The organism is Streptomyces sp. NPDC059917 (genome assembly GCF_042730635.1).
In the GTDB taxonomy this organism is placed as follows: Bacteria; Actinomycetota; Actinomycetes; order Streptomycetales; family Streptomycetaceae; genus Streptomyces.
Genome location: NZ_JBHWLC010000013.1, coordinates 1 through 56,598, shown reverse-complemented (window position 1 = coordinate 56,598; position 56,598 = coordinate 1). Strand labels below are relative to the sequence as shown.

The 56,598-nt window shown below is 72.9% G+C and carries 53 protein-coding genes and 1 pseudogene (1 of these 54 only partly in view); 37 read left to right on the top strand and 17 right to left on the bottom strand.

Annotated features, from left to right (window positions below; translation table 11 throughout):
* The 3 genes in view from ACFWAR_RS10515 to ACFWAR_RS10505 are tightly spaced (at most 37 nt apart) and all read left to right on the top strand, a layout consistent with a single transcriptional unit that may run on beyond the window.
* Positions 1-622: the 3' portion of a ParB/RepB/Spo0J family partition protein gene (locus ACFWAR_RS10515; RefSeq protein ID WP_385775216.1), read on the top strand. It extends 518 nt beyond the left edge of the window; the window shows 622 of its 1,140 coding nt (coding positions 519-1,140); its start codon lies off the left edge, out of view; it ends in the stop codon at positions 620-622.
* Between the two features lie 30 nt (positions 623-652).
* On the top strand, positions 653-2,182 hold the full coding sequence (locus ACFWAR_RS10510; protein WP_385775214.1) for an MFS transporter: 1,530 nt from the start codon (positions 653-655) through the stop codon (positions 2,180-2,182).
* Between the two features lie 37 nt (positions 2,183-2,219).
* The gene (locus ACFWAR_RS10505; protein ID WP_385775212.1) at positions 2,220-3,602 is read left to right on the top strand and encodes an FAD-binding oxidoreductase; all 1,383 of its coding nucleotides are present in this window, start codon (positions 2,220-2,222) and stop codon (positions 3,600-3,602) included.
* Positions 3,603-3,677: 75 nt separating this feature from the next.
* Here the strand turns inward: ACFWAR_RS10505 and ACFWAR_RS10500 are convergent, their stop codons facing one another.
* On the bottom strand, positions 3,678-4,097 hold the full coding sequence (locus ACFWAR_RS10500; RefSeq protein ID WP_385775210.1) for a VOC family protein: 420 nt from the start codon (positions 4,095-4,097) through the stop codon (positions 3,678-3,680).
* Positions 4,094-4,807, bottom strand: a complete 714-nt coding sequence (locus ACFWAR_RS10495) for a class I SAM-dependent methyltransferase (protein WP_385775208.1) — start codon at positions 4,805-4,807, stop codon at positions 4,094-4,096. The genes ACFWAR_RS10500 and ACFWAR_RS10495 overlap by 4 nt, the downstream gene beginning before the upstream one ends.
* Before the next feature lie 246 nt (positions 4,808-5,053).
* On the opposite strand from ACFWAR_RS10495, the gene ACFWAR_RS10490 reads away from it, so the two are divergent.
* The 22 genes and pseudogenes from ACFWAR_RS10490 to ACFWAR_RS10385 form a co-directional block, all read left to right on the top strand.
* Positions 5,054-5,878: an SDR family NAD(P)-dependent oxidoreductase gene (locus ACFWAR_RS10490; RefSeq protein WP_385775206.1), complete on the top strand. Its 825-nt coding sequence runs from the start codon at positions 5,054-5,056 to the stop codon at positions 5,876-5,878.
* Between the two features lie 57 nt (positions 5,879-5,935).
* Complete coding sequence (locus ACFWAR_RS10485; RefSeq protein WP_385775204.1) at positions 5,936-7,138, top strand: acyl-CoA dehydrogenase family protein; 1,203 nt, start codon at positions 5,936-5,938, stop codon at positions 7,136-7,138.
* 35 nt (positions 7,139-7,173) lie between these two features.
* Positions 7,174-7,680, top strand: a complete 507-nt coding sequence (locus ACFWAR_RS10480; RefSeq protein ID WP_385775202.1) for a PhzA/PhzB family protein — start codon at positions 7,174-7,176, stop codon at positions 7,678-7,680.
* Between the two features lie 14 nt (positions 7,681-7,694).
* Positions 7,695-8,318 (top strand): isochorismatase family protein, encoded by a 624-nt coding sequence (locus ACFWAR_RS10475; RefSeq protein WP_385775200.1) that lies wholly within the window; start codon positions 7,695-7,697, stop codon positions 8,316-8,318.
* Complete coding sequence (locus tag ACFWAR_RS10470) at positions 8,315-10,189, top strand: anthranilate synthase family protein (protein WP_385775198.1); 1,875 nt, start codon at positions 8,315-8,317, stop codon at positions 10,187-10,189. Before ACFWAR_RS10475 ends, ACFWAR_RS10470 begins: the two co-directional genes overlap by 4 nt.
* The gene (locus ACFWAR_RS10465) at positions 10,186-10,554 is read left to right on the top strand and encodes a hypothetical protein (protein ID WP_354379812.1); all 369 of its coding nucleotides are present in this window, start codon (positions 10,186-10,188) and stop codon (positions 10,552-10,554) included. The genes ACFWAR_RS10470 and ACFWAR_RS10465 overlap by 4 nt, the downstream gene beginning before the upstream one ends.
* A complete protein-coding gene (locus ACFWAR_RS10460) occupies positions 10,547-11,410 on the top strand; it encodes a PhzF family phenazine biosynthesis protein (protein ID WP_385775196.1) in 864 nt (287 codons plus the stop codon). The genes ACFWAR_RS10465 and ACFWAR_RS10460 overlap by 8 nt, the downstream gene beginning before the upstream one ends.
* A 15-nt stretch (positions 11,411-11,425) precedes the next feature.
* The gene (gene phzG / locus ACFWAR_RS10455; RefSeq protein ID WP_385775193.1) at positions 11,426-12,100 is read left to right on the top strand and encodes a phenazine biosynthesis FMN-dependent oxidase PhzG; all 675 of its coding nucleotides are present in this window, start codon (positions 11,426-11,428) and stop codon (positions 12,098-12,100) included.
* A gap of 76 nt (positions 12,101-12,176) precedes the next feature.
* Positions 12,177-12,698, top strand: coding sequence for a flavin reductase family protein (locus ACFWAR_RS10450; RefSeq protein WP_354379809.1), 522 nt, complete (start codon positions 12,177-12,179; stop codon positions 12,696-12,698).
* Positions 12,699-12,787: 89 nt separating this feature from the next.
* Positions 12,788-13,387: an NAD(P)H:quinone oxidoreductase gene (gene wrbA / locus ACFWAR_RS10445; RefSeq protein ID WP_385775366.1), complete on the top strand. Its 600-nt coding sequence runs from the start codon at positions 12,788-12,790 to the stop codon at positions 13,385-13,387.
* A gap of 66 nt (positions 13,388-13,453) precedes the next feature.
* Entirely contained in the window at positions 13,454-15,031 is a 1,578-nt protein-coding gene (locus ACFWAR_RS10440) for an amino acid adenylation domain-containing protein (RefSeq protein ID WP_385775190.1), read from the top strand.
* Positions 15,028-15,321: a phosphopantetheine-binding protein gene (locus ACFWAR_RS10435; RefSeq protein ID WP_385775188.1), complete on the top strand. Its 294-nt coding sequence runs from the start codon at positions 15,028-15,030 to the stop codon at positions 15,319-15,321. The genes ACFWAR_RS10440 and ACFWAR_RS10435 overlap by 4 nt, the downstream gene beginning before the upstream one ends.
* A gap of 7 nt (positions 15,322-15,328) precedes the next feature.
* Positions 15,329-16,345, top strand: coding sequence for a 3-oxoacyl-ACP synthase III family protein (locus ACFWAR_RS10430; RefSeq protein WP_385775186.1), 1,017 nt, complete (start codon positions 15,329-15,331; stop codon positions 16,343-16,345).
* 159 nt (positions 16,346-16,504) lie between these two features.
* A complete protein-coding gene (locus ACFWAR_RS10425) occupies positions 16,505-17,605 on the top strand; it encodes a phenazine antibiotic biosynthesis protein (protein ID WP_385775184.1) in 1,101 nt (366 codons plus the stop codon).
* Positions 17,605-18,984, top strand: coding sequence for an aldehyde dehydrogenase family protein (locus ACFWAR_RS10420; protein ID WP_385775182.1), 1,380 nt, complete (start codon positions 17,605-17,607; stop codon positions 18,982-18,984). The genes ACFWAR_RS10425 and ACFWAR_RS10420 overlap by 1 nt, the downstream gene beginning before the upstream one ends.
* Positions 18,985-19,076: 92 nt before the next feature.
* A complete protein-coding gene (locus ACFWAR_RS10415; protein WP_385775180.1) occupies positions 19,077-21,059 on the top strand; it encodes an FAD/NAD(P)-binding protein in 1,983 nt (660 codons plus the stop codon).
* Positions 21,056-22,501 carry a lyase family protein gene (locus ACFWAR_RS10410; RefSeq protein ID WP_385775178.1) on the top strand — a complete coding sequence of 482 codons (1,446 nt, stop codon included), beginning with the start codon at positions 21,056-21,058 and terminating at the stop codon, positions 22,499-22,501. Before ACFWAR_RS10415 ends, ACFWAR_RS10410 begins: the two co-directional genes overlap by 4 nt.
* The gene (locus tag ACFWAR_RS10405) at positions 22,498-23,721 is read left to right on the top strand and encodes a 3-deoxy-7-phosphoheptulonate synthase class II (protein ID WP_385775176.1); all 1,224 of its coding nucleotides are present in this window, start codon (positions 22,498-22,500) and stop codon (positions 23,719-23,721) included. The genes ACFWAR_RS10410 and ACFWAR_RS10405 overlap by 4 nt, the downstream gene beginning before the upstream one ends.
* Complete coding sequence (locus ACFWAR_RS10400; protein WP_385775174.1) at positions 23,718-25,094, top strand: acetyl-CoA carboxylase biotin carboxylase subunit family protein; 1,377 nt, start codon at positions 23,718-23,720, stop codon at positions 25,092-25,094. Before ACFWAR_RS10405 ends, ACFWAR_RS10400 begins: the two co-directional genes overlap by 4 nt.
* On the top strand, positions 25,091-26,386 hold the full coding sequence (locus tag ACFWAR_RS10395; protein WP_385775172.1) for an MFS transporter: 1,296 nt from the start codon (positions 25,091-25,093) through the stop codon (positions 26,384-26,386). The genes ACFWAR_RS10400 and ACFWAR_RS10395 overlap by 4 nt, the downstream gene beginning before the upstream one ends.
* 109 nt (positions 26,387-26,495) lie before the next feature.
* Positions 26,496-27,299 (top strand): LuxR family transcriptional regulator, encoded by an 804-nt coding sequence (locus ACFWAR_RS10390; RefSeq protein WP_385775171.1) that lies wholly within the window; start codon positions 26,496-26,498, stop codon positions 27,297-27,299.
* 37 nt (positions 27,300-27,336) lie between these two features.
* A pseudogene (locus tag ACFWAR_RS10385) lies at positions 27,337-28,365 on the top strand (histidinol-phosphate transaminase); the annotation flags it as partial.
* 88 nt (positions 28,366-28,453) lie between these two features.
* On the opposite strand, the gene ACFWAR_RS10380 reads toward ACFWAR_RS10385, so the two are convergent.
* The 5 genes from ACFWAR_RS10380 to ACFWAR_RS10360 form a co-directional block, all read right to left on the bottom strand.
* A complete protein-coding gene (locus tag ACFWAR_RS10380) occupies positions 28,454-30,136 on the bottom strand; it encodes a class I adenylate-forming enzyme family protein (protein WP_385775168.1) in 1,683 nt (560 codons plus the stop codon).
* Between the two features lie 116 nt (positions 30,137-30,252).
* Positions 30,253-31,131, bottom strand: a complete 879-nt coding sequence (locus ACFWAR_RS10375; protein WP_354379796.1) for a prephenate dehydrogenase — start codon at positions 31,129-31,131, stop codon at positions 30,253-30,255.
* A complete protein-coding gene (gene pabB / locus ACFWAR_RS10370) occupies positions 31,128-33,335 on the bottom strand; it encodes an aminodeoxychorismate synthase component I (RefSeq protein ID WP_385775165.1) in 2,208 nt (735 codons plus the stop codon). Before pabB ends, ACFWAR_RS10375 begins: the two co-directional genes overlap by 4 nt.
* Positions 33,332-33,628: a chorismate mutase family protein gene (locus ACFWAR_RS10365; RefSeq protein ID WP_385775163.1), complete on the bottom strand. Its 297-nt coding sequence runs from the start codon at positions 33,626-33,628 to the stop codon at positions 33,332-33,334. Before ACFWAR_RS10365 ends, pabB begins: the two co-directional genes overlap by 4 nt.
* Before the next feature lie 235 nt (positions 33,629-33,863).
* Positions 33,864-35,147 (bottom strand): MFS transporter, encoded by a 1,284-nt coding sequence (locus tag ACFWAR_RS10360; protein ID WP_385775161.1) that lies wholly within the window; start codon positions 35,145-35,147, stop codon positions 33,864-33,866.
* A 98-nt stretch (positions 35,148-35,245) separates the two neighbouring features.
* Between ACFWAR_RS10360 and ACFWAR_RS10355 the strand changes: the two genes are divergently transcribed.
* On the top strand, positions 35,246-36,172 hold the full coding sequence (locus ACFWAR_RS10355) for a LysR family transcriptional regulator (protein ID WP_385775159.1): 927 nt from the start codon (positions 35,246-35,248) through the stop codon (positions 36,170-36,172).
* 16 nt (positions 36,173-36,188) lie between these two features.
* Here ACFWAR_RS10355 and ACFWAR_RS10350 read toward each other — a convergent pair whose 3' ends face one another.
* Positions 36,189-37,214 (bottom strand): LuxR C-terminal-related transcriptional regulator, encoded by a 1,026-nt coding sequence (locus ACFWAR_RS10350; RefSeq protein WP_385775157.1) that lies wholly within the window; start codon positions 37,212-37,214, stop codon positions 36,189-36,191.
* Between the two features lie 190 nt (positions 37,215-37,404).
* Between ACFWAR_RS10350 and ACFWAR_RS10345 the strand changes: the two genes are divergently transcribed.
* A complete protein-coding gene (locus ACFWAR_RS10345) occupies positions 37,405-38,514 on the top strand; it encodes an acetyl-CoA carboxylase biotin carboxylase subunit family protein (RefSeq protein ID WP_385775155.1) in 1,110 nt (369 codons plus the stop codon).
* Between the two features lie 130 nt (positions 38,515-38,644).
* Here ACFWAR_RS10345 and ACFWAR_RS10340 read toward each other — a convergent pair whose 3' ends face one another.
* Positions 38,645-39,364 (bottom strand): alpha/beta hydrolase, encoded by a 720-nt coding sequence (locus tag ACFWAR_RS10340; protein WP_385775153.1) that lies wholly within the window; start codon positions 39,362-39,364, stop codon positions 38,645-38,647.
* Between the two features lie 114 nt (positions 39,365-39,478).
* On the opposite strand from ACFWAR_RS10340, the gene ACFWAR_RS10335 reads away from it, so the two are divergent.
* From ACFWAR_RS10335 to ACFWAR_RS10325, 3 genes are all read left to right on the top strand, one after another.
* The gene (locus tag ACFWAR_RS10335) at positions 39,479-40,627 is read left to right on the top strand and encodes an adenosine deaminase (protein ID WP_385775151.1); all 1,149 of its coding nucleotides are present in this window, start codon (positions 39,479-39,481) and stop codon (positions 40,625-40,627) included.
* 139 nt (positions 40,628-40,766) lie between these two features.
* Positions 40,767-41,048, top strand: a complete 282-nt coding sequence (locus ACFWAR_RS10330; RefSeq protein ID WP_385775149.1) for a hypothetical protein — start codon at positions 40,767-40,769, stop codon at positions 41,046-41,048.
* A 148-nt stretch (positions 41,049-41,196) separates the two neighbouring features.
* A complete protein-coding gene (locus ACFWAR_RS10325; RefSeq protein WP_385775147.1) occupies positions 41,197-41,961 on the top strand; it encodes a hypothetical protein in 765 nt (254 codons plus the stop codon).
* A 6-nt stretch (positions 41,962-41,967) separates the two neighbouring features.
* Here ACFWAR_RS10325 and ACFWAR_RS10320 read toward each other — a convergent pair whose 3' ends face one another.
* The 4 genes from ACFWAR_RS10320 to ACFWAR_RS10305 all read right to left on the bottom strand — a co-directional run bounded on the left by ACFWAR_RS10320 (position 41,968) and on the right by ACFWAR_RS10305 (position 44,945).
* On the bottom strand, positions 41,968-42,174 hold the full coding sequence (locus ACFWAR_RS10320; protein ID WP_385775145.1) for a PspC domain-containing protein: 207 nt from the start codon (positions 42,172-42,174) through the stop codon (positions 41,968-41,970).
* Positions 42,175-42,211: 37 nt separating this feature from the next.
* Positions 42,212-42,820, bottom strand: coding sequence for a VanZ family protein (locus ACFWAR_RS10315; protein WP_385775143.1), 609 nt, complete (start codon positions 42,818-42,820; stop codon positions 42,212-42,214).
* 43 nt (positions 42,821-42,863) lie between these two features.
* Positions 42,864-43,472: a PH domain-containing protein gene (locus tag ACFWAR_RS10310; RefSeq protein WP_385775141.1), complete on the bottom strand. Its 609-nt coding sequence runs from the start codon at positions 43,470-43,472 to the stop codon at positions 42,864-42,866.
* A gap of 987 nt (positions 43,473-44,459) precedes the next feature.
* Positions 44,460-44,945, bottom strand: coding sequence for a hypothetical protein (locus tag ACFWAR_RS10305; protein ID WP_385775139.1), 486 nt, complete (start codon positions 44,943-44,945; stop codon positions 44,460-44,462).
* Positions 44,946-45,222: 277 nt separating this feature from the next.
* Between ACFWAR_RS10305 and deoC the strand changes: the two genes are divergently transcribed.
* Genes deoC through ACFWAR_RS10290 form a run of 3 tightly spaced genes read left to right on the top strand, consistent with a single transcriptional unit; the run spans position 45,223 to position 48,519 of the window.
* A complete protein-coding gene (gene deoC / locus ACFWAR_RS10300) occupies positions 45,223-46,185 on the top strand; it encodes a deoxyribose-phosphate aldolase (RefSeq protein ID WP_354379776.1) in 963 nt (320 codons plus the stop codon).
* A gap of 5 nt (positions 46,186-46,190) precedes the next feature.
* Positions 46,191-47,627 carry an aldehyde dehydrogenase family protein gene (locus ACFWAR_RS10295; RefSeq protein ID WP_385775137.1) on the top strand — a complete coding sequence of 479 codons (1,437 nt, stop codon included), beginning with the start codon at positions 46,191-46,193 and terminating at the stop codon, positions 47,625-47,627.
* Positions 47,620-48,519 (top strand): aldehyde dehydrogenase family protein, encoded by a 900-nt coding sequence (locus ACFWAR_RS10290; protein WP_385775135.1) that lies wholly within the window; start codon positions 47,620-47,622, stop codon positions 48,517-48,519. The genes ACFWAR_RS10295 and ACFWAR_RS10290 overlap by 8 nt, the downstream gene beginning before the upstream one ends.
* Positions 48,520-48,664: 145 nt before the next feature.
* On the opposite strand, the gene ACFWAR_RS10285 is transcribed toward ACFWAR_RS10290, so the two are convergent.
* Positions 48,665-49,015, bottom strand: a complete 351-nt coding sequence (locus ACFWAR_RS10285) for a hypothetical protein (RefSeq protein WP_385775133.1) — start codon at positions 49,013-49,015, stop codon at positions 48,665-48,667.
* Between the two features lie 65 nt (positions 49,016-49,080).
* Here ACFWAR_RS10285 and ACFWAR_RS10280 point away from each other — a divergent pair, with 65 nt between their 5' ends.
* On the top strand, positions 49,081-49,788 hold the full coding sequence (locus ACFWAR_RS10280) for a uridine kinase (RefSeq protein WP_385775364.1): 708 nt from the start codon (positions 49,081-49,083) through the stop codon (positions 49,786-49,788).
* Positions 49,789-50,000: 212 nt separating this feature from the next.
* On the opposite strand, the gene ACFWAR_RS10275 is transcribed toward ACFWAR_RS10280, so the two are convergent.
* Positions 50,001-50,708 (bottom strand): SigE family RNA polymerase sigma factor, encoded by a 708-nt coding sequence (locus ACFWAR_RS10275; RefSeq protein ID WP_385775131.1) that lies wholly within the window; start codon positions 50,706-50,708, stop codon positions 50,001-50,003.
* Between the two features lie 194 nt (positions 50,709-50,902).
* Between ACFWAR_RS10275 and afsQ1 the strand changes: the two genes are divergently transcribed.
* The 3 genes from afsQ1 to ACFWAR_RS10260 are packed head-to-tail and all read left to right on the top strand — an operon-like array spanning position 50,903 to position 53,768.
* A complete protein-coding gene (gene afsQ1 / locus ACFWAR_RS10270) occupies positions 50,903-51,580 on the top strand; it encodes a two-component system response regulator AfsQ1 (protein ID WP_283460500.1) in 678 nt (225 codons plus the stop codon).
* Complete coding sequence (locus ACFWAR_RS10265; RefSeq protein WP_385775130.1) at positions 51,577-53,085, top strand: sensor histidine kinase; 1,509 nt, start codon at positions 51,577-51,579, stop codon at positions 53,083-53,085. The genes afsQ1 and ACFWAR_RS10265 overlap by 4 nt, the downstream gene beginning before the upstream one ends.
* Positions 53,082-53,768 carry a hypothetical protein gene (locus ACFWAR_RS10260; RefSeq protein WP_385775129.1) on the top strand — a complete coding sequence of 229 codons (687 nt, stop codon included), beginning with the start codon at positions 53,082-53,084 and terminating at the stop codon, positions 53,766-53,768. Before ACFWAR_RS10265 ends, ACFWAR_RS10260 begins: the two co-directional genes overlap by 4 nt.
* Positions 53,769-53,882: 114 nt before the next feature.
* On the opposite strand, the gene ACFWAR_RS10255 is transcribed toward ACFWAR_RS10260, so the two are convergent.
* Positions 53,883-55,538 carry a phospho-sugar mutase gene (locus ACFWAR_RS10255; RefSeq protein WP_385775128.1) on the bottom strand — a complete coding sequence of 552 codons (1,656 nt, stop codon included), beginning with the start codon at positions 55,536-55,538 and terminating at the stop codon, positions 53,883-53,885.
* Between the two features lie 49 nt (positions 55,539-55,587).
* Positions 55,588-56,394, bottom strand: a complete 807-nt coding sequence (locus tag ACFWAR_RS10250) for a purine-nucleoside phosphorylase (RefSeq protein WP_330332264.1) — start codon at positions 56,392-56,394, stop codon at positions 55,588-55,590.
* Positions 56,395-56,598: the final 204 nt, after the last annotated feature.

The following is a 56,598-nucleotide window of genomic DNA, read 5'->3' as shown; positions in this document are numbered from 1 at the left end:
CGGCGTGCTGCGCCGCACCGCCGCCGAGAACGGCGAGGCCGCGGCCCCCGGGGAGCTGCCCGCCGCCCGGGTCGGCTGCGACGGCCGGGCCCGCCCGCTCAACGCCACCGAGGGCCGGCTGCGGGCCATGGACTACCTCGCGGTCCGCCCCGAGGCCTCCTTGCGCGAGATCGCCCGCTCCGCCGGGATATCGGTGGAGACCGCCCGGGACGTGCGCGACCGGCTCGGCCGCGGCGAGGGCCCCCTGCCCGGCAGCGGCGCGGGGGCGCGTACGGGCGCCGCGGGAGCGCGCGGCCCCGGCGGACGTACGGGCGTACGGGCCCCCGCGCCGGACGGCGAGGGCGCCGCCCGCCGCCCCGACCGCGCCGCCCTCGACCTCCCCCTCGTCCTGGACTCCCTCAAACGCGACCCCACGCTCAAGTACAGCGACGAGGGCCGCGCGATGATCCGCTGGCTGGAGGCCCGGATGATCCGCGAGGGCGAGAGCGGAGTGGTGCTGCGCGCCCCCGACCACCAGGCCCCCAAGATCGCCGCCATGGCCCGCGCCTGCGCCGCGCATTGGGCCGAGATAGCCGCGGAACTGGAACACCGCGGCGCGAGGTCGGCCACCGAAGAGAACTGAACAACCGCTGAGAGAAGATGAGTTGACACGATGACTACCACCGCGAACACCACCGCCGCGACGAACGCGAAGAATCCGTGGGCCGCGCTGGCGGCCCTCTGTGTCGGCTTCTTCCTGATCATGATGGACACGACGATCGTGACCGTCGCGATCCCCGGCATCATGAGCGGCCTGGACGCCGACCTGAACCAGATCACCTGGGTGCACAGCGTCTACCTGCTCACCTACGCCGTGCCCCTGCTCGTCGCCGGACGGCTCGGCGACCGCTTCGGCCGCAAGCCCGTCTTCCTCACCGGCATGGCCGTCTTCACCGCCGCCTCCCTCTGGTGCGGGCTCTCCACCAGCGCGGACATGCTGATGGCCGCCCGCGCCGTACAGGGCGTCGGGGCCGCGCTGATGGCCCCGCAGACCATGGCCTTCGTGACCACGCTCTTCCCGCCCAACCGGCGCGGCGCGGCCCTCGGCATCTGGGGCGCCGTCGCGGGCCTGGCCACCACGGTGGGCCCGCTGCTCGGCGGATTCCTCGTCGGCTCCGCGGGCTGGCAGTGGATCTTCCTGGTCAACGTGCCGATCGGCCTCGCCGGGCTCGCCATGACCGCCAGGCTCGTCCCCGGCGGGCAGCCCCGCAACCACCGCCGCTTCGACCTGCTCGGCACCCTGCTCTCCGGACTCGGCCTGTTCGCCCTCGTGTTCGGCCTCCAGAACGGCCAGCACTACGACTGGGGCACCGTCGCCGGACCGGTCACCGTGCCGATGGTCATCGCCGCCGGCGTGGCGCTGCTCGTCGTCTTCGTGCTCTGGCAGCGCTTCAACCCGCGCGAGCCGCTGATGCCGCTCTCCCTCTTCCGGCGCCGCCACTTCTCCACCGCCGCCTTCGCCGCGGCCGCCATCGGCTTCGCCGTCACCGGCCTCTACCTGCCGCTCACCCTCTACATGCAGGCGGTCATGGAACTCTCCCCGCAGCAGGCCGGGCTGCTCATGGTGCCCGTCGCCGTCTCCAGCGGGCTGGCCGGACCACTGGCCGGCACCCTCTCCGACCGGGTCCCCGGCAAATGGGTGGTCCTCGCCGGATTCCTGGTCTTCGCGGCGGGGCTGGGCATGATCGTGCTGGCGATGCGCCCCGAGGGCGGGGTCTGGCAGCTCGCCGGCGCGCTCTTCTTCGCCGGGATCGGTACGGGCGCCGCCTTCGCGCCCATGGCCAATGTGGCCACCGGCTCGCTGCCCGTCACGGAGATCGGTGCGGGGGCCGGGATGTACAACTCGATCCGCCAGGTCGGCTGCGTCATCGGCGCCGCCGCCGTCGGCGTGCTGATGCAGGCGCAGCTGTCCTCCCGCCTCGCCACCGAGACCCTCGCCGAGAACGCCACCGCCGCCGAACGCCACGCGTTCCACGAGGGGTTGGCGCAGGCGTCGGGAACGACCCTGCTGCTCCCCGTGGTAGTCCTGCTCGTGGGAGCGCTCGCCTGCCTGCTCATGCCGTCCGGAAAGTCCGCGCACGCGAACGAACCCGCCGCGAAGCCGCTGGACGCCCCGAATTCCGACCTCCAAAAGGTCGGCTGAACCACCGCAACGCGTGCCATCGAAAGGAATAGTCCTGATGTCCCATGACAACACCCCGATCGACTTCACCTCCCTTACGGATTCGGTGACCGGACCGGTATTCACCCCCGGGCAGGAGGGCTACGAGGAGGAACTCACCGGATTCCAGACCGGATACCGGCACGACCCCGCAGCCGTGCTCGGCGCGGCCGACGCCGAGGACGTCCGCCTCGCGGTCGCCTTCGCCGCCGAGCACGGGATCGCCGTCTCCGTCCAGGCCACCGGGCACGGCGTCACCGTCCTGGACCGCGGCGGCCTCGTCATCAGCACCCGGCGCCTGACGGAGGTCACCGTCGACCCCGCGGCGCGCACCGCCCGCATCGGGGCCGGCGCCCGCTGGGAGCAGGTCGTCGAGCGGACGGCCCCGCACGGGCTGGCCCCGCTCAGCGGTTCCGCCGGGCACGTCGGCGTGGTCGGGTACACCCTCGCGGGCGGACTCGGGCTGCTGGCACGCGAGTTCGGCTACGCCGCCGACCTGGTCGAGGCCGTCGAGGTGGTCACCGCCGACGGGCGGGCCCGCCGGGTCACCGCCGACAGCGACCCCGACCTCTTCTGGGCGCTGCGCGGGGGCCGGGACAACTTCGGCATCGTCACCGCCCTGGAGATCTCGCTGCTGCCGGTCGCCACGGTCTACGGCGGCGGCATGTACTTCGACGCCGCGCGGGCCGACCTGGTCCTGGAGCAGTTCCGGAGCTGGACCGCGACCGCCCCCGAGAGCGTCACCGCCTCCCTCGGCATGATCGAGTACCCGCCGATCCCGGTGTTCCCCGAGCCGCTGCGCGGCCGCCACGTCGTGCACGTCCGCTTCGCCACCACCGACCTGGCCGCGGGCCCCGAACTGGTCGCCCCCTGGCGCGCGTTCGGCGCCGAGATCATCCACGAGCACCTCGGTGAGCTGGCCTACCCCGAGGTCGGCTCGATCTATGCCGAGCCGACCTTCTCGCACGCCTACGACGGCAACAGCGTCCTGCTGAGCGAGCTGACCCCCGAGGTCCTGGAGGCCGTGCGCACCCTGGCCGGGCCCGGATCGCCGGTGGACTGCATCGTCGACCTGCGCCACATGGGCGGGGCCCTGGCGCGCCAGCCCGCCGTGCCCAACGCGGTGCCCTTCCGCGAGGCCGCCTACATCCTGCGCGTCCTGTCCGGCTCGGACGAGGCGCCGCTGGCGGAGATCCGCGCCGCGCACGCGGCCCTGGACGAGGCCGTCGCGCCCTGGACCCTGGGCCGCTCGCTGAACTTCGTCTACGGCGAGCGCACCGCCGACGCCTACGCGGGCGAGCTGTACGACCCGGCCACCCGGGCCCGGCTGGCCAAGCTCAAGGCCGTCTACGACCCGGCCAACCTCTTCCGCACCAACTTGAACATCGAGCCCGCCGCGTAGCGCGCGCCCGGCGCAGCGACAGCGCCCCGGGACCGGATCGATCCGGTCCCGGGGCGCTGTCGCGCGTGCGCGGGGTCAGGCGGCGGGGGAGCCGAGGCCCACGCGGTTGCCCGCGGGGTCGCGCACGTACGCCACGCGCTCGCCCCACGGGGTGTTCTCCGGCTCCTGGACCACCGGGGCGCCGGCGGCCCGCAGGGCGTCCACGGTGACGTCGACGGCCTCCACGAAGACGAACAGGTCCACCCCGCCCGCCGGCAGGTCGACGGCCTTGTCGTCCCGGCTCACCGCCAGCTCCGCGTCGTCACGGCGCAGGGCGACGAAGTCCGGTTCGCCCTGCGCCGGGTGGCGGTGCCCGGCCCGGAAGCCGAGCCGCTCGTAGAAGGCGGCGGTGGCCCCCACCCGGCGGGCGCGCAGCACGGGGAAGGCGCGCCGCACCACGGCGGGGGCGGCGGGGCGGGCGGGGGTGATGGGGAGCGAGGAGTGCGCCCCGCTCACGCCGCGGACCCGTCGGCGCCGCGGTCGGCGTACAGCTTCCACACCGGCAGCCGGGTGCGGCCCTTCTCGTCCAGCTCGGGGCGCCGGCCGGTGCGCTCGAAGAACTTCTCCATGCCGACCGCGACGCCCGCGTACTCCGACAGCTCCAGCAGGGTGATGGTCCAGCCCGCCGCCGTCAGCGTCGCGCGCAGCTCCTCCTCCGACACCGACAGCGGCGCGGGCATGCCACCGGGCACGTCGGCGAAGCACAGCACGCTCAGCCGCGCCCCGGGGCGGGTGACCCGGTGCAGGGCGGCCGCGTACAGGGGGCGGGCGGGCGCCGGCAGGGTGTGGAAGAGGGCGCTGTCCAGGACGGAGTCGAAGCGGCCCTCGTAGCCGGTCAGCGCGGTCGCGTCGGCGACGGCGAACTCGATGTCGAGGTCGCCGGCCCGGGCGCGGGCCTGCTCGATGGCGGCGGAGGCGGCGTCGACGGCGGTGACCTTGTAGCCGCGGCCGGCCAGGAAGACGGCGTTGTCGCCGGGGCCGCAGCCCACGTCGAGGACCTCGCCGCCGAAACGGCCCAGGCGCTCCAGCTCGACCACGTCGGGCTGGGCCTCGCCGATGTCCCACGGGACGACCTTGATGGCGGCCCCTTCGAGCAGTTCGCCGCCCGTGTAGACGGCGTTGAAGTCGGCGGCGGCGTAGTCGTAAGTCTGTTCCGTGGCGCTCACGCGAATCTCCTTGCGGTGAATTCGATCTCGGGGATCCGTAGGTGCGGGATTCACGGCAGTATCACCCGCCAACTCCCGTGTCCGAAACGGTGGTTGCCGTCCGAGTGGGGTGTCTGCGGATGTCCGTCCGCGTCCGTCCGAGGAAATTCCGCACTTGGACGGGGTGTCCGAATTCCTTTCATGGACAGGCCGCGGCGCGTCGGGATGAATGGAGCACAAGCCTCACCGACGGGTTAAGGAGCCGCAGTGACTTCCGCAGTGACAGGAAAGGTCTGGTTCATCACCGGGACGTCCCGGGGCTTCGGCCGGGTCTGGGCCGAGGCCGCCCTCGAACGGGGCGACAAGGTCGCCGCCACCGCCCGCGACCTCGCCTCCCTCGACCCCCTCGTCGAGGCGTACGGCGAGGCGGTCCTGCCCCTGCGGCTCGACATCCGCGACCGGGACGCGGCCTTCGCGGCCGTCGCCGCCGCCCACGCCCACTTCGGCCGGATCGACGTGGTCGTGAACAACGCGGGCTACGGACTCTTCGGCGCGGTCGAGGACATCACCGAGGAGCAGGCCCGCGAGCAGCTCGACACCAACCTCTTCGGCACGCTGTGGGTGACCCAGGCCGTCCTGCCGGTCCTGCGGGCCCAGGGCAGCGGCCACATCCTCCAGATGTCCAGCATCGCCGGACTCGCCTCCTGGCCGATGCTCGGCCTCTACCACGCCTCCAAGTGGGCGATCGAGGGCCTGAGCGACTCCCTCGCCCAGGAGGTGGGCCGCTTCGGCATCCACGTCACCCTGGTCGAGCCGGGCCCGTACAAGACCGACTGGCGCGGGAGTTCGGCCGTCTGGGCCGAGCCCTCCGAGGCGTACGCCGACTTCGCCAAGGCCCCTTCGGCGGGCTCCGCCCCCGGCGACCCGGCCGCCACGGCCGGCCCCGTCCTGGAGCTGGTCGACCACCCGGACCCGCCGCTGCGCGTCCTGCTCGGCGCGACCGTGCTGGACACGATCACCACCGCCTACGAGGAGCGCCTCTCCGGGTGGAAGCAGTGGGACGCCCTCGCCCGCGCCGCCCAGGGCAACTGAGCCCCCCCATACGACACAGCCCGACACCGAGCCAGAACCCTCGAAGGGAAGAAGACCGTGCAGAGTGAAGCCGTGAACGGCGTGGCCCCGGGCCGCGAGGAGCTGGTGGCCCGGGCGGCCGCACTGCGCGCGGGCCTGTGGGAGGACGCACCGCAGAGCGACGCCGCGCGGCGGCTGACCGGGCGCAGCATCGACGCGGTCACCGACGCGGGCCTGATGCGGCTCATGACCCCGCAGCGCCTGGGCGGCTACGAGGCCGACATCCGCACCCTGCTGGAGGTCGCCACCGAGGTGGGCCGCGGCTGCGGCTCCACCGCCTGGATCACCGGCGTGCTGAACGCGGGCAACTTCGTCGCCTCCCTCTTCCCCCGCCAGGTCCAGGACGAGGTGTGGAGCCTGAACCCGGACGCCCGCACCGCCCTCGTGCTCGGGATGCCCGCCCGCGGGATCGAGAGCGCCGACGGCGGGGTGCTGGTCACCGGCGAGTGGGCCTACGTCTCCGGTTCGCTGCACGCCGACTGGGTGGGCGTACTGATCGCCGTACCGGTCCCCGGGTCCGACCCGGTCGTCCACTTCGCGCTGATGCGGGCCGACGAGGTCGAGATCAAGGACACCTGGCACTTCGCCGGGATGCGCGGCACCGGCAGCAACACCGTCGTCGCCTCCGGGGTCTTCGTGCCCGAGCGCCGCCTGCTGCCCTACCTGCCGCTGCTCAACGGCGAGACCGACGGGCTGGTCGACCCCGCCCACCGCTACCGCAACAGCCTGGTCGGGCTCTTCTCCATCGGCCTGCTCGGCTCGCTCCTCGGCGGGGCCACCGCCGCCTTCGACTTCGTCCGCGAGTCGGCCCCCAAGCGGCCCGCCGCCGGGTCCCGCTACCCGAACCAGGCCGAGTCGCCCTCGCTCCAGCTGGACCTGGCCGAAGCCGCCACGAAGATCGAGACGGCGAAGCTGCTGGCCGCCAAGGTCGCCGACGCGGCCGACGCGGCGGCGTACGCGGGGGAGTTCGCGGACGTCCTGGTCCGGGCCGCCGCCCGGCAGTACTCCACGCAGGTCGCCCAGCTCTGTCGGGAGGCCGTGGACGTGCTGATGACGGCGTACGGCTCCTCCGCCTTCAACGAGGCCAACCCGCTCCAGCGGATCTGGCGCGACGTGAACGTCGGCAGCCGCCACGCGGGCTTCGGCATGGGCATCCCGCAGCAGCTCTACGGCCGGGCCCTGGTCGGCCGCGACCCGCGCGAGATCAGCCTGCTGGTCTGACCGCCGCCGCCCTCCTCCCACCGGAAAGGAACACCGTGTCTTTCGAGCAGACGGCAGACGAGCAGACGACGGACGAGCGGACGACGGACGAGCAGGCGGTCCGCGAGCACAACCGGAGCATCGTCGAGCAGTACATGAACACCCGCGGCGAGGACCGCCTGCGCCGCCACCTCCTCTTCACCGAGGACGGCGTCGGCGGCCTGTGGACCAACGAGACCGGCAACCCGATCACCATCACCGGCCGCGACCGGCTCGGCGAGCACGCGGTGTGGTCCCTGCGCTGCTTCCCCGACTGGGCCTGGACGGACGTCGAGATCTTCTCCACCCAGGACCCGAACCGCTTCTGGGTCGAATGCCGGGGCGAAGGAAAGATCGTCTACCCCGGATATCCCGTCGGTCACTACACCAATCACTTCATCCACTCCTTCCTCTTCGAGGACGGAAAGATCAAGCAGCAGCGCGAGTTCATGAACCCCTGCCAGCAGTTCCGCGCCCTCGGGATCGACGTCCCGCAGGTACGGCGCGAAGGAATCCCCACGTAGTAAGGAGATGCCCGATGCCCGGCCTGCCCCCCGTCGAGTCCTATCCGCTGCCCACCGCCGCGGAACTGCCCGCCAACACCGTTTCCTGGACCCCTGACCCCGGCCGGGCCGTGCTGCTCGTCCACGACATGCAGCGCTACTTCCTGGCCGCCCTGCCCGACCCGCTGCGCGCCGACCTCGTGCACAACGCCTCGCAGCTCCGCAAGCGCGCCGCCGCCCTGGACGTCCCCGTCGCCTACACGGCGCAGCCCGGCCGGATGTCCGACGAACAGCGCGGCCTGCTCAAGGACTTCTGGGGTCCGGGCATGCGGACCGGGGACGCGGACCGCGAGGTGGTCGCCGAGCTGGCGCCCGACACCGAGGACTGGGTCTTCACCAAGTGGCGCTACAGCGCCTTCTTCCGCTCCGGCCTGCTGGAGCGGATGCGCGCCGCGGGCCGCGACCAGCTGATCCTGTGCGGGGTCTACGCCCACATCGGGGTGCTCGCCACCGCCATGGACGCCTTCAGCAACGACATCCAGCCCTTCCTCGTCGCCGACGCCGTCGCCGACTTCTCCGCCCTCGAACACGCCCGCGCACTGGAGTACGTCGCCCAGCGCTGCGGCCGGGTCATATCCGCCGGGGAGGTCTTCGCGTGAACAGAGACCTGCTCGCCCGGATCCTGGCCGGAGACGTCCGCGACTTCGCCCTGCTGCACCGGCCCGAGCTCGCCCCCGACGCCGTCGAGGTGCTCGCCGGCGCCGTGCACACCCCGGCCGCGCTGGCCGACGTACCGCTGGACGCCGACCAGGTGCTCGTGGTCGTGCCCTACCGCCAGCTCGCCGAGCGCGGGTTCGCCGCGCCCGACGACGGCGCCCCGCTGCTCGCGATGACCGTCACCGAACGCCAGACGGTCCCGCTCGCCGCGCTGCCCGACCGGATCGCCGACCAGCCGGTGCGCCTGACCGGCGGCGGCTTCGACGTCGACGACGACCAGTACGCGCAGACCGTGCGGCGGATCATCGCCGACGAGATCGGCACCGGCGCCGGCTCCAACTTCGTCATCAAGCGCAGCTACACCGCGCGCATCGAGGACCACGCCCCGCGGCGCACCGCGCCCGCCCTCTTCCGCCGGCTGCTCGAACGCGAACAGGGCGCCTACTGGACCTTCGCCATCCACACCGGCGGCCGGACCTTCGTCGGCGCCACCCCCGAACGGCACGTCTCCCTCGCCGGCGGCACCGCCGTCATGAACCCCATCAGCGGCACCTACCGCTACCCGCCCACCGGGCCCACCCTCGACGGGGTCACCCGCTTCCTCGCCGACCGCAAGGAAGCCGACGAGCTGTACATGGTCGTCGACGAGGAACTGAAGATGATGGCCCGGATCTGCGCCGACGGCGGCCGGGTCACCGGGCCCCACCTCAAGGAGATGGCCCGCCTCGCGCACACCGAGTACTTCATCGAGGGCACCACGGAGCGCGACGTGCGGGAGATCCTGCACGAGACGATGTTCGCGCCGACCGTCACCGGCAGCCCCCTGGAGAGCGCGGCCCGGGTGATCCGGCGCCACGAGCCCGAGGGCCGCGGCTACTACGGCGGCATCGCCGCCCTCATCGGCCGCGACCCCGCGGGCGGGCGCACCCTGGACTCCGCGATCCTGATCCGCACCGCCGACATCGACGCGGACGGCCGGATGCGGATCGGCGTCGGCGCCACACTGGTGCGCCACTCCGACCCCGAGTCGGAGGTCGCCGAGACCCGCGCCAAGGCCGCCGGACTGCTCAGCGCCCTGGAATCCGGCACCTCCGTGCGCTTCGCCGCGCACCCCGAGGTGCGGGCGGCGCTGGCGGCCCGCAACACCGGGATCGCCTCCTTCTGGTTGCGCGGCTGCGCCGAGCGCGGCGACCGCGGGGCGTGGGAGCCGCGACTGGCCGGGCTGCGCGCGCTGGTCGTCGACGCGGAGGACACCTTCACCGCGATGATCGGCCAGCAGCTCGCCTCGCTCGGCCTGGAGGTGACCGTCCGCCGCTTCGACCAGCCCTACGACGCGGCCGCCCACGACCTGGTCGTCCTCGGCCCGGGCCCCGGCGACCCGCGCGACGGCGCCGACCCGCGGATCGTGCACCTGAACGCGCTCGCCGGACAACTCCTGGAGCAGGGGCGCCCGTTCATCGCGGTCTGCCTCAGCCACCAGGTGCTCAGCCTGCGCCTCGGCCTCCCCCTGGTCCGCCGCGCCACCCCCAACCAGGGCGTGCAGCGGCAGATCGACCTCTTCGGCACGACGGAGCGGGTCGGCTTCTACAACACGTACGCCGCCCAGAGCACCGAGGACGAGATCGACGCGGGTGACCTCGGCATCGTCGAGGTCAGCCGCGACCCGCACACCCGCGAGGTGCACGCCCTGCGCGGAGCGCGCTTCGCCTCCATGCAGTTCCACGCCGAATCGGTGCTCACCGTCGACGGCCCCCGGATCCTCGGGCAGGCCCTGCTGCGGTCCCTGGGGTCGCTGGAGGTGGCGGCCCGATGAGGGTGGACATCGCCTGGTGGGAGCTGGCCGGGACCGGCGCGAGCATCGACTCGCTGCGCGAGCACCTGCGCGAGGAGGCCGTGGACGCCTGGGTCGACGTGCCCGGGCTGGTCCTCAAGCTCTGGGTCGCCGACCGGCCCGGCAACCGGTGGGGGGCCGTGATGCTCTGGACCGAGCGTCCCCCCACCGACACCCTGCCCGCCAACCGGGCCGCCGAGCTGATCGGCGGCCCGCCCACGCACCGCTCGCGGTTCGAGGTCGAAGCCGCGGTGGAGGGCGTACACCCCCTCGTCACCCTCCACGGGCTCGGCGCCGCTTTCGCCGACGCCACCTCACTCAGTCAGGGAGCGCTTCCCCATGCATGACTACATGGTCGTGGATGCCTTCGCGCGCAACCCGCTCGAAGGCAACCCCGTGGCCGTCTTCTTCGGCAGCGAGGACCTCACCTCGGACCGGATGCAGGCCATCGCCCGGGAGATGAACCTCTCCGAGGTCACCTTCGTCCTGCCGCCCGAGGCCGACGAGGCCGACGCCCGGATCCGGATCTTCACCCCGGTCAACGAACTGCCCTTCGCGGGACACCCGATGCTCGGCACCGCCGTCGCGCTGGGCCTGTCCCGCAAGGCGCTCGGGGTCGGCCGCAAGGAGGAGAGGCTGCGGCTGGAGACCGGCATGGGAGTGATCCCCTTCGACGTCGGCATGGACAACGGGGACGGCTCGGTCATCGTCCAGATGCGCCAGCCGCACCCGAGCTGGGAAGCGTACGAGTACGCCGAGGAGCTGCTGGAAGCCCTCGGGATCGACAAGTCCATCGCCCCGGTGGAGATCTACCACAACGGCCCGCGGCACGTGTTCGTCGGCCTGGAGAGCATCGAGGCGCTGTCCGCCGTCCAGCCCGACCACCGGGCGCTGTCCCGCTTCCCCGACATGGCGGCGAACTGCTTCGCCGGCGCGGGGGAGGAGTGGCGCACCCGGATGTTCTCCCCGGCCTACGGGGTGGTGGAGGACGCGGCGACCGGTTCGGCCGCGGGCCCGCTGGCCATCCACCTGGCCCGGCACGGGCTGGCCCCGTACGGACAGCGCATCAAGATCACGCAGGGGGTCGAGATGGGCCGTCCGTCACGGATGTGCGCCACCGCGCACGGCATGGCGGACCGGGTCAACGGCGTGCGGGTGGGCGGCTACGGCACGGTCATCGCCCGCGGAACCATCTACGTCTAGGGAGCAGCAGCGGCCATGAGCACTTCGACGAGCCCCGCCGTCCGGGCGGGCCTGGACACCAGCAAGTACGAGTCCCTGACCGGCGCCACCGACCTGCCCTTCCCCGAGTACGACGCCCCGCCCGCCGAACCCCTCGCCCTGGCCCGCCAGTGGATCGCCGAAGCCGTCCGGCGCGGGGTCCGCGAACCCCGCTCGCTGGCCCTGGCCACCGCCACCCGGATGGGCCACGCCTCCAACCGGATCGTCACCATCGCCCGGGAGACCGAGCGCGGCTTCGTCTTCACCACCCACAGCACCAGCCGCAAGGGCCGCGAACTCGCCGACAACTGCTGGGCGTCCGGCGTCCTGTACTGGCGCGAGACCGGCCAGCAGCTCATCCTCTCCGGCCCGGTCACCGCCCTGTCGGCGGCCGAATCGGACGAGCTGTGGGCGGCCCGCCCCACCCCGCTGCACTCGATGACCACCGTCTCCCACCAGAGCGACCCGGCCGCCGACCTGGACGCCCTGCGCGAGCGGGCCTGGGAACTGGCCGAGGGCGGGGGGCCGCTGCCCCGCCCCGACCGGTTCACCGGCTACCTGCTGGAGCCCGCCGAGGTCGAGTTCTGGAACGCCGCCTCCGACCGGCTGCACCGCCGGCTCTCCTACACCCGCCTCGGCTGCGACTGGCACACCAGCCGCCTCCAGCCCTGACCGGCCCCGCACCGACCCGCACCGACCCGAAGAGACCCGACCCGAAGAGACCCGACCGGAAAGGAAGGACCGTGCGATGGAGCGCTCCCAGCTCACCGGCACGATGGCCCGCGTACCCGGCCCGGTGACGGTGGTGACCACGATCGACGGCGACGGCGAACGCTGGGGCTTCACCGCCAGCTCGTTCAGCTCCGTCTCCCTCGACCCGCCGCTCGTCTCGGTCTGTCTGGACAAGGGCGCCAGCACGCACGCCGCCTTCGCCACCGCGCGGCACTTCCTGATCAACGTCCTCACCGAGGAACAGCACGCGGTCGCCCGCCGCTTCGCCACCTCCGGCATCGACCGCTTCGCCGCCGGGGACATGGAGACCTGCGAGCTCGGCCTGCCCGGCCTGCAGACGGCCGGCGTCCGCGTCGCCTGCTCCATGCACTCGGCCGTCGACGCGGGGGACCACACCATCCTCCTCGGCTGCGTCGAGGAGACGTACACGAGCGACCGCACCCCGCTCGTCTACTACAACCGCGCCTTCGCCCGGCCCACGCCCAACGCGTCCCGGGCCGAGCAGGACTTCAGCGCCTGCCACATCGCCGACTGGTGAACCTTCGAGCCGAGGAGACGTACGCCGTGACCACCGCAGCGCCCACCACCGCACCCGCCGCCGCGCCCACCGACCAGGGCCGCCTCGCCGTGAACGTCGCCGTCATCTACTACTCGGCCACCGGACACGTCACCGAGATCGCCCGGGAGATCGCCGAGACCGCCGAGAAGGCGGGCGCCGAGGTCCGCCTGCGCAAGGTCGCCGAACTCGCCCAGCAGTCCGCGATCGACGCCAACCCGGTCTGGGCCCGGCACGCCGCCGAGACCGCGACCGTCCCGGTGGCCACCCCCGACGACCTGCTGTGGGCCGACGCGGTCCTCTTCGGCTCGCCCACCCGCTTCGGCAACGTCTCCGCCCAGCTCAAGCAGTTCCTCGACTCCCTCGGCCCGGCCTGGAGCAAGGGCCTGCTCGCCGACAAGGTCTACGGCGGCTTCACCTCCACCGCCAGCCCGCACGGCGGCCAGGAGTCCACCCTGCTGGCCCTGACCGCCTCCTTCCACCACTTCGGCGGCATCGTCGTCGCCCCCGGCTACACGCACCCCGACAAGTTCACCGACGGCAACCCCTACGGCACGGCCCACTGGTCCGGCGGCAAGGGATCCCGGCCCGTGGACGACACCACCCGCAACGCCGCCCGCGCCCAGGCCGAACGCGTCGTCCGCTTCGCCCGCGCCGTCAAGCACGCCTGACCGACCGCACCACCCGCCCCGTCCCACCCGCCCAGTCCGTCCGCACCCCGGAGCCCGGAGCCCGCCATGACCATCGCCACCATCGGCCCGCCGCACACCGAACGCGCCACCGACTACCGCACGCTCACCGACCTCCTCGCCGGGTCCGTCGCGCGCTTCCCGGAGCACACCGCGCTATCGGCCGACGGGATCTCGTACACCTACCGCCTCCTCGACGGCTGGGCGAACGCCATCGCCGACCTGCTCGTGCGCCGCGGCGTGGGCGGCGGGGACCGGGTGGCGCTGCGGCTGCCGCCGGGCGCCGCGGCCATCGCCGCGATGATCGGCGTGATGAAGGCGGGCGCCGCCTACGTGCCGCTCGACGTGCGCAACCCGCCCGCCCGCAACGAGTTCATCGTCTCCGACAGCGGGGTGGCCGCCTTCCTCGGCGACCCCGACGGCTGCCCCACCGGCGCCGTCCCCGTCATCTCCGAGGACGCCCTCACGGCCCTGCTCGACGGGCCCGTCGCGGCCCCGCCCGCCGGCCCCGGCCCGGACCCGCACGACATCGCCTACATCATCTACACCTCCGGGACCACCGGCCGGCCCAAGGGCGTCCTGGTCCCGCACGGCGCCGCGGCCGTCCTGCTGGCCAGCGCCGACGGGCCCTTCGCCTTCAACGAGCGCGACAGCTGGCTGCTCTTCCACTCCATCTCCTTCGACTTCTCCGTCTGGGAGATCTGGGGCCCGCTGTCCACCGGCGCCCGCGTCGTCGTGCTGCCCGCCGGGACCGCCCGCTCGCCCGAGGCGACCCTGCGCTTCATCCGTCAGGAGGGCATCACCGTCCTGAACCAGACGCCGACCGCCTTCGGCGCGCTCACCACCATCGTGCTGCGCGAGGACGCCACCCTGCCCGAACTGCGCTACGTCATCTTCGGCGGCGAGAAGCTGACCCCCGAGACCGTGCGCCCCTGGTCCAAGCGGTTCGGCCTCGCCCACCCGGCCCTGGTCAACATGTACGGGGTCACCGAGGCCGCCGTCCTCAGCACCTACCACCCGGTGACCGAGGAGGACCTCGACCGCGACGACCTCCCCGTCGGCATCCTGCTCTCCGGCAGCGCCCGCGTGGTCACCGAGGACGGCCGCGAAGCCGCCCCCGGCGAGGAGGGCGAGCTCTGGCTGGCCGGACCGCAGGTCGCCGACGGCTACCTCGGCCGCCCCGAACTGACCGCGGAACGCTTCCCGACCGTCGACGGCGTGCGCCACTACCGCAGCGGCGACCTCGTCAGCCGCCGCCACGACGGCCGCTTCGTCTACCGCGGCCGCGCCGACCTCCAGGTCAAGCTGCGCGGCCACCGCATCGAGCTCAGCGACATCGAACTCGCCGTCCAGGCCCACCCGCACGTCGCCGACGCCGTCGTCTGGGTGCACACCTTCAAGCCCGGCGACGACCGTCTCGCCTGCGCCTACGTCGTCGCCGAGGGCGCCGAGGACCCGCGCGCCCGCACCCTGCGGGCCCACGTCCGCGACCTCCTGCCGTCGTACATGCACCCGTCCGTCTACCAGGCGCTGCCGCTGGCCTACCTGCCGCGGACCGTCAACGGAAAGGTCAACCGGGCCGAGGTGGCCCGCATCTGGGAAGAGCAGAGGAGCCAATCCGCATGAGCATCCCCCAGCACCACACGACCACCGTCGCCCTGCCCGAAGAGGTCCGCGAGGCCACCCTCGCCTGGGTCGCCGAGCTCCTCGAGGAGCCCGACGTCACCCTGGAGGACACCTTCCTGGAGCTGGGCGGCCACTCCGCCCTCGCCCTCCAGCTCGGCCGCTACGCCCACGAGCGCTTCGGCATCGAGTACGACCTGCTGGTCCTCTTCGAGCGCCCGCTCGGCGAGGCCGCCGACGAACTGACCGAGCGGATCGTCCGGATCAGCGCCACCGACGCGGAAGCCGCCTGAGGCCGCCGTGGTCGACATCGGAATCGTCTCCTTCGGCTACGCGTTCGGGGAGGACCAGAGCGTCGCCGCCGCCGCGGCCGACTACGTCAGCGACCCCGAGCGCGTCGTCAAGTGGGGCTACCACACCTTCCACCGGGCCGCCGACGGGGTCACCGGCACCGACCTCTCGCGGGGCGCGGCCGAACAGGCCCTGTCCCGCGCCGGGATCACCGCCGACGCCCTCGACCTGGTCGTCGTGGCGATCACGGACATGCCCGAGTACTCCTACTGGGACAGCGCCTCCGCACTGGCCCGGGAGCTGAAGATCGGCCGCACCCAGACCCTGCTCCTGCAGGAAGGGTGCGGGTCCGGGGTCAACGGCCTCTTCTACGTCGCCTCCACCCTGGCCATGCAGCCCGAAGCCGAATACGCCCTCCTCGTCGTCGTCAACCGGGTCAGCGAGTTCCACCGCAACCGGATGAACGTCATCAACACCGTGCTGTCCGACGCGGCCGTGGCCGTCGTCGTCCGGCGCGGCCACGACGCCAACAAGTGGCTCGCCAGCGAGCAGTTCACCGACCCCGAGTACAGCGACCTGCTGCGCCTGGACTTCGGCGGCGCCGTCACCCCGCTGCCCCCCGTCGGCTGGACCAGCGCGGACGCGCCCTCCGCCTACGACCAGGTGCGCGAGCAGTTCGGCGGCAACCCCGCCGCGCTGCGCACCTTCATCGGCGAGCGCTACACCCGCCTCGTCGAGGTCATCGAGGGCGCCTGCCGCCGGGCCGGGGTCGAACGCACCGACCTGGACCACGTCATCTACCTGAACGACGTCCCCTCCAGCATCGCGGCCGTCGCCGGACCGCTCGGCATCCCGCTGGAACGCACCAACGCGGCCATCGCCCCCGGCCACGGCCACATGGGCGGCGCCGACCAGCTGATCTCGCTCGGCCTCCAGGTGGAGAGCGGCGAGCTGAACCCCGGCGACCTGGTGGCCCTGTGCGGGATCTCCACCGGCCGCTGGTGCGCCACCTTGATCCGCGTCTAGCCCGCATCCAGCCCGCACCCGGCCCGTGTCCTGACGGACACGCGCCCGGCGACCCGGGCCACCAGACCAGCGCGTACGCCGGCGGGGCCGTCCATTCCCCCGTGCCGGGCCCCGCCGGCGTACCCGCTGCACCACCCGTCTCGCCCGAAGGAGAGCACCGTGCCCTCGCCCGCCAACCCGATCCTGGACCTCCCGTACGACGTGCAGCCCGATCCGGACGAGTTCGTCCAGGCCGCGATGGAGTGGCACTTCAACCCGGAGACCGGTTCGCCGTTCTGGTTGCGCCGGGCGGAGACCCTCGACTTCGACCCCCGCACCGAGATCAAGTCCCACGCGGACCTGCGGCGCTTCCCCAACGTCACCGGCGAGCTGCGGTACGTGCGCGCCGAGGACCTCATCCCGCGCGGCTACGGCTCCGGCCCCGACGTCGTCGGCGTCTTCGAGAGCGGCGGCACCACCGGCGCCCCCAAGCGGGTCGTCCTCACCCGCGACTGGCTGGAGCGCATGGTGGCGTGGTCCAACGCCAACATCGACGCCCACGGCTTCCCGCGCGGCGCGAACTGGCTCGGCCTCGTGCCCACCGGCCCGCACATCGTCGGCGAGTTCTTCCACCGCTCCGCCACCACCCACGGAACCCGCGGCTTCACCATCGACCTCGACCCCCGCTGGGTGAAGAAGCTCATCGCCCAGGGCCGCGGCGCCGACGCCGGGGCCTACGCCCTGCACCTCCTGGAGCAGGCCGAGTTCGTGCTGCGCTCCCAGGACATCGGCGTCCTGACCATCACCCCGTCCGTCCTGGAGCGCCTCGCCGGCCGCGAGGACCTCGTCGAGCTGGTCAACCACAAGGTCAAGGCGATCCGCTGGGGCGGCACCCAGCTCGACCCCGACTCCCGCCACCTGTACAAGACGGAGATCTTCCCCGACGTCGCCTTCTGCGGGAACTACGGCAGCACGATGATCCTCGGCTTCGCCGGCGAGCGCGCCGGCCTGCCCGACGACGAACCCTGCGTCTTCGACCCGCTGAGCCCCTACGTCACCTTCTCCGTGGTCGACCCCGCCACCCGCGAACCGGTGGCCTTCGGCGAGCGCGGCCAGGTCCTGGTCAGCCACGTCAGCAAGGGCTTCCTGCTCCCCAACAACCTGGAGCGCGACCTCGCCACCCGGCTCCCCGCCAACGGCGCCCTCGTCGGGGACGCCGTCGCCGACATCGCCCCCGTCGCCACCTTCGAGGACGAGCCCGTCATCGAGGGGGTCTACTAGTGAGCACCGTCCCGCGACTCGACGCCCTCGGCCCGCGCGGCCCCTTCCGCGCCCGCAAGCGGCTCACCGTCACCGACGTCTCCGGCGCCCCGGCCGCCGAACTCAGCCTGGTCCCCTCCCTCTTCGTCGACCGCGCCGCCAAGGCCCTGCACCGGGCCCGGCCGCTGGACGCCGACGCCCGCGTCGCCGCCGTCCTGAGCGCCGCGCGGCTCTTCGCCACCGCCGAGCTCGACGGCCGCTCCATCGAGGTCCACGAGCGCGCCGTCAGCCGCGTCGGCGGCGTCCCGCTGTCCGTCGTACGGGCCACCACCACCAACATCGCCGCCCGCCTCACCCGCGTCTACGACAGCCTCACCCAGGCCCGCCCCGCCGGCACCGCCGAGCACTGGCGCTCCCCGCTCACCCGCACCGGCCGCGCCGTGTGGACCCGCCGCGGGGAGACCTTCGCGGTCCTCGCCGCCGGCAACCACCCCGGCACCCACAGCCTGTGGCCCGAAGCCCTGGCCCTGGGCTACCGGGTCGCCGTCCGCCCCTCCCGCCGCGAACCCTTCACCCCGCACCGGCTGGTCACCGCCCTGCGCACCGCTGGCTTCGGCGACGACCAGATCGTGCTGCTGCCCACCGAACACGCCGAAGCCGACACCCTCGTGCGCGCCGTGGACCGGGCCATGGTCTACGGCGGCGAGGACGTCATCCGCAAGTACGGCGGGAACCCGGCCGTCCACCTCCAGGGCCCCGGCCGCAGCAAGATCCTGATCACCGCCGACACCGACTGGCGCGCACACCTCGACACCGTCGTCGCCTCCGTCGCCGGACACGGCGGCACCGGCTGCGTGAACACCACCACCGTCCTGGTCGAAGGCGCCGAAGCCGCCACCGCCCTGGCCGAGCAGCTCGCCGAACGCCTCGCCGTGCTCCCCGCCCTGCGGCCCGAGGACGACAAGGCGGTCCTGCCCGTCCAACCCCTGGAGGGCGCCCTCGCCATCGAGCGCTACCTGCTCTCCCACACCGGGGGCGCCCGGGCCTGGCTCGGCGGCGACGGCATCGCCGAGGAACTGGGCGACGGCAGCGCCGCCCTGCGCCCCGCCGTCCACCAGCTGGACCGCGCCGACGCCCCCCAGGCGGACATCGAACTCCCCTTCCCCTGCGTGTGGGTGGCCCCCTGGGACCCCTCCGACGGGATCGGGCCGCTGCGCGGCTCCCTCGTCGTCACCGCCCTCACCCGGGACGAAGACCTCCTCGACGCCCTGGTCGCGGAGCCCTCCATCGGCAACGTCCACGCCGGCGACCACCCCACGTACTGGATGGGCCCCGGGCTCCCGCACGACGGCTACCTCGCCGAATTCCTCATGCGCAGCAAGACCGTCATCCGCGACTGAAAGGAGCGGCCATGTGCACCAGGTGCGGACTCTCCGACGTCGGCTGGAACATCCCCTCCGCGTGATCCGCGGCCCGAACAGAAGGATCAGCCATGCAGCACAGCCACGCCCAGATCTGCATTGTCGGGGCAGGCCCCCGGGGCTTGTCCGTCCTCGAACGGCTCTGCGCCCAGGAGCGCAAGTCCCCGGCCCACGACGCCCTGACCGTCCACATCGTCGACCCGGCCCCGCCCGGCGCCGGAAACGTGTGGCGCACCGCGCAGCCCCGCCACCTGCTGATGAACACCGTCGCCTCGCAGATCACCCTCTTCACCGACGACAGCGTCCGCATCGAAGGACCCATCGAGGAGGGCCCCAGCCTCTACGCCTGGGCCCGCCGCCTGGACCCCTCCGACCCCGGCCACGAGGAGCGCTACGGCGCCCAGACCCTCGCCGAGGCCCGCGAGCTGGGCCCCGACACCTACCCCACCCGCGCCTTCTACGGCCACTACCTCCAGTGGGCCTTCGAAGAGGCCCTCGACGCGGCCCCCGCCCACGTGGACATCCAGGTCCACCGCACCCGCGCCATCGCCCTGCACGACTCGGAGGTCCCCGGCGGCGCCCAGTCCGTCGAACTCGCCGACGGAGTGAGACTGTCGGGCCTGTCCGCGGTCGTCCTCGCCCAGGGCCACCTGCCCGCCAAGCTCACCCCCGAGGAGCAGCGGCTCGCCGACTTCGCCACCGAGTACGGGCTCTCGTACACCGGCCCGGCCAACCCCGCCGACACCGACCTCACCGCCATCACCCCCGGCCGCCCCGTCCTGCTGCGCGGCCTGGGCCTGAACTTCTTCGACTACATGGCGCTGTTCACCCTCGGCCGCGGCGGCTTCTTCGAGCGCCGGGCGGACGGCCGGCTCGTCTACCGGCCCTCCGGCCTGGAACCCAAGATGTACGCCGGGTCCCGCCGGGGCCTGCCCTACCAGGCGCGCGGCGAGAACGAGAAGGGCCCCGACGGGCGCTACGCCCCCCGCCTGCTCACCGTCGCCCGCGTCGACGCGATGCGCGCCGCCGCCAAGGACGGCGACTGGATCCACTTCGGCATCCACATCTGGCCGCTGATCCAGAAGGAGGTGCAGAGCGTCTACTACGAGCGCCTCCTCGCCGCCCGTGGCGAAGACCCCGCCGCCGTGGCCTCCTTCACCGACCGCTACCTCGCCGCCCCCGACGAGGACGCCGAGGACCTCCTGCTCCTCGAAGCGGGCGTCGAGGAGGGCCAGCGCTGGAACTGGGAGAGCCTCTCGCGCCCCTACGGCGACCTGCGCTTCACCGGCCGCGACGACTTCCGCCGCTGGATGCTCGCCTACCTGCTGCGCGACGCCCACGAGGCCCGCGCGGGCAATGTCAGCGGCCCCCTGAAGGCCGCCCTCGACGTCCTGCGCGACCTGCGCAACGAGATCCGGATAGCCGTCGACCACGGCGGCCTAGAAGCCACCTCGCACCGCGACGAACTCGAAGGCTGGTACACCCCGCTCAACGCCTTCCTCTCCATCGGCCCGCCGGTCTCGCGCATCGACGAACTGATCGCGCTCGCCTCCGCCGGCATCGTCGAGTTCACCGGCCCCGGCCTGCGCATCACGGCCGACCCGGACGGCCCGGACGGACCCGCCTTCGTCGCCACCGCCACCGGCGTCGACGCCCCCGACATCCGCACCACCGCCCTCATCGAAGCCCGACTGCCCCACCCCGACCTGCGCCGCACCACCGACGCGCTGCTCGTCCAGCTGCTGGAGAGCGGCCAGTGCCGCCCCTACAAGATCATGGGCGCCTGCGGCATCGAGTACGAGACCGGCGGCCTCGCCGTCTCCGAACGCCCCTACCGCCTCGTCGACGCCGAGGGCCGCGAGCACCCCCGCCGCTTCGCCTACGGCGTGCCCACCGAATCCGTCCACTGGGTCACCGCCGCCGGCATCCGCCCCGGCGTCGGCTCGGTCACCCTGGAGGACTCCGACGCCATCGCCCACGCCGCACTGGCCCTGTCCGCGGTCACCGCGCCCCTGGCCAACGCATCGGGCACCGCAGCGGAGCCCCGGCCGTGACCGCGCCCCGCCCCGGACCCGCCACCGGCGCCGACACCGACGTCGGACTGCTCTCCCCGGTACGGGCCGGCACCCCGGCCGAGGCCACGACCTCCGACACCGCCTGGCTCCAGGCGATGCTGGACGCCGAGGCCGCGCTCGCCCGGGCCCAGGCCCGCCTCGGCACGGTCCCCCCGGACGCCGCCGAGGCGATCACCGCCGCCGCCCGCGCCGAACACTTCGACGCACGGGCCCTGGCCCTCGCCGCCCGCGAGACCGCCAACCCCGTCGTCGGCCTGGTCGCCGCCCTCACCGCACACCTGGACGGCGAGGCCGCCGCCGAGTACGTCCACCGCGGCTCCACCAGCCAGGACATCCTCGACACCGCCATGATGCTGGTCGCCGCCCGCACCCTGGTCCCGCTCCGCGCCGACCTGCTGGCCACCGCCGACGCCCTGGCCCGCCTCGCCGCGGACCACCGGGACACCGCGATCGCCGGCCGCACCCTGGCCCTGCACGCCGTACCCACCACCTTCGGGCTCAAGGCGGCGGGCTGGCGGCACGGGCTGCTCGACTCCGTGCACCGCATCGACCTGCTCCTCGACGGCGGGCTGCCCGTCTCCCTCGGCGGAGCCGCCGGAACCCTCGGCGGCTACCTGGAGTACGCCCGCATCGCCGCCGCCTCGACGGGCGACGGCATCGACCCCGACACCTTCCACGACCGGCTCGCCGCCGCCTTCGCCACCGAGACCGGCCTCGCCGCGCCCCTGCTGCCCTGGCACGCGCTGCGCACCCCGGTCGCCGACCTGGGCGCCGTACTCGCCCACACCACCGGCACCCTCGGCAAGTTCGCCGCCGACGTCCTGCTCCTGGTCCGCACCGAGACCGCCGAGGCCGCCGAACCCGCCCCGGCGGGACGCGGCGCCTCCTCCGCCATGCCGCACAAGCGCAACCCCGTACTGGCCACCCTGATCCGCTCCGCCTCCCTCACCGTCCCCGCGCTGGCCGCCGTACTCGCCCAGGCACTCGTCACCGAGGAGGAACGCTCCGCCGGCGTCTGGCACAGCGAATGGCACGCCCTGCGCGAATGCCTGCGCCTGGCCGGCGGGGCCGCCCGCACCGCCGTCGAACTCGCCGAAGGCCTCACCCCCGACCCCGTCCGGATGCACGCCAACCTCTCCCTCACCGGCAGCGCCGTCGTCACCGAACGGATCGCCGCCGTCCTCGCCCCGCACCTGGGCAAGGCGACGGCCCGCCGCCTGCTCACCGAAGCCACGGGCGCCGCCCGCACCACCGGCGACCCGCTGTACACCACCCTGTCCGACCTCCTGTCCGAACACCTCTCGGGCACCACAGCCCTCACCCCGGAGCACCTGCGCGACCTGCTGGAACCCGCCCAATACACCGGGGTGGCCGGTCCGTTGACCGACCGGGCCCTGAAGCGAGGAGCGAGTACACGATGATCACTGCGCCCAGCGGGACCCTCCACTCGGCCCAACAGCCGGACTGGCCCGACCCGCACACCCTCACCACCGTCACCGACCGGCTCGCCGGACTACCACCCCTCGTCCCGCTCTCCGAGGCCGACGCCCTGCGCGAGCGGCTGGCCGCCGCCGCCCGCGGGGAAGCTCTCCTGCTCCAGGGCGGCCACTGCGCCGAGGAGTTCGGCCCGCGCGCGCTCGGCGAGGCCGAGAGCACGGTCACCACCCTGCGCCAGATGGCGGAGATCGTCTCCTACGGCGCCGCCGTGCCCGTCGTACCGCTGGGCCGGATGGCCGGGCAGTACGCCAAGCCGCGCTCCAGCCCCACCGAGACCCGCGGCGGCGTCGAACTCCCCGCCTACCGCGGCGATTCCGTCAACGGCCTCGGCTTCACCGCGGCCGACCGGGCCCCCGACCCCTGGCGGATGGAGACCGCCTACCGCACCGCCGCCCGCACCCTGGAACGCATCCGACTGCTGCCGGGCGCCGACGACGACCTCATCGGACCCGACGGCCTCGCCGACCCCGCCGCGGGGGCCCCCTTCCACGTCAGCCACGAGGCCCTGCTCCTCGACTACGAGAACCCGCTCGTGCGCACCGACCCCGCCACCGGCCGCCGCTACGCGGGCTCCGGCCACCTCGTGTGGATCGGCGAACGAACCCGCCAACTCGACGGCGGACACGTCGCCTTCGCCGCCTCCATCGCCAACCCCATCGGCGTCAAGGTCGGCCCCGGCGCCACCGCGGACGAACTCCTCACCCTCACCGACATCCTCGACCCCGACCGCGAGAGCGGCCGCCTCACCTTCATCACCCGCATGGGCGCCGACCGCATCCACGCCGTCCTGCCCGGCCTGGTCGAGAAGGTCACCGCCGCCGGCGCGAACGTGCTGTGGGTCTGCGACCCGATGCACGGCAACACCCAGGTCGCGCCCAACGGCTTCAAGACCCGCAGCCTCGGCGACATCACCGCCGAGATCCGGGCCTTCGTCGAGATCCACCGCTCGCTGGGCACCCACCCCGGCGGCCTGCACCTGGAACTCACCGGCAGCCACGTCACCGAATGCGTCGGCGGCACCGACCCGGTCACCCTCGACGACCTCGACCGCAACTACACCACCGCCTGCGACCCGCGCCTCAACCGCGGCCAGGCACTCGACATGGCCTTCCTGGCCGCCGACCTGTGGAGGCCCGCGCGATGAGCACCGCACCCGTGACCGAGACCCTGCCGCCGTTGTCGGGGAGACCCTCGGCCTTCCTCCTCACCGGATCCTTCCTGGCCATCTGCCGGGCCCCGCGCTACCTCACCGAACTCGCCGCGCGCGGACTGAAGATCCTCGTCATCACCCCGTCCGCGTGGCGGGAGCAGGCCCTGGCCGGGCTGAACGAGCCCGGCCACCCCGCCGCCGACATCGCCGACATCGCCTTCGTCGACGGCTCCGTCGACCGCGAGGGCTCCTTCACCCCCGGAGTCGTCGCGGCCGTCCGCGCCTGGGAGTCCTCGTACGAGATCATCGGCGCCTACGCGGCCGGCGAGACCCTCGTCGAGCCCACCGGCCTCATCGCCGACGCCCTCGGCCTGCCCGGCCCGGGCCTGCGCGCCAGCCGGGTCTGCCGCAGCAAGTACCTCCAGCGCCTGCACCTCGGCGAGTTCAACCCCGCCTCGGTGGTCCTGCCGCCCGGCGCCCGGGAAGGCTTCGACCCCTCGTCGGTGCCCTTCCCCGTCGTCGTCAAGCCCGCCACCCGGCACTCCAGCTCCGGCGTCGCGACCGCCACCGACGCGGCGCAGCTCACCGAACTGCTCGCCGGCTACCCCGCGCACGAGACGATCCTGGTCGAGGAGAAGGTCCCCGGGCAGGAGTTCTCCGTCGAGGCCCTGATCCAGCACGGCAAGGTCGTCTTCGAGTCCGTCACCGTCAAGGAGACCACCGACTCCCACGCCGACACCTTCGTCGAGCTGTCCCACACCGTCTCCGGCGCGGTCGGCCTGGAGCGCAAGACCCTGCTCGCCGCCAACCGCTGCACCCTGAAGCTGCTCGACTTCAAGGACGGCATGACCCACTCCGAGTGGCGCCTGGACGCCGGCGGCCACCCCCGCCTGATGGAGATCGCCGCCCGCACCCCCGGCGACGGCCTGACCGTCCTCTACCACCTGGCCACCGGCCGCCCGCTGGAGCCGGAGATCATCAAGATCGCCCTCGGCGAGCCCGCGGAGTACCCCAAGCCCGCCCGCCACGCCCGCCAGGTCTACCTCGAACACGACCCCGGAATCCTCGACGAGATCAGCGTCGACTGGCCCGGCGCCGTCGTCGAATGGGCCGGCGAGGGCGACCTGTGGCCCGAGGTCCCGGTCGGCCGCCCCAACGACCCGCCGACCCTGCGCGCCGTCTTCGCCCAGAAGGAGAAGGGCACCGAGGTCGGCCCGCTCCTCAGCTCCGAGGACCGGGTCGCGAACTTCTTCATCGACGCCCCCACCGGCATCGCCCTCGACGCACTGGAAGCCCGCGTCCGGGCCGCGATCACCATCCGCACCTCGCCCGCCGGGCCCGAGCCGGAGGCGGTGGCCGGGGCGTGACGCACACCGCACCACAGCCGGACGCCGAGGCCCACGAGGCCCCGGCTCCGGCCGACGGGACCCGCGCGGCCGCGCCCCCGGCCGCGCGGGCCACCGTACGCGCCACCTTCAGCGAAGCGCCGCTCGCCGTGAAGACCCTCCTCGCCGGGGTGTTCATCAACCGGCTCGGCGGCTTCCTCAACATCTTCCTCGTCCTCTACCTCACCTCCCTCGGGCACTCCGCGGGCAAGGCCACCCTCGCGCTCGGCGGCTACGGCGCGGGCACCGTCCTCGGCGTGCTCGTCGGCGGCTCGCTCTCCGCCCGACTGGGCGCCCGCAACACCACCGCCGTCAGCATGGCCGGGTCGGCCGCGCTCACCGCCGCCCTGCTCTACCTCAGCGACTACACCGCCCTGCTCGCCGTGATCGTCCTCGCCGGTCTCGCCGGCCAGATGTTCCGGCCCGCCTCGGCGGCCCTGCTCTCCGAACTCGCCGGCCCGCAGCGGCAGGTCATGGTCTTCGCCATGTACCGCTTCGGGCTCAACCTCGGCGCGATGGCCGCGCCGCTCGTCGGCTTCGGCCTCTTCCGGCTCGGCCACGACTCCTACCACCTGCTGTTCTGGGGCGAGGCGCTGATCGCCCTGGCCTTCGCCCTGCTGGCCTGGCGCACCCTGCCCGCGGGCCGGGCGGCCGCCGGACCCGACGAACCGGCCCCGACCGGCAGCTACCTGGCGGTCCTGCGCGACCGCCGCTTCACCCTCTACCTCGTCGCCACCGTCCTGCACACCGCCGTCTACGCCCAGTACCTCTCCACGCTGCCGCTCGACGTGGCCGCCGCCGGGCTGGGCCTCATCTGGTACACCGTCGCGGTGTCCCTCAACGGGCTGCTCGTCATCGCCTTCGAGCTGGTCCTCACCAAGGTCACCCAGGACTGGCCGGTACGGGTCACCATCGGCCTGGCCTTCGCCCTGCTGGGCGCAGGAGTCGCCCTGTACGGGCTGCCGATGGGCCCGGCCGTCATCGTCATCGGCACCCTCGTCTGGACCCTGGGCGAGATCATCGGCGGGCCGGCGATCTTCTCGTACCCGGCCGTGATCGCACCGACCCCGCTCAAGAGCCACTACCTCGGCAGCTTCCACTTCGCCTTCGGCCTGGGCTCCGCCCTCGGCCCGGTGGCGGGCGGATGGCTGTTCGCCGCCTTCGGCCACTCCTTCTGGTACGCCGTCGGCGCCGTCTCCCTCCTGGCCACCGTGCTCGCCCTGCTGGCGCTGCGCACGGCCCCGGCCGCACCCGCACCGGAGCCGGGGGAGTGAGCACAGACGCACCGAGGGCCGCGGAGGGATGCTGCATCCCCCCGCGGCCCTGCCCGTTGTCCGCCCCACCCCACCGGACCGTTCCTCCTCCGTCACGAGAGGCCACGCCATGAACACCACCCGGGGAGCCACCTCCACGATCGACCCGCTCGACACCCTCCTGCGGATGGCCGACACCCTCGGCACCCTCTCCCGGTACGCCGCCGAGAGCGCCGAGCACGCCACCACGGCGTTCCCGCCCGCCCCCGCACCGGCCGCCGGCATCGCCTACCTGCACGGCGGCCCCGAGATAACCGGGGCCATCCACGACGCACTGCGCGAGGCCCGGCACGAGATACTCACCGCCCAACCCGACGGCCCCCGCCCCGACGCCACCCTCGACGAGGCGTACGAAGCCGTCCGCGGCCACCTCGACCGCGGCGTCGCCATGCGCACCCTCTACCAGCACAGCTCGCGCTTCCACGAGGCCACCAAGCGGTACGTGGGCTGCGTACAGGCCCGCGGCGCGCAGGTCCGCACCCTCCCGGAACTCTTCGACCGGATGATCGTCATCGACCGCGAAGTGGCCTTCATCCCCGCCGACCAGGCGCGCACCTCCGCCGTCCTGGTCCGCGACACGGCCGTCACCGGCTACCTCGCCGACGTCTTCGAGAAGGCCTGGGACCGCGCCGAGCCCTACCCCTTCCGCCCGGTCCGCGCCGCGGACGCCGCCTGCGAGGTGATCCCGGACCTGCGCCGGGCCATCCGCAAGCTGCTCATCGAGGGCCGCTCCGACAAGGCCATCGCCCGCCGACTCGGCATCAGCCTGCGCTCGGTCCAGGGCCACGTGTCCTGCCTGCGCGACGAGTTCGGGGCCCAGCACCGCTTCCAGCTCGGCTACCTGATGGGCCTCGCCGAGCACGAGGGGTCCTGAGGGCGCCCGCCCCACCCGACCGCGACCGAACCCGCCACGACCGCCCGTACCCCCTTCCCGAAAGGAACCCGCCGTGCACCTGCTCGCCGCCAACGAGAACCCCTACCCGCCGCTGCCCTCGGTCGCCGAGGCCCTCGCCGAAGCCGCCGGGCGGGCCAACCGCTACCCGGACCGGGCCGCCACCGAGCTGACCGACCGCCTCGCGGAGCGGCTCGGCGTCCCCGCCGGGCGACTCGCCCTCGGCGCCGGTTCGGTCGGGGTGCTCCAGCACCTCCTCCAGTCCTTCGTCCGCGCGGACACCGACGAGGTCCTGTACGCCTGGCCGTCCTTCGAGGCCTACCCGCACCTCACCGACATCGCCCGCGGCAGCAGTGTGCGCGTCCCGCTCGGCCCCGGCGCCGTCCACGACCTCGACGCGATGGCCGCGGCCGTCGGGGAACACACCCGCGTGGTCATCGTCTGCAATCCGAACAACCCGACCGGCACCACCGTCCCCGGCGCCGACCTGGAGCGGTTCCTGGACCGGATACCGGCCGGGGTGCTCGTCGTACTGGACGAGGCCTACCGGGAGTTCGTCACCGACCCCCGGTCGGCCGACGGCGTCGACCTGCTGGCCGGCCGCCCGGACCTGGTCGTCGTGCGCACCTTCTCCAAGGCCTACGGCCTCGCGGGCCTGCGGATCGGCTACGCCGTCGCCCACGAGCCGGTCGCCGCGCGGATCCGGTCGGCCGCCGTGCCCTTCGGGGTGAACAACGCCGCCCAGGCGGGGGCGGTGGCCTCGCTCGCCGCCGAGTCCGAACTGCTGGCCCGCGTCGAGGGGTTGGTCAAGGAGCGCGAGCGCACGGCGCGCGCCCTCAGCGACCTGGGCCTGGCGCCCGCACACAGCGAGGCCAACTTCCTGTGGCTCGGGCTCGGCGACCGCGCCGCGGAGTTCGGCGCCGCGTGCGCGGAAGCCGGGGTGGCCGTTCGGGCCTTCCCCGGCGAGGGGGTCCGGATCACGATCGGCACCCCGGAGGCCAACGACACCGCTCTCGCGGTGGCCGCGGCCTTCGTGTCCCGACCCTGATCCGGGCCCCGTTCCGCTTGCCTTCCCCTCGCCCTGTCCCGGTCCGCCCCTCGTCGGCCCGGGACAGGGCCGTCCCATGTGGTTGCGCTCAGCTCGCCGCCGCGAGGGTCTTGCCGTCGCCGCCCAGCAGGTAGGTACCGAGGTCGGCGTACTTCTCGCGCAGCTTGCGCTTGAGCACCTTGCCGGTGACGCCGACCGGGAAGTCCGCCTCGTCGGCGGCGACTTCCAGCAGCCGCAGCGTCGGGTGCCCGGCCGCGGCCAGCGCCTCGTTGGCGCGCACCAGCAGCTTCTCGACGTCGTCGGCGCCCTCCTTCGTGGTCACCACGGCCACCGGGACGATGGTCTCGCCCTCGCCGCCCGCGACCACCGCGACGTCCTCGAAGGCGGGCACGTCGTTGAGCAGGACCTCCTCCATGAGCACCGAGTACGCCGGCCCCTGGGCGGTCTGGATCTGGTCCGCGGCGCGGTCCACCAGGAAGAAGTCGCCGTTCGCGTCCTTGTAGGCCATGTCGCCCGGCAGCCAGTGCCCCGCCAGCTTGTAGCGGTAGGTGGTCGCCGAGTCGCCCCAGTAGCCGGGGGTGATGGCCGGGCCGCGCGCGGCCAGGAAGCCCACCTCGCCGATGTCGGCGTGGCTGCCGTCCTTGCGCAGGATCGCCACCTCGGCGACGCCCACCGGCTGACCGGCGCAGCGGTCGTTGCGCTCCGAGTCACGGGTGCGGATCTTCAGCAGCACGCCCCAGCCCAGCTCGGTGGTGCCGAGCCGGTCGAAGAACTGCGCCGAGTCCAGCTCCGGCGAGCGCAGCGAGAGCACCTTGTTGATGTGCGCCTGGTGGACGGCGTCACCGATGGACACCCAGGAGTTGACGCTGTCCAGGGCCCCGTCCGCGCTCTCCAGGGAGGCCAGCTCGGCGTAGGAGTGCGCGAAGGCCATCACCGCGGTGGGCCGGTGCGCGGCCACCGTCGCCGCCAGGTCGGCGCCGTCGCGGTCGCTGTGCGCGACGACCGGGGTCCCGGCCAGCACCGCGTACACGGTGAAGGCGATGCAGCCCAGGTGGGACTGCGGGAGCGCGGTGAGCATCAGCGCGCCCGGGTTCTCCTTGAAGTCGACCAGCCGGAACTGCGGGCCCGCCACGATGGTCTTGTGGGTGTGGATCGTCGGCTTGGGCCGACCCGTGGTCCCGGAGGAGTGCAGGATGACCACCGGGTCCTCCTCCACGTGGTTCCAGTACGCGCTCTGCTCCAGCTCCGCCGCCGGGGGCGCCGGCAGCTCCTCCTCGGAGCGGGTCCAGTCCAGCCCGTCCAGGATCGTGCTGGTCGCGGCGAGACCGTCGAGGCGGGCCCGGTCGGCGTACAGACCGACCGGGGCGGTCTGCTCGATCAGGGACTCGGCGATCGCCGGGGTCGCCTTGCTGTTGATGAGGACGGCTATCGCACCGATCTGGGCGATCGCGTAGAAGTGCACGGAGTAGGCGAAGGAGTCCTCGAACCAGACCGCGACCCGGTCCTTGGGCTGCACGCCCTGGCTGAGGTACCAGGCGGACCAGGACTGGGCGAGCCGGTCGATCTCCGCGAGGCTGTAGTCGTACTGCTCCACCCCCTCCAGGTTCGTGATCGGTCGGGTGGAGTGGACGAAGGGGGTCGTCGGGCTCGGGCTGGCGGCGAGCGCGGAACGCAGCAGGTTGCCGCCGCCGACGGTTCCGTCGGCCGCGAGCGCGGCGCGCTGTGCGGGGTTGAGGACGGTCTCGGCGAAGCCCGGGCGGGAGTCGGTCATGTCTCTCGTGCCTCTCGGTCGGATGGCTGAACGGGATGCGGAACGGGATGTCGGGCGCAGTGCTGAACGCAGTGCGGGGCGCGGTACGGACGGCGTACCGAGGGGGCGGTCCGGGATCAGACCGAGGCGAAGATCCGCGCGCAGAGCTCGCGGTAGTTGTCGAGTTCGGCGCCGAGGGCGCCGCGGACCGTGGCCATCAGGGCCGCGAAGTCGGCCTCGTCCCCGTCCTTGACGGTGTCGGCGAGCCGTCGGGCGGCCTCGGCGAGCGCCGCACGGGCGCCCGCGGCCTGCGGGTTGGCCGCCTGGACGTCCCAGTACACCTCCGGGGTGCCGGAGGAGACGCGGGCGAGCAGCGAGGCCAGGGTCTTGTGCGGGGGCGGGGCGATCCGCCCGACCTCCACGCTGTCGGTGCCGAGCCCGTGCAGGGCCAGCCCGAAGGAGAGCACCGTGGCGTGGGTGAGCGCCTGGGAGACGGCGGTCAGCCGGTCGTGCTCGACCGCGTCGACCCGGACGACCCGGGCCCCCCAGGACTCGACCAGGCCCAGCAGTTCGGTGGTGAGCGGCCCGTCGTAGGTCACCGACGCGGCCACCACCCGGCCCTCGAAGCCGAGGGCCGGGGCGAACATGGGGTTCAGGCCGAGGCCCTCCACCCCGTCGAGGTGGGCGCTCAGTTCCTCGGCGACGCGCTGCTTCACCGAGAGCGTGTCGACCAGCAGGGTGCCCGGCCGCATCGCGGCCGCCACCCCCTTGATCGAGGCGAGCGCCACCGGCTCCGGCACCGCCAGCATCACCACGTCGGCGAGCCGCAGCTCCTTCTCCAACGCCGGTGAGATGTCGGTGATGTCCCCGTGGATGCGCCGGGCGCCGCCCGCCGCCGGTTCCCCGGCACCCGCCGGGTCCACCACGCAGATCATGATCCCGCTGCCGAAGAGCTTCTCGGTGAAGAGCCGACCGACCGCCCCCTGCCCGCCGACGATGACCGCGCGGCGGATCACGCCGCGCTCCCGGACGACCGCGGCGTCACGGAGGCCGCGGGCAGTGCGGGGGTCACCAGCACGGTGGGCGCCGCGACCGGGTGCAGCGCGGTGCCCACCACGGCCTGGACCATGGCACGGGACTTCACGACCGTCTCCTCGAACTCCTCGTCGGCGTCCGAGAGCGCGATGACCGCGCCGCCGACACCGAAGGTGACCCGGTCCTCGGTCGCCACCAGGGTGCGGATGACGATGTTCAGGTCGGCGGCCCCGGAGAGCGCGAACCAGCCGAGCGAACCGGAGTACACCCCGCGGGCGCCCTCCTCCAGCCGGTCGATGATCTCCATCGTGCGCACCTTGGGCGCGCCCGTCATCGAACCGCCGGGGAAGGCGGCGCGCACCGCGGTGACCGCGGACTCGCCCTCGCGCAGCGTGCCGCGCACGGTGGAGACCAGCTGGTGCACCGGGGCGTACGTCTCCACGTGGAACAGCTTGGGCACGTGGACCGAGCCCACCTCGGCGACGATGTTGAGGTCGTTGCGGATCAGGTCCACGATCATCAGGTTCTCGGCCTGGTCCTTCTCGTTGCCGAGCAGGTCCTGGCGCAGCGCCTCGTCCTCGGCCGGGGTGGCCCCGCGCGGCCGGGTGCCCTTGATCGGCTTGGACTCCGCGGTGCGGTCGGTGCCGATGGTCATGAACCGCTCGGGCGAGCCGCTCAGCACCGACACCCCGGGGAAGTCGAGGAGCGCGCCGTAGGGGACCGGGCTGATCCGGCGCAGCGCCGCGTAGGTCTCCAAGGGGTCGATGCGCGCCTTGACGGCGACCTGGTTGGTCAGGCACACCTCGTAGCTCTCGCCGTCGTGGATCTCCTGGTGGATCTCGGCGATCCGCTCCAGGTAACCGGCCCGGTCGTGCCGCATCCGGATGATGTCGGCGAGCGCCGGGTCGGTCATCCCGGTGGTGGCGAAGCTGCGCGGCGCGGCGGCGCCCGCGGCCCCGGCGGGAGCCGGCCCCAGCGCCATCAGGCGGGCGCCCGTACGCTCCAGCCAGTCGGCCGCGTCGGCCTCGGTGGCGCCGCCGCGGGTCAGCGCGAGCAGGTAGGTGGCGCCCTCGGCGTGGTCGAAGGCGACCATGCGGTCCGCGAACAGGAGCGCCGCGTCGGGGGTGTCGGCCTTGTGGGCCCCGTGGCCGCCGGTGTCCGCCTTCAGCTCGTAGCCGAGGTAGCCGACGTAACCGAGGTTGAACTCGAAGGGCAGCCCTTCGGGGACCTCGATGTGCCGACCCGCCAGCTGCTTCTCCAAGTAGTCGAAGACGCTCTCCTCGACGAGCTCGTCGCGCCCGTCCCGGCGCTGGACCCGGACGGTGTGCTCCAGCACCTGGTAGGTGAGGTACTCGGCGAGGGGGCCGGTGCCGTCGCCCATGAAGGAGAAGCGCGAGAGGCCCTCGGTGACGTTGCTGCTGTCCAGCCAGAAGCCGTGGTCGTTGCCGGCGAACAGCTCCCGGTACGCCTCCTCGGTGTCGGGCAGCATCGCGACCTTGCGGACCTGCACGGCGTACGGGGCCGCTGCCGCGGTCGCGTCCGCGGTGCGGCGCGCGCCCTCGGCCAGGGCCAGGTCGCGGAAGTTCGCCAGGAGTTCGCGCCCGTACCCGCTGCTGATCGACTCGGGGTGGAACTGCACCCCCCAGACGGGCAGGGTGCGGTGGCGCACGGCCATCACGACGCCGTCCTCGGTCCAGGCGGTCGGCTCCAGCTCCTCGGGCAGCCGGATCGCGGCCAGCGAGTGGTAGCGCACCACCGGATAGGGGGAGGGGATGCCCGCGAAGATCTCCCCGCCGATGTGGGTGATCTCGGAGACCCGGCCGTGCATGGGCTGCGGCGCGTGGCCGACCTCGCCGCCGAAGAGGTGGCAGATGCCCTGGTGGCCCAGGCACACCCCGAGGACGGGCAGGCCGCCCTCCAGGATGGCGCGGGCGCTGATGCCGAAGTCGCGGGCGCGCTCGGGGCGGCCGGGGCCGGGGGAGATGACGATCGCGTCGTAGTCGTCCATCGACAGCGTCGACCACTCGGTCTCGTTGGTGACGACGACCGGCGGGAGGCCGTTCACCTCGCCCAGCAACTGGTAGAGGTTGTAGGTGAACGAATCGTGATTGTCGATCAACAGGGTCCGCAGGGGCCGCGCGCCCTGCGGGATCCGCGGGGTCTGCGGGGCGTGTGCAGTGCTCATGATCCGATCACCAAGTCCTCGACCCGGCAGGTCTCCTCGATCACCAGGTCATAGAGTGCGCGCAGGAAGTCCCGGTCGATTCCGTGAGCGGTCCCGAAGGCCGCGGCACGTTCCTGGACCAGCCCGATGCGGTGCGGCTGCATCATGGGAATGCCCTGGTCCTTCTTCACGAGGGCGATCTCGACACATACGCCGATGCGCGCCTTCAAGTCCTCAAGGAGCCGCTCGTCGATCCGGTCGAGCTTCGAGCGCAACTCGTCTATTCCGGCGGTGGCTTGCGCCGTGCCCGTCATGAACTACCTCCCGGTCGGTCCCGTCACGGATATCGCTTCATGCACAGCAGCGTGACGCGCCGGGAGGGTGCGGTGAAAGGGAAGCCAAGCCTCAGGTCTGCGCACTGCGCATGAGTGAACGTTCCTGCCCAGCCCCCCGAACAGCCCCCCGGAACACGCCGAAGGCCCCCCGGGACAGCGGGGGGCCTTCGGTGGGGGAGCCCCGGCCGGACGGGGGCCGGGCGGGGCGGGCGGGTCAGCGGGCGACTGCCGCCAGGTGCATGCTGCGGCGCTCGGCGCGGGCCGCGTGGGACCCGTACAGGGTGATCGACACGACGCCCGCCACGGCCAGCAGGGCGAGCCCGACCGTCGCCGTCCAGCCCCCCGAGTGGTAGGCCAGCGCGCCGAGCGTGCCGCCCGCGCTGCTGCCCAGGTAGTACGCCGACTGGTACAGCGCGGAGGCCTGCGCGCGGCCCGTCCGCGCGGTCCGGCTCACCGCGGACGAGGCCACGGCGTGCCCGGCGAAGAAGCCCGCCGTGATCAGCACCAGCCCCGCCAGGATCGCGGGCAGCGCGTCGGACAGCGACAGCAGCAGCCCGAGCGCCGTCGTGGTCACGGCGAGGTAGAGCGCGCCCCGGCGCCCGGTGCGGGCCACCAGCTGACCGGCGGCCGCCGAGGAGACCGTGCCCACCAGGTACACCAGGAAGATCGACCCGATCACGCCCTGCCCCAGCGAGAACGGCTCCTCCACCAGGCGGTAGCCGATCACCGTGTACACCGCCCCGAAGACGGTCATGAACAGCGCGCCGATCCCGTACAGCCGCAGCAGCAACGGATCCCGCAGGTGCCCGGCGACGGTACGTCCGACCGCCCGCGGGTTCAGCGACGCCGGGCGGAAGAACCGCGCCCGGGGCAGCAGCACCAGGAAGGCCACCGCGCAGGCCAGCGACAGCACGGCGACGGTGAGCAGCCCGGCGCGCCAGCCCCAGGCCTGCGCCGCCCACCCGGTGACCAGCCGGCCGCTCATCCCGCCGATGGAGTTGCCCGCGACGAACAGGCCGATCGCCCCGACCAGCGCCTTCGGCCGGACCTCCTCGGCCAGGTAGGCCATCGCCGAGGCGGGGATGCCCGCGATCGCCGCGCCCTGCACCGCGCGCAGGACCACCAGCCACTCCAGGTTCGGGGCGAAGGGCACCAGCAGGGCGACCGCGACGGCGATCACCATCGACCAGGTCATCATCCGGGTCCGCCCGAAACGCTCGGACAGCGCGCTCAGCGGCAGGACGAACAGCGCGAGCGCGCCGGTGGCCGCGGACACCGTCCAGCTGGCCTGACCCGCCGTCACCCCGAAGCCGTCGGAGATCGCGGGCAGCAGCGCCTGGGTGGAGTAGAGGAGGGCGAAGGTCGCGAGACCGGCGGCGAAGAGCGCGAGGCTCATCCGGCGGTAGCCGGGGCGGCCGGGGGAGCGGGGCTCCGGAGCGGGGAACGGCAGGGCGGAGGCGGCCACGGTGGTGGACGCCCCGGTATGAGCGGGAGGCATACCTCGAAAATAGGCCCCTGCTTTTTATGCGTCCAATGCGTGGAATCGCCATAATCGATTCATCCACGCATGAGTGCAGCTCAGGGGAGCGCCTGTCAATGACTCGTTACGAAGAAGACATGAGCGTGACAAGTTCGCTGGCCCCGCGCCTCGCGTACTTCGTCGCCGTCGCCCGGCACGAACACGTCACCCGCGCCGCCCAGGAACTCGGCGTGCCGCAACCCACCCTCTCGCGGGCGATCGTCCGCCTCGAACGGGACCTGGGAGTCACCCTGTTCGCCCGCAAGGGCCGCACCGTCGCCCTCACCACCGCCGGCCGCACCTTCCTCGCCTCCGCCGAGCAGGCCCTCGACGGCATCGCCCGCGCCGCCGCCTCCCTCCAGCGCGACGCCGACCCCGAGGCCGGCAAGGTCGCCTTCGGCTTCCTGCACACCCTCGGCCCCGAAACCGTCCCCGGGCTCATCCGCGCCTTCCGCGCCGACCACCCCAAGGTCCGCTTCTCCCTCGTGCAGAACTACGGCGAGGCCATGCTGGAGCGGCTGCGCGCCGGCGAGCTCGACCTCTGCCTGACCTCCCCGCTGCCGGACGCCCCCGATCTGGTCGCCCGCCGCCTGGACGAACAGCGGCTGCGCCTGGTCGTCCCGGACGACCACCGGCTCGCCGGCCGCAAGCGGATCCGGCTCGCGGAAGCCGCCGAGGAAACCTTCGTCACCCTGGAATCCGGCTACGGGCTGCGCCGGATCACCGACGACCTCTGCGCCGAGGCGGGCTTCACCCCCCGGGTCGCCTTCGAGGGCGAAGAGGCAGAGACCTTGCGCGGCCTGGTCGCCGCGGGACTCGGCGTGGCCCTCCTGCCGCCGCCCGCCGTACCCCGCCCCGGCGTCGTCGAACTGACCGTCACCGCTCCGCGCGCGGTCCGCGAGATCGGCCTCGCCTGGCTCGACGGCCACCCCGACACCCCGCCGGTGGCCGAGTTCAAGCGCTTCCTGCTCTCGCGCCGCGGCCGCCTGATCCCCGAACTCTGAGACCCCCGCCCGAGAGCTACCCCTCCCCTGCCCCCTTCTCGGCGTTGACACCGGCCAACAGGTACCCCGCGTGGAAGCGGGACTTCGCCCCCACCGCCCGCATCACCTCCGCGATGTGGCGTTGGCACGTCCGCTCCGACATGCCCAGGCGCCGCGCGATGACCTTGTCCTCCAGACCCTCCGCCAGCATCCGCACGATCGTCCGCCGCAGCTCGTCCGACAGCGACCGCGCCTGGTCCGGGCTCACGCTCGACGCGAAGGGCTCCGCCTCCACCCAGGACCGCTCGAACGCCTCCGTCATGAAGTGCACGACCGCCGGTTCGCGCACCAGCAGCGCCGCCCCGGCGATGTCCGGGACCGCCATCAGCGCCGTGCGCCCGTCGATCACGATCATCCGCATCAGCCCGTCCCCCAGGGTGCGGACCTGCGCCCCGCGCGCCGTCATCCGGTCGACGTACGCCGCGGTCGGCCGGGAGTAGCGCGCCGTGTGCTGGTAGAGCGTGCGCATCCGCACCCCGCGCGCCAGCACCGACTCGTCCCGCCCGATCGCCTCCTCCAAGGCGTCCGCCGGACGGCCCCCGCCCGGCTGCGAGGTCAGCACCTCCCGCTCGCAGGAGGCGACCAGCTCCGTGATCAAACCCCGTACGGCGCCCAGGTCGGTCACCAGCTCCAGCGGGGCCAGCCCGCCCAGGTCCCGCCGGGCGGCCCCGGCCTCGTACTCCGGCACCAGCGCGTCCAGCCGCCTGCGCACGGTCTCCATCTCGTCGTGCGTCTCGCGCACCCGCAGCGCCAGCGGGGCCAGTGCCCGCGCCACCGCGGCCCGCGGGGACACCGCGCTCCACCGCTCGGCGCCGTCGCCGGCCGCTCCCGCCGGGGCCGGCTGGAGCAACTGCGCGGCCGCCAGTTCCGTGATGGCGGCCGCGGCCCGGGCGCCCAGCGCCCCGGTCGCCTCGGCCGCGCCGAAGGCGTGCCGCTCGACGGCGTACGCGTACAGGCGCCGGGCGGCCGGACTCAGGTCGGCCGTTTCGTCATCGGCAGGCATAGGCATATTCGTCCCGGAATCTGCTGGGTTGTAAACCCCTCGGGTTCTCGCACGGCACCAAGACGAGGCGTGGCCACCGCCCCGCGGCATATGCCGAACCGGCACAGTGGACCCACGGCAGCGGCCCTCCGGGGGGAGGCGCGAGCCGGACCCGGGGGTGGACACGGTGCAGAGCGAGAGCCCCAGACCCGTGGCCATCCTGCTGAGTCCGCGCCCGGCCGTGATAGCCGCCGCCCGCCGAGCGGGTGCGCGCCCCGTGGTGGTCGCGCCGGTCGCGTCCGTACCGTCCGTCCGAGAGGGGGCGGAACGGCCGGTACGGACGGACTGGCGCGACCACCGGGCGCTGACCGGGGAACTCGCCCGGCTGGCCGCGGTCCGCGACGGCCGGGCCGCCGTCTTCGGCTTCGACGCCGCCAGCGCGCTCGCGGCCGCCCGCGCCAACGAGGCGCTGGGCCTGCCCGGCACCCCCAGCGGCGCGGTCACGGCCCTCATGGACAAGGCCGCCCTGCGCGCCCGCACCAACACCCTGCTGCACCCCGGCCACCCCGTCTCCTTCGCCCGCTGCGGCCGCGCCGACCTGCTCCCCTTCATCGCCGACCTCATCGGCTACCCGTGCGTGGTCAAACCGCGCGCGGGCGCCGACGGGGAGGGCGTGCGGGGGCTGACCGGCCCCGCGGACGCGCGTGCCGCCGCCCGCGCCTACCCCGAAATCACCGACCTGCTCGTGGAGGAGTTCCTCGAAGGCCCCGAGCTCACGGTCGAAGCGCTCTCCCGGGGCGGCCGCCACCGCGTCCTCGGCTGGACCCACCGGCTGCCCGGCCCCCGGCTCACCACCGCGGGCCACCAGCTCCCGGTACCCCTGGACCCCCGCCCGGCCGCGTCCGTACGGGCCCTCGTGCGCCGGGTCCTGGACCTGGTCCGGCACCGGGACGGCCCCTCCCACACCGAGGTCATCCTCACCGCCCGCGGCCCCCGCCTGGTCGAGGCCCACGCCCGCCCGGGCGTCCTGGAGCCCGACCTGCTGCGCCTGGCCACCGGCATCGACGTCCTGGCCCTCGCGGTCGCCGCCTGCCTCGACCTCCCGGCCCCACCCCTGCACCCCCGCGCGACCCACGCGGGGGTCCGCTACGTCGACTTCCCCCCGACCCCGTCCCGCCCCACCGCCCTGGCCGCGGCCCGCGCCGTCCCGGGCGTCCTACGCGTCCACCTCTCCCACCCCCACCCCTACATCCTGGCCACGGCCCCCACCGCCACCGCCCTCACCACCACCTTGACCCGAGCCACCTCCCTCCTGCGCTGAGATGGCACATCGATCACCGACGAGGCCGCATCGTCCAGCCCATTCCAGCCCCGCCGGCGTTTGAGGCGCGGGGTCCGGGGCGGAGCCCCGGGAACGACGCCGCACCGCACCGCCCCCACGGGAGCCACCGTCACCCCCGCAACGACCGCCCGAAGCCGGAACCCAACGGCATGCGCAACCCCAACGGCGGCGGAGCCGCCAACGCATCCGTCACCGGCCGCGAATACCGCCCCGAACACACCGTCCCGAGGACGAAGTCCACGGTCAGCGCGACCACTTCCCCCTGGTGCTCCCGCAGCCCGTGCCCGTCCGAGTGCACCTCGAAGCGACACGTGGCCCGGTTCGCCTTCTTCGCCCGCGTCGCCAGCCGGAACGACGACTCCGGGTCGCTGCGCGCGTCGTTGGTGCCGTGCACGATCAGGACCTGCCGCCCCGACAGCTGTTTCACCGGTTCCGGCTCCGCCCCCGCCACCGCCTCCGGCAGACAAGGCGCCAGCGCCACCACGCAGTTGACGGCCTCGTGCCCGGCCGCCGCCAGCGCCGCCCGGCCGCCCGCGTCGTAGCCGACGAGGCACACGGGCACGTCGCCGTAGCGCCGTAACGCCTCTTCCACGGCCCACCGCGCGGCTTCCTCGCGCCCGTCCACGCCGTGCTGGACGGTGTGCGTGACCAGCCCTTGCGTCCCGCCCCCGCGGGCCAGCGCCCGCGCGAGCGGCCGCAGCGGACCGGGGAAGAACCTGGACGCTCCGGGAAGCAGGAGCACCACACCATTGACCGTCGAGCCCGAGCCGTTCGCGCCGGCCGCCCGCCCCAGGCGGGCCCCGCGCGCCGGCGGCGCATGCTGTGCCATGGCCGAACAGTCTCAGACTGACAGGTGTACGCCACCCGTCCGCACGGTCACTGTTACGTATCGACCCTGGCCGCCTGCCCCGCGCTCTACGCGCGTAGGAGCTAGAGTGCGCAGATGACGAGCGAGACCCCCAACCTGCCCACCCCAGATCAGATCCGCCGCTCCCCGAAGGTGCTGCTCCACGACCACCTCGACGGTGGACTGCGCCCCGGGACCATCATCGAGCTGGCGCACAAGGTCGGCTACGAGAACCTTCCCGAGACGGACGCCGACAAGCTGGGCGTCTGGTTCCGCGAAGCCGCCGACTCCGGCTCCCTGCCGCGCTACCTGGAGACGTTCGCGCACACCTGCGCCGTCATGCAGACGAAGGAGGCCCTCTTCCGGGTCGCTTCCGAGTGCGCCCAGGACCTGGCCGAGGACGGCGTCGTGTACGCCGAGATCCGTTACGCCCCCGAGCAGCACCTCGAAGCCGGTCTGACCCTCGAAGAGGTCGTCGAGGCGGTCAACGAGGGCTTCCGCGAGGGCGAGCGCCGCGCGCGCACCAACGGCAACCGGATCCGCATCGGCGCGCTGCTCACGGCGATGCGCCACGCGGCCCGCGCGCTGGAGATCGCCGAGCTGGCGAACCGCTACCGCGACAACGGCGTGGTCGGCTTCGACATCGCGGGCGCCGAGGCCGGGTTCCCCCCCACCCGCCACCTCGACGCCTTCGAGTACCTCAAGCGCGAGAACAACCACTTCACCATCCACGCGGGCGAGGCCTTCGGCCTGCCGTCGATCTGGCAGGCCCTGCAGTGGTGCGGCGCGGACCGCCTCGGTCATGGCGTGAAGATCATCGACGACATCGAGGTCGCCGCCGACGGTTCGGTCACGCTGGGCCGGCTGGCCTCGTACGTCCGGGACAAGCGCATCCCCCTGGAGATGTGCCCGACCTCGAACCTGCAGACGGGCGCGGCGCTCTCCTACGCCGAGCACCCGATCGGCCTGCTGCGCAAGCTCCACTTCCGGCTGACGGTCAACACCGACAACCGGCTGATGAGCGGCACGAGCATGAGCCGGGAGTTCGAGCACCTGGTCGACACCTTCGGGTACTCGCTCGACGACATGCAGTGGTTCACGGTCAATGCGATGAAGTCCGCGTTCATTCCTTTCGATGAACGACTGGCGATGATCAACGACGTGATCAAGCCCGGTTATGCGGAGCTGAAGTCGGAGTGGCTGTTCCAGCAGACCGCTTCGACCAGCGGTTCTGTCTCGGCGTAGGCCACGGCTTGACGTACTGAAAGCGCCCGGGAGGAGCAATTCCCGGGCGCTTTCTCATATTTAAGGATGTTTGCAGGAGGGGGTTTGAAGTGACTAGTTTGCGGAGCCGCTCAATTCCCTGTCGCAAGGACGATTCTTCATGAAGCAGTCAGCTGCCAAGACCCTCGGTGTCGCCGTCATCGGTGCCGCGTTCGCCGCGGCCGCCGCCGGCACCGCCTCCGCCGCCGTTCCCGCGATCGGCGTCACCGACGCGCTCAGCACCGTGACCGGCGCCACCCAGGGCCTCACCAGCCAGCAGAAGGTCGCCCCCGGCGAGGAGGGCCAGTCCCAGTCGAGCGACCCGGCGGAGGCCCTCAAGCCCGTCACCGGTCTCCTCGGCGGCCTGCCGACCAGCAACCTCCCCGGCGGCCTCGGCGGCTGACCCTCCGTACGCGAAATCGCACACGGATCCGCACGTACACACGCGGGGCGCACACCTCTTCGACGAGGCGTGCGCCCCGCTGTGGCATGTGCCACGATCACCCCGAACTGCCCATCCACGCACGGGGTATGAGGTCGAGGACATGCGCATGAAGGCACGAGCGGTCGCGGTCGCCTCGCTGGCCCCCCTGCTGCTGAGCGCCGCCGTCGGATGCACGTCCGCGGGCGGCCCGGCAGCCGACAAGGGGCCCGACCCGAAGGGTTCCGCGGCGACCGGGGGAGCCTCCGGCGCCCCCGGTTCCGCAAGCGCGCCCGCGGGAGCCTCCACCGCGCCGCGCACCGGCACCGTGCTGGAGAAGTCCGCCCTGGAACAGGGCGACCTCGTCGGCTACCAGATCTCCGCGCAGGGCAAGAACCCCAACGCCCCCGACGGCCAGCCGCAGGCCGACAAGAAGGCCTGCCAGCCCCTCGCCGACGTCATGGGCGACAAGCCGGACCCGGCCGCGCGCGAGACGGTGAACCGGGGCGTCGGCTCCCAGACCCAGGCGGGCCTCGCCATCTCGGACTCGGTCAGCTCCTACGCCGAGAGCGACGCGAAGCAGCTCATGGCCCGGCTCAAGGCGGCCGTCGCCGCCTGCGGCGCGGGCTTCAACGCCACGATCCAGAAGCAGACCGGCAGCTACCGCGAGGTCAAACCCGTCGCCTACCAGGCCGGGGGCGACGACAGCGTGAGCTGGACGGTCGTCGCGGCCGCCCAGGGGGTCTCGGCCCACGTCCACCTGGTCCTCGTACGCCAGGGCTCGACGATCGTGCGACTGATGGCGCTCAACGTCACGGACGCCCAGCGCAAGGCGGAAGTGCCCCACGACCTCACGGACAAGCAGGTCCAGAAGGTCAAGCGGACCGTCCGCTGACGGCGGCTACCAGCTGCCGGAACCGGCGCCGGTCTTCTCGTTCGGCAGGACCACCCACAGGGCCAGGTAGATCAGGAACTGCGGGCCGGGCAGGAGGCAGGAGACGACGAAGATGAGACGCATCGTGTTGGCGGACATCCCGAAGCGTCGCGCCAGACCGGCACAGACTCCGCCGATCCATCGTCCGTCACGGGGGCGGGCAAGGGCGCTCATGGTTTCTCCTTCGTAGGAATCGCTTTCTTGCGATGCCTCAATACTCCCGGTGAATCGCCGACAGGACCTCGGTCCAGGGGCCGATACCGACCCTGGCAACTCTCGGGGTAGGCCCCTGAGAACGCACCGGAGAAGGCTCGGGGGAGTCGGGCCGCGACGCGACCCGCTTCCCGGAGCGCCGCAGCCGGGCGCGCAGCGCCGGTACGACGGCCAGGTGGGCCAGCGCCACGCCCAGCACGTTCAGCAGCACCGAGTCGACGTCGACCACCCGGCCCGGAACCGCGGTCTGGAGCATGCCGATGCTCACGGAGACGAGCACTCCCGCCGCGACGGTCCGGGTCATCGAGGCCCACGCGGCCAGCGGCGACGGCGCGAGCCGCCCGCTGACCAGCGGCAGGAGCACCCCGAGCGGTGCGAGCAGCACCAACGACGAGCCGATCCGCCGCGCCGCCTCCAGCGGCCCGGCGGCCAGGTCGGATCTGATCCCGGCGAAGGGGGTCAGATTGGCGGAGGCGGCCCATGGCACGTCCAGGGGTCGCAGGGTCACCCAGGCGACGAGCAGGAGGTGGGCGGCCAGCAGACCGCCGCCCACGAGCCGGAGCCGGAGTTGAATGGCGGCGCTGCCGCCGGCTTCATGACGCTGCACACCTGCGAAGACGCACCAGCCGGTAGCCGCGGTTCCGGCCGGTTCAGCGTGTGGCGAGGAGCACGATGAGAGCGACCGCTCCGATGACCGCGGGCGCGATGATCTCGTACGACCAACGCACCCGCACGCTGCCCTGCGCCCCGGCGCGCGAAGCGCCGCGCTCGGCCAGCTCCGTCAGCTCGTGCACGGCCTTGTCCGCCCCGGCCTGCACCGCGTCCTTGGCCCCGGCCCCGGCGCCCTGGGCGCGCCCGGCCCGCCGGTTCGCCTTCTTCCGCTCGCGCAGCGAGACCGGAATGGACCACAGCTGGTACTTGTCCCCCTCGGCCAGCGCCTCCGCCGAGAACCCGGCCCGCACCGCGTCCACGGCGGCCCAGGGCAGCTCGATGGTGCGGAAGGGGTTCCGCACGCGCATCCGGTTGTCGTTCGCGAAGACCGCGGGCCGCAGCGTGAACGCGACGATCAGCGGCACCGCACACAACAACACCGCCCCGGCGATCAACGGCGCCGACCCGGCCCCCCGCACCAGCGCGTCCCCGCACAACCAACCGACCAGCGCCAGCATCAGCACGCCGGTCACCATGGCCATGGGGGAGCGATAGACCCGGTCGTCATAGACCGGCTCGTCGGCAGCAGGAGGCACGGGACTCGTCATGCCCCGATTCTGCCGCACGCCGCGCCCCGCGGCTCCGCCGCGGCGGGGGGTGGGGGCTTGGCGGGGGTGGGCGCGGCTTCGCCGCGTTGGGCGGGGGCTTCGCGTGTCCGGGGTCGGGGAGGGTCCGGGGGCTGCCCGCCAGTTCCACTGTCTCTCCGCGCCGGGGCGACCTGTCAAGGGCGCTCCCTACGGTCGCGTCGCTGCGCGATGGCCTGCGGCCACCCTTGACAGGCCACCCCGTCACGGAAAGCCAAGAACTGTCGGGAAGCCCCCGAAGGAAGGGCAGGGGGGACATAGACCATCGCCCAGGGTTCCGGGCGATGGGGCGGGGGCTCTGGGTGCGGCCTCTGCCGCGCCCTCCGGGCGTACAAGCGACAAGCGCGCCCTCAGATCGCTACGCGCTTCTCCGAGGGCGGCGTCTGCGGGCTCTTTGTGGTGGGAACTCGGCGAGGGCGAGCATGGGGCCGGTCTGATGCCGTCCGCCCCTCGAATGCACACTCCAAATGCCAACAAAAGGGGCAAACTGGGGAGGTTTGGAGGGGTGTTGAGTCCCCATCGTCACCAGACCCGTCTCCTGCTCGGTTGAGCCGAGCTGCTGGCCCTCCCGCACCGCCCACCAGCCCCGCACAGCCCGCAGACGCCTCTCTCGGAGAAGCGCGTAGCGATCTGAGGGCGTGTCTGTGGCTTGTACGCCCGAAGGGCGCGGTAGAGGCTGCACCCAGGGCCCCCGCCCCATCGCCCGGAACCCCGATCGGAGATATCGGTCCCCCCTGCCGTTCCTTCGGGGGCTTCCCGACAGTTCTTGGCTTTCCGGGTCGGGGCGCCCTGTCAAGGGTGGCCGAAGGCCATCGCGTAGCGACGCGACGAAGGAGCGCCCTTGACAGGGTGACCCGGCGCGGAGAGACAGTTGAACTGGCGGGCAGCCCCCGGACCCTCTCCGACCCCGCCCCCGCGAAGCCGCAGGCCAACGCGGCGGAGCCGCGCCGTTCATGCCCCCCGCGGTAGCGGGTAGGAGGTCGTCGAGCCGTCCGCCGGATTCGTGACCGTCAGGGCTGGGGTGGGGGTGTTCGCCTTGGTCAGGGTGAGGTGGAGACCGCTGAGGGTGGCGGTGGGGTGCGCGCGGTCCAGCTTGGCCATCACGCGGACCAAGTAGGGCTCGCCGGGCTTCCAGCGGGGGCCCACGTACCGGATCCAGGCTTCGGGGCCCTCCGCCTTGTTGCGCAGCACCGCGACCAGACCCTCGCCGATGTAGACCGGAGTCCCCTCGTACCGGCCGTCGCCCGACACGCTGACCGCACCCGCACCCGCACCCGTACCCGCACCCGCAATCACGCCCGCACCAACACCACCAACACCACCAACACCCCCGCCCCCACCCGCCGCCGAAGCTCCCGCTGCGGGAGCGAGCAGGGCTGCGGTCAGGGCTCCGGCCAGGGCGGCCGTGGCGAGGGAGGTGCGGAGGGGGTGGCGCATGACGACTCCTCGGGCAGTTGGAGCGGTCGGGCGGTGTGGACGCCCGGACCGCGTGGAGCGCAACGACAGCGTCCGCCCGAGGGCCCCTTCCCGCAACCGCCCGCACGGTGCGTAGCCGCCCCCTGCCCTCCGCGTAGTCATCCGCATAGCCATCCACCCAGCCATCCACGGATCCCTCCGCCCCCGAGAGGTCTCCGCCCCCTCAGACCGATATCGGGTGGTTATGGGGGAGGGGGTGACAGGCCGCTACGCGCGTAGATATGCTCATCTGGTGACCATGCCCACCACACTCCCCGCATTCGCTGACGTGACGACGTCCGACAGCGCGCTGCGCCGCTTCCTGCACGGGCTGCCCGGCGTCGACGCCGTCGGCCTGGAAGCGCGCGCCGCAGCTCTCGGCACCCGTTCGATCAAGACGACGGCCAAGGCGTTCGCCATCGACCTGGCCATCTCGATGATCGACCTGACCACGCTCGAGGGCGCGGACACCCCGGGCAAGGTCCGGGCGCTCTGCGCCAAGGGCGCGAACCCCGACCCGACCGACCGGACCACCCCGCGCACGGCCGCCATCTGCGTCTATCCCGACATGGCCGGGATCGCGCACGAGGCGCTCGCCGGGACCGGGATCAAGGTGGCCTCCGTGGCGACGGCGTTCCCCGCCGGCCGCGCCGCCCTGCCCGTCAAGCTCGCGGACACCCGTGACGCCGTCGCCGCGGGCGCGGACGAGATCGACATGGTCATCGACCGTGGCGCCTTCCTCGCGGGCCGCTACCTCGACACCTTCGAGCTGATCAAGGCCGTCAAGGAAGCCTGCGTCCGCCCCGACGGGACGGCCGCGCGCCTCAAGGTCATCTTCGAGACCGGCGAGCTGTCGACGTACGACAACATCCGCCGCGCCTCCTGGATCGGCATGATGGCCGGCGCCGACTTCATCAAGACCTCCACCGGCAAGGTGGGCGTGAACGCCACCCCCGCCAACACGCTGCTGATGCTGGAGGCCGTACGCGACTTCCGCGCGCAGACCGGCGTGCAGATCGGCGTGAAGCCCGCGGGCGGCATCCGCACGACCAAGGACGCGCTCAAGTTCCTGGTCCTGGTCAACGAGACCGTGGGCGAGGACTGGCTGGACAACCACTGGTTCCGCTTCGGCGCCTCCAGCCTGCTCAACGACCTGTTGATGCAGCGCCAGAAGCTGAGCACCGGCCGTTACTCCGGTCCCGACTACGTGACGGTGGACTGATCACCATGGCATCCCTTTTCGAGTACGCACCGGCTCCCGAGTCCCGCTCGGTCGTCGACATCGCGCCGTCCTACGGCCTCTTCATCGACGGAGAGTTCACCGACGCCGCCGACGGCAAGGTCTTCAAGACCATCTCGCCGAGCACCGAGGAAGTGCTGGCCGAGGTCGCCCAGGCGGGCGCCGCCGATGTCGACCGCGCCGTGAAGGCCGCCCGCAAGGCCTTCGAGAAGTGGTCCGCGCTGCCCGGCTCGGAGCGCGCCAAGTACCTCTTCCGGATCGCCCGGATCATCCAGGAGCGCAGCCGCGAGCTGGCCGTCCTGGAGACCCTGGACAACGGCAAGCCGATCAAGGAGACCCGCGACGCGGACCTCCCGCTGGTCGCCGCGCACTTCTTCTACTACGCGGGCTGGGCCGACAAGCTCGACCACGCGGGCTACGGCGCGAACCCGCGTCCGCTCGGCGTGGCCGGCCAGGTCATCCCGTGGAACTTCCCGCTGCTCATGCTGGCGTGGAAGATCGCCCCGGCGCTGGCGACCGGTAACACCGTCGTCCTGAAGCCCGCGGAGACGACCCCGCTCTCGGCCCTGTTCTTCGCGGACATCTGCCGCCAGGCGGGCCTGCCCAAGGGCGTCGTCAACATCCTCACCGGTTACGGCGACGCGGGCGCGGCCCTCGTCGAGCACCCGGACGTCAACAAGGTCGCCTTCACCGGCTCCACCGCCGTCGGCAAGGCCATCGCGCGCCAGGTCGCCGGTACGGACAAGAAGGTCACCCTGGAGCTGGGCGGCAAGGGCGCCAACATCGTCTTCGACGACGCCCCCATCGACCAGGCCGTCGAGGGCATCGTCACCGGCATCTTCTTCAACCAGGGCCAGGTCTGCTGCGCGGGCTCGCGCCTGCTGGTCCAGGAGTCGATCCAGGACGAGCTGCTCGACGCGCTCAAGCGCCGCCTGTCGACGCTGCGCCTCGGCGACCCGCTGGACAAGAACACCGACATCGGCGCGATCAACTCCGCGGCCCAGCTGGCCCGGATCACCGCGCTCGCCGAGAGCGGCGAGGCCGAGGGCGCCGAGCGCTGGTCCCCGGCGTGCGAGCTGCCGTCCGCCGGTTACTGGTTCGCCCCGACGCTGTTCACCAACGTCACCCAGGCGCACACCATCGCCCGCGACGAGATCTTCGGCCCGGTCCTGTCGGTGCTGTCGTTCCGTACCCCGGACGAGGCGGTCGCCAAGGCGAACAACAGCCAGTACGGCCTCTCGGCCGGCATCTGGACGGAGAAGGGCTCCCGCATCCTCGCGGTCGCGAACAAGCTCCGCGCGGGTGTCGTCTGGGCCAACACGTTCAACAAGTTCGACCCGACCTCGCCCTTCGGCGGCTACAAGGAGTCGGGCTTCGGCCGCGAAGGTGGCCGTCACGGCCTGGAGGGTTACCTCGATGTCTGAGTCGTCGTCGGCGCGTCTGAGCGTCTTCAAGACCTACAAGCTGTACGTCGGGGGGAAGTTCCCCCGCTCCGAGAGCGGCCGGGTGTACGAGGTGTCGGACTCCAAGGGCAAGTGGCTGGCCAACGCTCCGCTGTCCTCCCGCAAGGACGCCCGTGACGCGGTCGTCGCCGCCCGCAAGGCGTTCGGCGGCTGGTCGGGCGCGACCGCCTACAACCGGGGCCAGATCCTCTACCGCGTCGCCGAGATGCTGGAGGGCCGCAAGGACCAGTTCGTCCGCGAGGTCGGCGAGGCCGAGGGGCTGTCGAAGTCCAAGGCGGCCGCCGTCGTGGACGCGGCCATCGACCGCTGGGTCTGGTACGCGGGCTGGACCGACAAGATCGCGCAGCTCGTGGGCGGGGCGAACCCGGTCGCGGGGCCGTTCTTCAACCTCTCCACCCCGGAGCCGACGGGCGTCGTCACCGTGCTCGCCCCGCAGGACTCGTCCTTCCTGGGCCTGGTCTCGGTGATCGCCCCGGCGATCGCGACGGGCAACACCGTCGTCGTGATCGCGAGCGAGAAGGCCCCGCTGCCGGCGCTCTCCCTGGGCGAGGTGCTGGCCACCTCCGACCTGCCCGGCGGAGTGGTCAACGTCCTGTCCGGCAAGGCCGCCGAGATGGGTCCGCACCTGGCCTCGCACCAGGACGTCAACGCGATCGACCTGGCGGGCGCCGACGAGGCGCTGGCCACGGAGCTGGAGATCGCGGCCGCGGACAACCTCAAGCGCGTGCTGCGCCGGTCGTCCTCGGACGACTGGACCGCGGACCCGGGGACGAAGCGGATGACCGCCTTCCTGGAGACGAAGACGGTCTGGCACCCCACGGGTTCGCTGGGCGCCTCCGGCTCGGCCTACTAGCCCCCGCGACGCCCCCAAGACGCCCTACGACGCCCCGCGAGCCCCCAACGGGGCCCGCCGGGGCCGTACGGGCCCTCGAAACCGGCCCCGACAGCGACCCCCGTGCTGTCGGGGCCTTCGCGTGTCCGGGCGGGCGGCTCCGCGCCTACTTCACCGCGCCCGGGAGCAGCGGTCCCAGCAGCGAGGCGGCCGCCGCGGTGGGGAGTTCGCCGACCTTGGCGCCCTTGGTCACGCTGTCGGTGACCATGTTCGTGCCGACCGCCGGGAAGTCCGCGACCTGCGTGGCGATTCCGTTGTTCAGCGGGTCCACACCGGTGTTGGCGAGCGGGTTGACCTGCAGGTTTTTGATCGGATTGGCGACCCCGGCCAGCGCGGCCGGAACGTCCAGCTCACCCGCCTGGGCCCCGCCGGTGGCCAGGGCGAGGGCCGCACCGGCCATCGTGAGGGTGAGCCCTGCGCTGCGCAGGGCCGACGAGGAGGCTGCGTGACGTGCCATGGATGTCCACCTGAGGTCGGGTCTGTGGTCGTAGTCGCGTGCGCACGCAGCGTAGTTGAAGTGTGATCCTGGATACCAACCGGCCACCGGGAGGACCCCCTGCGCGGGTTAATGGTTCACAATTGTGTTCCGTGAGCTGCTCCTCCCCCTCCCCGACCCGAGTCGTCCTGCTGACCGGTCCGTCGGGCTCCGGAAAATCCTCGCTGGCCGCGCGCTCGGGGCTGCCCGTGCTGCGTCTCGACGACTTCTACAAAGAGGGCGACGACCCCAGCCTGCCGCTGGTCGAGGGCAGCTCCGACATCGACTGGGACTCGCCCCTGTCGTGGGACGCGGACGCGGCCGTCGCGGCCGTCGCGGAGCTGTGCGCGGGCGGTCGTACCGAAGTGCCGGTCTACGACATCTCCACCAGCTCGCGGACCGGGGCCGAGGCCCTGGACATAGCGCGCACCCCGCTGTTCATCGCGGAGGGCATCTTCGCCGCGGACATCGTGGCGCGGTGTCAGGAGCTGGGGCTGCTGGCCGACGCGATCTGCCTGCGCGGCCGACCCTCGACCACCTTCCGGCGGCGCCTCGCGCGCGATCTGCGGGAGGGCCGCAAGTCGGTGCCGTTCCTGCTGCGCCGGGGCTGGCGGCTGATGCGGGCCGAGCGCGGGATCGTCGCGCGGCACACCGCGCTGGGCGCGCACGCCTGTGCCCGTGACGAGGCCCTCGGTCGTCTGGCCGCCGCGGCGGCCGGGCGCCACCGCACGACGCGCCCCACCGCAGCGGCGTAACGACGCAGTCGGCGCGACGAGAACGAGCGCCACGAGAACGAGCACGATAAAGAGAACGAGCGCCACAAGAACGAGCACGACAAAAGACGAGCGGGATCACGCGGACCCCCGGCCGCCTGATCCCGCTCGTCCCCCCTCCATGGCCACCGTCCCACCCCCGTAGGACGGCCCCCCGGCCGTGTGGTCTTTACGTGGCGTCGCGCCACCGGCGCCTACGCCACCAGCTCCTCGAAGGACTCCGCCTCGTCGGCGCCGAAGCTCAGGGCCTGGTCCTCGCGCAGGCGGCGCAGCGAGCGCCAGATGCTCGACTTGACCGTGCCGACGCTGATGTCCAGGATCTCGGCGATCTCCGGGTCCGTGCGGCCCTCGTAGTAGCGCAGCACCAGCATCGTGCGCTGCGGCTCCGGGAGCCGGGTCAGGGCCTGCCACAGGACCGCGCGCAGCTCCGTGCCGCGCATCGCGTCCGTGTCGGAGGCCGTCTCCGGCAGTTCCTCGGTCGGGTACTCGTTCAGCTTCCGGCGGCGCCAGGCGCTGATGTGCAGGTTGGTCATGGTGCGGCGCAGGTAGCCGCCGACGGCCGCCTTGTCGCTGATCCGGTCCCAGGCGCGGTAGGTGGAGAAGAGCGCGCTCTGGAGCAGGTCCTCCGCCTCGTGGCGGTCACCGGTGAGGTGGAAGGCGGTCGCGTAGAGCGAGGCCCGGCGGGCTTCGACGTACGCCGTGAACTCGGCTTCCGCCGAAACGGACGGTGCGGGTGCGGCCGCGGGGGCCACGGAGGGGGCGGTGTAGGTCTGTGCGTCGATGGCTACCGTGTGCGCCGGCCGCTGTCGGGCGACGGTGACCGGACGGACACCCGCCCGTCGGTTCACATCGTGCAGCCGCGTGACAACCGCGCTGGTCGTGGTGCCGTACAGCGTGTTCATCTCGCGCCCCCCGTCGTGGAGTGTGTCTGCTTCGGTTCTTCGTCCTGTGCGTTGGTAGAAGCCTGCCCCGGTCAGATAACCGGGGTGTCCTTCGACTGTCACAGGCCTGTCACAGGCACCTGTGAAGGAGCTCCCGGGCGCGGTCCGCCGCACGACGGTCGTACGCCCGACGGTCGATGGGACAGAATGAGCCCGTGCCTTTCCTGTTGCTGATCGAGGACGACGACGCCATCCGCACGGCCCTCGAACTCTCCCTGTCACGCCAGGGCCACCGTGTGGCCACCGCGGCGACGGGTGAGGACGGCCTGAAACTGCTGCGCGAGCAGCGGCCGGATCTGATCGTGCTGGATGTGATGCTGCCCGGGATCGACGGTTTCGAGGTGTGCCGCCGGATCCGGCGCACCGACCAGCTGCCGATCATCCTGCTGACCGCGCGCAACGACGACATCGATGTCGTCGTCGGCCTGGAGTCGGGGGCCGACGACTACGTCGTCAAACCCGTCCAGGGCCGGGTGCTCGACGCCCGGATCCGGGCCGTGCTGCGCCGCGGCGAGCGCGAGGCCACCGATTCGGCGGTCTTCGGTTCGCTGGTGATCGACCGCGCCGCCATGACCGTGACCAAGAACGGCGAGGACCTCCAGCTCACGCCGACCGAGCTGCGGCTGCTGCTGGAGCTGAGTCGGCGGCCCGGTCAGGCGCTCTCGCGCCAGCAGCTGCTGCGCCTGGTCTGGGAGCACGACTACCTCGGCGACTCGCGCCTGGTCGACGCGTGCGTCCAGCGGCTGCGCGCCAAGGTGGAGGAGATCCCCTCCTCGCCGACGCTCATCCGTACCGTGCGCGGCGTCGGCTACCGCCTGGACTCCCCGCAGTGATCGGTGCTGCGGCGAAGGCGCTCGCGCGACGGCGTTGGACGAGCCTGCGCCTGCGGCTGCTCCTGGTCTTCGCGCTGGTCGCGCTGACGGCGGCGGTCTCGGCTTCGGGGATCGCGTACTGGCTCAACCGCGAGGCGGTCCTCACGCGCACCCAGGACGCGGCGCTCGGCGACTTCCGGCAGGAGATGCAGAACCGGGCGGCGGCGCTGCCCGCCGACCCGTCGCAGGAGGAGCTGCAGCGCACCGCCGAGTTGATGGCGGGCAGCAGCCCCGGCTACAGCGTGCTGCTGGTGCGCGAGGGCAAGGACGGGCGCAGGGTCTTCGGGACGGCGGGTCCCGATTCCTTCGGGCTGGACGACGTACCCAGGTCCCTGCAACAGGCCGTCAACGACCGGCAGAAGACCACCTCGGCCAACAGCGCCGAGTACCACATGTACTGGCAGCGCACGAAGCCGCGCGGCAACCCGTACCTGGTCGGCGGGACGCGGATCGTGGGCGGCGGGCCGACCGGCTACATGTACAAGTCGCTCGCCCAGGAGCGGGACGACCTGAACGCGCTCGCCTGGTCCCTGTGCATCGCGACCGGGCTCGCGCTGCTGGGCTCCGCGCTGCTCGCGCAGGCCGCTGCCCGTACGGTGCTCAAGCCCGTGCAGCGGCTCGGCGACGCGGCGCGCAAGCTCGGCGAGGGCGAGCTGCACACGCGGCTGGAGGTGTCCGGGACGGACGAACTGGCCGATCTGTCGCACACCTTCAACAAGACGGCCGAGGCGCTGGAGAAGAAGGTCGCCGACATGAGCGCGCGGGAGGAGTCGAGCCGGCGCTTCGTCGCCGACATGTCCCATGAACTGCGCACGCCGCTCACGGCGTTGACGGCGGTGGCCGAGGTGCTCGAAGAGGAGGCCGACACGCTCGACCCGATGATCGCTCCGGCGGTCGGGCTGGTCGTGAGCGAGACCCGCCGGCTCAACGACCTGGTCGAGAACCTGATGGAGGTCACCCGCTTCGACGCGGGAACGGCCCGGTTGGTGCTCGACGACGTCGACGTCGCCGACCAGGTCACCGCCTGCATCGACGCGCGGGCCTGGCTGGACGCGGTCGAACTGGACGCGGAGCGCGGCATCGTGGCGCGCCTCGACCCGCGCCGCCTCGACGTGATCCTCGCGAACCTGATCGGCAACGCCCTCAAGCACGGCGGCTCGCCGGTGCGCGTCTCGGTGCGGGTCTCCGATCCCGAGGAGGACGCCGAGGGCGTGTCGTGGCTGGTCATCGAGGTCAAGGACAACGGGCCCGGGATCCCCGAGGAGGTGCTGCCGCACGTCTTCGACCGCTTCTACAAGGCGAGCGCCTCGCGGCCGCGGTCGGACGGCAGCGGGCTGGGCCTGTCGATCGCGGTGGAGAACGCCCACATCCAGGGCGGTGAGATCACCGCCGCCAACGGGGAGGGCGGCGGTGCGGTGTTCACGCTGAAGCTGCCGGTGGACCTGGGCGGCGGGGCGGGCGGATGAGCCAGACGAGCCGGCCGAGCCGGACGAACCAGATGGGCCGGATGAACCGCATGAGGCGGATGCGCAACGGGCTGCTCTTCGGCGCGGCCGCCGCGGGATTGTTGGCCGGTACGGTCGGCTGCGGCATTCGGGCCACGACGGTCCCGGTCGACGTCGGGGCGGCGCCCTCGCGGGTGTCCTGCGACACGCCCGCCCAGCCGGGCGCGGACCCGCAGGGGTTCCGGGCCACTGTTCAACTGCTGTGCGGATCGCAGTTGGTGGGCGTGGAACGGGTGGTGCCGCTGCCGGAGAAGAGCACGGCGCGCGATCCGCTGACCCTGGTCGCCCAGGCGCTCCTGGAGGCGCTGGAGCGGCCGACGTCGGGGCAGGAGGCGGACGCGGGGTTCAGCACCGGCGTGCCGCAGAACCTCTCGGCCGGCGCGCCGCGGCCCGGTGACCCCAAGGGCACGCTGCGGCTGAGCCGCAAGCCGGAGGACCTGACCCCGATCGCCCTGTCCCAGATCGTCTGCACGCTGGCGGGCAACGAAGCGGCGGGACTGAGCCCCGGCGCCGTCACCCTGGGCGGCCCGGACGTGGACCCGCCGCGCGCCTGGGAATGCACGGACGCGGTCCGCGCCCGCCCGGAGTCGATCGCCACCCTGGGCGAAATCGTCCGCCAGTCCCCGTCCCCGACCCCTTCCTGACGCCCCGCCCGACCCCGCCCATGAGCGCCTTCGTGCGGTCCCGGATGCGCCACCGGCCCCCCGGGCGTGGGCTCGGGGGGCCGGTGGTGTGGCGGGTTCGGGGTGCGGGTCGGGCTAAATGCCCGCAGCCTGGGCCAGGTCCTTCTTGATCGCGTCCAGGACTTCCTGGCCGCGGGTGCGGGCCGGGGTCAGGTCCGGGGCGTCCGCGACCGGGACGACGACCTCCAGGTAGCACTTGAGCTTGGGCTCGGTGCCGGAGGGGCGGACGATCACCCGGGCCTTGTAGGCGCCGTCCAGGTAGTAGCGCAGGCCGTCGGTGGGCGGCAGCGACGCCGTGCCCTCGTTCAGGTCCTCCGCCGAGACCACGCGCAGGCCCGCCAGCGAGGCCGGCGGGTTCGCGCGCAGCGCCGCCATCGCCGAGGCGATGATCGAGAGGTCCTCGACGCGGACCGACAGCTGGTCGGTGGCGTGCAGGCCGTGGGCCATCGCCAGGTCGTCCAGGAGGTCGCTCAGGGTGCGGCCCTGCTCCTTGAGGACCGAGGCCAGCTCGGCCACCAGCAGGGCCGCGGTCACGCCGTCCTTGTCGCGGACGCCCTCGGGGTCCACGCAGTAGCCGAGCGCTTCCTCGTACCCGTAGCGCAGGCCCTCGACCCGGGCGATCCACTTGAAGCCCGTCAGGGTCTCCTCGTAGCCGACGCCGGCCGCCTCCGCGATCCGGCCCAGCAGGGAGGACGAGACGATCGACTCCGCGAAGGTGCCGCGGGCGCCCTTGGCCACCAGGTGCGCCGCCAGCAGCGCGCCGACCTCGTCGCCGCGCAGCATCCGCCAGCCCGACGCCGAGGCGTCGTCCGGGACGGCCACGGCGCAGCGGTCCGCGTCCGGGTCGTTGGCGATCACGATGTCGGGCCGGACCTCGGCGGCCGTGGCGAAGGACAGGTCCATCGCCCCGGGCTCCTCCGGGTTGGGGAAGGCCACCGTCGGGAAGGCCGGGTCCGGCTCGGCCTGTTCGGCGACGAGCACCGGCGCGGGGAAGCCGTGCCGGGCGAAGGCCGCCATCACGACGTCCTTGCCGACGCCGTGCATGGCCGTGTAGACGGTCCGCACGGTCCTGGGCGTCCCGGGGGTCAGGACCGCGTCCGTACGCGCCAGGTAGGCCTCCAGGACCTCGTCGCCGAGGTCCTCCCAGCCGCTCTCCGGACGGGGTACGTCGGCCAGCGCGCCGATCGCGTCGATCCGCGCGGCGATCTCCGTGTCCGCGGGGGACACGATCTGCGAGCCGTCGCCGAGGTAGACCTTGTAGCCGTTGTCCCGGGGAGGGTTGTGGCTCGCGGTCACCTCGACGCCGGCGACGGCGCCCAGGTGCCTTATGGCGTAGGCGAGGACCGGCGTCGGCAGCGGGCGGGGCAGGACGGCCGCGCGCAGACCGGCGCCGGTCATCACGGCGGCGGTGTCCCGCGCGAAGTCCGCCGACTTGTAGCGCGCGTCGTAGCCGACGACCACCAGGCCGCCCGCGTGTCCCTGCGCCTTGAGGTAGGCCGCGAGGCCCGCCGCGGCGCGGATGACCACGTTGCGGTTCATCCGCATCGGGCCCGCGCCCAGCTCGCCGCGGAGCCCGGCCGTGCCGAACTGGAGCAGGCCGGAGAACCGGTCCGCCAGCTCGTCCAGATCCCGCTTCTCGATGAGCTGGGCCAGCTCCTCGGCGGTCTCCGGGTCCGGGTCCTCCGCCAGCCAGGCCTGCGCCCGGGCGATCAGGTCGTCCTGTTCCTGCACTGCTTCCGCCTTACCTCTCGTGACCTCACGTACCGCCGGTTCGGATGGCTCAGATCCGGGCGAGGACCTGGGTGAGCAGCTGACCCATGCGGGCGGCCGAGTCGCGGCCGGCCTGCAGGACCTCTTCGTGGTTGAGAGGCTCGCCCGACAGGCCCGCCGCCAGGTTGGTGACCAGGGAGATGCCCAGGACCTCCGCGCCGGCCTCACGGGCCGCGATGGCCTCCAGCACGGTGGACATGCCGACCAGGTCCGCGCCCATGACGCGGATCATGTTGATCTCGGCCGGGGTCTCGTAGTGCGGGCCGGGGAACTGGACGTAGACGCCCTCTTCCAGCGACGGGTCGATCTCCTTGCACATCGCGCGCAGGCGCGGCGAGTACAGGTCGGTCAGGTCCACGAAGTTCGCGCCGATGATGGGCGAGGTGGCCGTCAGGTTGAGGTGGTCGCTGATCAGGACCGGCTGGCCGGGGCGCATGCCCGGGCGCAGGCCGCCGCAGCCGTTGGTGAGGACGATGGTCTTGCAGCCGGCGGCGACGGCGGTACGGACGCCGTGCGCGACGGCGGCGACGCCGCGGCCCTCGTAGTAGTGGGTCCGGCCGAGGAAGAGCAGCGCGCGCTTGTCGCCGATCTTGTACGAGCGGATCTTGCCGCCGTGGCCTTCGACGGCGGGCGGGGGGAAGCCCGGGAGTTCGGTGACCGGGAATTCGGCCTCGGGAGCGCCGAGCGCTTCGGCGGCGGGCGCCCAGCCGGAGCCCATGACGAGGGCTACGTCGTGGGTTTCGGCGCCGGTCAGCTCACGCAGACGCGCGGCCGCGGCGTCGGCGGCGGCGTGGGGATCGGTAACAGATGCGTTCACGCGGACGAGCGTAACCGCTCTGCCCCTACGCGCGTAGATGGCACAGCTCACGGTGTTCGGATCGTTGCTTTGTCGTTTCCGACCAAATGTCCCGGAGCGGGGGGCGGGGGCGGGGGCGCGGGCGCCCCCCGGGGGGGGGGGGGGGCCAAGGGGCCCGGGGGGCGGACAAAACACAGTGGGGGGGGCGCGCCCCCGGGAGAGGGG

Excerpts from the sequence above, each read along its gene's own strand:
- ACFWAR_RS10440 (WP_385775190.1), top strand. The coding sequence starts at position 13,454 with ATGACCATCGCCACCATCGGCCCGCCGCACACCGAACGCGCCACCGAC.
- ACFWAR_RS10475 (WP_385775200.1), top strand. The coding sequence starts at position 7,695 with ATGCCCGGCCTGCCCCCCGTCGAGTCCTATCCGCTGCCCACCGCCGCG.
- ACFWAR_RS10340 (WP_385775153.1), bottom strand. The coding sequence starts at position 39,364 with ATGGCACAGCATGCGCCGCCGGCGCGCGGGGCCCGCCTGGGGCGGGCG.
- ACFWAR_RS10400 (WP_385775174.1), top strand. The coding sequence starts at position 23,718 with ATGAGCACCGCACCCGTGACCGAGACCCTGCCGCCGTTGTCGGGGAGA.
- ACFWAR_RS10275 (WP_385775131.1), bottom strand. The coding sequence starts at position 50,708 with ATGAACACGCTGTACGGCACCACGACCAGCGCGGTTGTCACGCGGCTG.
- pabB (WP_385775165.1), bottom strand. The coding sequence starts at position 33,335 with ATGAGCACTGCACACGCCCCGCAGACCCCGCGGATCCCGCAGGGCGCG.
- ACFWAR_RS10330 (WP_385775149.1), top strand. The coding sequence starts at position 40,767 with ATGAAGCAGTCAGCTGCCAAGACCCTCGGTGTCGCCGTCATCGGTGCC.
- ACFWAR_RS10295 (WP_385775137.1), top strand. The coding sequence starts at position 46,191 with ATGGCATCCCTTTTCGAGTACGCACCGGCTCCCGAGTCCCGCTCGGTC.
- phzG (WP_385775193.1), top strand. The coding sequence starts at position 11,426 with ATGAGCACTTCGACGAGCCCCGCCGTCCGGGCGGGCCTGGACACCAGC.
- ACFWAR_RS10365 (WP_385775163.1), bottom strand. The coding sequence starts at position 33,628 with ATGACGGGCACGGCGCAAGCCACCGCCGGAATAGACGAGTTGCGCTCG.
- ACFWAR_RS10285 (WP_385775133.1), bottom strand. The coding sequence starts at position 49,015 with ATGGCACGTCACGCAGCCTCCTCGTCGGCCCTGCGCAGCGCAGGGCTC.
- ACFWAR_RS10510 (WP_385775214.1), top strand. The coding sequence starts at position 653 with ATGACTACCACCGCGAACACCACCGCCGCGACGAACGCGAAGAATCCG.
- ACFWAR_RS10465 (WP_354379812.1), top strand. The coding sequence starts at position 10,186 with ATGAGGGTGGACATCGCCTGGTGGGAGCTGGCCGGGACCGGCGCGAGC.
- ACFWAR_RS10350 (WP_385775157.1), bottom strand. The coding sequence starts at position 37,214 with ATGCCTGCCGATGACGAAACGGCCGACCTGAGTCCGGCCGCCCGGCGC.
- ACFWAR_RS10505 (WP_385775212.1), top strand. The coding sequence starts at position 2,220 with ATGTCCCATGACAACACCCCGATCGACTTCACCTCCCTTACGGATTCG.
- ACFWAR_RS10460 (WP_385775196.1), top strand. The coding sequence starts at position 10,547 with ATGCATGACTACATGGTCGTGGATGCCTTCGCGCGCAACCCGCTCGAA.
- ACFWAR_RS10450 (WP_354379809.1), top strand. The coding sequence starts at position 12,177 with ATGGAGCGCTCCCAGCTCACCGGCACGATGGCCCGCGTACCCGGCCCG.
- ACFWAR_RS10260 (WP_385775129.1), top strand. The coding sequence starts at position 53,082 with ATGAGCCAGACGAGCCGGCCGAGCCGGACGAACCAGATGGGCCGGATG.
- ACFWAR_RS10390 (WP_385775171.1), top strand. The coding sequence starts at position 26,496 with ATGAACACCACCCGGGGAGCCACCTCCACGATCGACCCGCTCGACACC.
- ACFWAR_RS10355 (WP_385775159.1), top strand. The coding sequence starts at position 35,246 with ATGACTCGTTACGAAGAAGACATGAGCGTGACAAGTTCGCTGGCCCCG.
- ACFWAR_RS10325 (WP_385775147.1), top strand. The coding sequence starts at position 41,197 with ATGAAGGCACGAGCGGTCGCGGTCGCCTCGCTGGCCCCCCTGCTGCTG.
- ACFWAR_RS10310 (WP_385775141.1), bottom strand. The coding sequence starts at position 43,472 with ATGACGAGTCCCGTGCCTCCTGCTGCCGACGAGCCGGTCTATGACGAC.
- deoC (WP_354379776.1), top strand. The coding sequence starts at position 45,223 with ATGCCCACCACACTCCCCGCATTCGCTGACGTGACGACGTCCGACAGC.
- ACFWAR_RS10290 (WP_385775135.1), top strand. The coding sequence starts at position 47,620 with ATGTCTGAGTCGTCGTCGGCGCGTCTGAGCGTCTTCAAGACCTACAAG.
- ACFWAR_RS10435 (WP_385775188.1), top strand. The coding sequence starts at position 15,028 with ATGAGCATCCCCCAGCACCACACGACCACCGTCGCCCTGCCCGAAGAG.
- ACFWAR_RS10405 (WP_385775176.1), top strand. The coding sequence starts at position 22,498 with ATGATCACTGCGCCCAGCGGGACCCTCCACTCGGCCCAACAGCCGGAC.
- ACFWAR_RS10380 (WP_385775168.1), bottom strand. The coding sequence starts at position 30,136 with ATGACCGACTCCCGCCCGGGCTTCGCCGAGACCGTCCTCAACCCCGCA.
- ACFWAR_RS10360 (WP_385775161.1), bottom strand. The coding sequence starts at position 35,147 with ATGCCTCCCGCTCATACCGGGGCGTCCACCACCGTGGCCGCCTCCGCC.
- ACFWAR_RS10305 (WP_385775139.1), bottom strand. The coding sequence starts at position 44,945 with ATGCGCCACCCCCTCCGCACCTCCCTCGCCACGGCCGCCCTGGCCGGA.
- ACFWAR_RS10320 (WP_385775145.1), bottom strand. The coding sequence starts at position 42,174 with ATGAGCGCCCTTGCCCGCCCCCGTGACGGACGATGGATCGGCGGAGTC.
- ACFWAR_RS10415 (WP_385775180.1), top strand. The coding sequence starts at position 19,077 with ATGCAGCACAGCCACGCCCAGATCTGCATTGTCGGGGCAGGCCCCCGG.
- ACFWAR_RS10335 (WP_385775151.1), top strand. The coding sequence starts at position 39,479 with ATGACGAGCGAGACCCCCAACCTGCCCACCCCAGATCAGATCCGCCGC.